The sequence below is a fragment of the Herbiconiux sp. FW305-C-125 genome (genome assembly GCF_058783455.1).
Genome location: NZ_JBYSYO010000011.1, coordinates 1 through 56779, shown reverse-complemented (window position 1 = coordinate 56779; position 56779 = coordinate 1). Strand labels below are relative to the sequence as shown.

The following is a 56779-nucleotide window of genomic DNA, read 5'->3' as shown; positions in this document are numbered from 1 at the left end:
CCAGGAACTGCCCGACACTGCCGAGCAGGATGTTCAGCGCCAGGATGATCGTCGCGAACGTCGCCGACGTCAGCACCATGAAGCCGAACATCCCCCAGCCGTGTTCCACCTGATAGCCGAGCGCGAGCGTGATGATGCCGAACACGGCGGTCATCTGCAACGCCCCGAGGATCGCCGGCGTGAGCCAGCCCGCCGTCGCCACGGTGAACGGCTTCTTGAGCGCCGTCACCGCGCGCCGCGAGAGCGGCTTCACGATGAGGAACAGCGCATAGATGCCGATCCAGGCGGCGAGACTGATGAAGAAGGGGGCCATGCCGGCACCGTAGTTGCTCGCCTTCGTGACGGCGCTGGTGTCGAGCGCGACCGGGTCGGCGATGGTCTGGGCGGCGGTCTCGCGCTGTTCCGGGGTCTGGTTCGGCACATCCGCGAGGCCCGACTCGAGACCGTCACGGAGCGTGCCGGCCCCGCTGTCGAGCGCGTTCAGCCCGTTCGAGAGATCGAGCGACCCCTGCGCGAGCTGCGTGATGCCGCTGGAGAGAGTGGATGCTCCCGCCGCCGCGTCGGCAATGCCGCCCGCGAGCGCGGGGGTGTTGTCGGCGAGTTGTTGGGTGCCGGCCGCGAGTTCGGCACTTCCGGCCGCGAGCGCGTTGATCTTCGTGTTCGCATCCTGAACCTGGGTGTTGCCGTCGTTGATCGCGGTACCGACCTGGTCGAGTTGCGCCAGGATCGCTGCCTTCTGCTCGGGCGTGAGATCGGTCTGATCGAGTAGCGCCACGATGTCGGCGCGCGCCGCAGGAACCTGGTTCACCGCGTCCTGAACGGCAGACGCGACCTCGCTCGACTTGCCCGCCAGTTCGGCGTTACCCGCCGCCACCTGCTGGGCGCCGTCGTTGAGGGCGGCGGCCTGGGCCGGGAGGTCGGCGGTGCGGGACTGCAATTCGTTCAAGCCGCTGCTCAGCTGGAGCGCGCCGATGTTGGCCGATCCGGAGCCCTGAGCGAGCGCCAGCGCGCCCGCCGCCGCCGTGCCGCTGCCGTCGGCGAGCTGCGTGGCGCCGTCGACGGCCTGGCCGAGGTTGGTGCGCACGGTGGCGAATCCGTTGAGTAGCGTGAGCGCCGCCTGCTTACCTACCCGCTCAGTGATGCTGGCGCGCACCTTCTCGGCGACCTGCCCGGCGATCGTGGTGGCGAGGAAGCTGTTCGTGTCGTTGGTGGTGAGCTTCACCACCGCCTGCTCCGGCGCGTCGCCGCTCGCCGAGGTGAGCGCGTTCGAGAAGTCCGGGCCGAGGGTGAGGATGAAGTCGAACTCGCCGTCTCGCACGCCCTGCTCCGCCTCGGTGGCGGAGGTGACGTGCCAGCCGACCGACGCATCCTTCAGCAGCTGATCGCGCACCTCGTCACCGTAGTTGACGGCCTGACCGTCGAGGGTGGCGCCGGTGTCCTCGACCACGAGCGCGACCGGCACGTCTTTGAGGTTGCCGTAGGGGTCGTTGTTGGCCCACAGGTAGAGTCCCGCGTACAGCACGGGCACGAGCATGAGCGCCACCAGCGCGAGCCGCGCCATGGACGACGCGGTGAGCCGCTTCAATTCGGAAGCGACGAGGTGCACGATCTTCACGCGGAGAACTCCGATCCGGGTTCGGGTGTGGGGGAGACGGATGCGGGCGCCGGCCCGGGTTCGCCGGTTGCAGCACGCTCGGCGTCGGCGTCGGCCGCCGCGAGCAGCGGCGCCACGATCTCGGCCGAGGGCTCGCCGCAGACGACGAGCACGGCGAAGTCGCGCGCCGCGAGGTCGCTCGCCACGGCGAGCCACTCCCGCGGGTCGCCGCCGTGCCGGTCGGGACTCGTGATGACGAGCCCCTGCACCCCGCGCCGGAATGCCGCCAGCTCGGCCAGCACCCGCACGCGCACGGCGGCGGGCACGTCGCCCATCCGCACGGCTGCGTACCGTGCCCCGCCGGCCTGTTCGATGACGTCGGCGACCGTGTCGCGCGACGTCGACCGCCCCGCGTACATCAGCTCCTCCTTCACCACCGAGCGCAGCAGCAGATCGGCGGCGGGGTCGCTCACCTCGGGGGCGTCGACCAGGGCGATCCGCTCCCGGATGAGCCCCGCATCCGCCACCTCGTCGATGGTGACCGAACCGGTTTCGGGCACCATGCGCCCGCTCGCGATGAGCGAGAGCACGGTCGGCTGGTCGCCGGTCTCGGCGACGGCCACGGTGACGCGCCCGGTCTCGAACTCGAGCGAGGTCGCGGGCAGCGGGATGCCGTCGTGCCCTTTCGAGACGGCGTCGACGACGATCCTCATGAGCGGTTTCCTCGGGTTTCGGCAGTGGGTTCGAACGGTGGGGCGGCCGCGGGTTCGGGTGGCGCCGTCGAGGCGAGCTGCGGCATGGCGTCCACCAACGCCGTGGCCTCCCGCCACGAGAGCCCGGCGACCGACAGCCCGACCGTCATGACGAGCCGCCGCCCCTCGATCTCGCCCAGATCTGTGCGCACCGCCTCGTCGAGCACCGCGATCGCGGCGTCTTCGATGAGTCGTGCCAGGCTCTCGAGCGGCACGTCGCCACGGAACCATCCCGCCTCGACCCCACCCCGTGTCGCCTGGCGAACGGATGCCCGCACGGGGCCGAGCGCATCCGCCACCGTCCGCTCCAGCGGTCCGTGCACGGCGAGCTGTGCGAGCACGCGCACCTGTTGCACCTCGGCCCACATCGCGGCGCCGATGAGGGCGAGGTGGATGCGCGGATCGGCGTCCTGCACCCCCACCAACGCCGCCGAGATGCGGGCCCCGCCCCGCGTGAGCAGTTCGGCGAGCAGTTCGTCGCGCGAGGCGAAGTGCCCGTAGAGCGCGCGTCGCGAGAGCCCGGCCGCCGACGCCACGGCGTCGAGCGACGCCTCGGGGTCGCGCCGGAACACGGCGGCGGCGGCCACCACGATGGCCTCCCGGTTCAGCTCGGCGTCCCGTCGGGGCGCGCGCGCAGGGGTGGTGGCAGGAGGCATGCCCTCACTGTACTAACTTGCACACCGCTGTGCAAGTTAGGTGGGAAGGGGGAACGGTCAGGCGCCGAGCAAGCGGATGCGGTCGAAGAGGGCGTCGTCGCCGACCTGGCCGCCCTTGAGCAGGAGCTCGAGGCCGTCGATCGCGGGGTCGGGGGCGTGGGCGGTGCAGAGCACGATGTTGCCCTCGGGGTTCGCCGCGATCGAGAGCGACTCGACGCCGAGCAGGCGAGTGACGCGACTCGAGGTGTCACCGCCGCAGACGATCACGCGGCCCACGGCGCCGGCCCGGGCAGCACCTTCGACGACGGATGCCGCCGCCTCCGCGATCGCCACGAGCACCGGGCGGCCGGCTGCCGGGGTGAGGTCGGCGTCGTCGGAGGTGAGCGCGACGCTCGTGCCGGCGCGCAGGGTGGCGGCGACCTCGGCGATGAACTCGGGCGACGGGGCGAGTGGGAGCGGGAGGACCGTCCACCCGGCGGCGGCAGCGGCATCCGCCTGCGCTCGCGTGCGCGCCGAGCGACTCCCCGAGACCGCGAGCACCGCGCCGCGCGCAGGCGTCGCCCGTGGCAGCGGCCCCGCGCTGCCCGGCTCGGCGCGTGCGAGCCCGTAGCTCAGCCCGCCGGCCCCGATCGCGAACACCGCCCCGCCGCCGGGTAGTGCAAAGTGCTGCTCGCCGCCCGCGGAGTCGCTCGTTTGTGCGACTGCGGCGCGAGCGGTGGTGAGCGTAAGCACGGCCTGACCCACGAGATCGACGTGCGCCTGGTCGGCGGCGTCGAGCACGACCGCCGCGAAGGGGGCGGATGCGATCGCTGACGCCAGCGCGTCGGCTCCGTTCGCGTCGGCGGGAGATCCGGCGTACGCGGGGTAGTGGAGGGCGCCGAGGGGGAGGGAGGTCTGCGCCGCGAGGTGGCGGGCCAGGTCGGACTCCGTCATGGGTGTGGAGGGGTGCTGCGACATCGTCGGCTGCCGGTCGAGGCGGTGCACCGTCCCGCCCTCCGCTGCGAAGTGGTGGCCGAACACCGTGTAGCGCCCGAAGTCGGGCTGGGCGAAGAGCATCGGCACCGTGGCCGTGCCCATCACCTCGCGCCCGATCTCGAGCACCCGCCCGAGACTGCCGACCGTGGGCGACGAATCCGCCGTGGAACACGCCTTGTACTGCACCACCCGTGCTCCGCTCGCGACGAGCGCCGTGAGCGCCGGCCGCACCTCGGCGTCGAGCTCCGCGGTCGGGAGGGAGCGCGCGATGCCGGCGATGCCGATCACGTCGACGCGAGGATCGCCGAGCCGCGCAAGCCGTGCCAGCCCCTCCGGCGACGGCACACCGACCAGCAGCCGCCCGGCCCAGCCGCCTCGAGCGAACTGCAGCAGCGCATCCACACTCCCGGTGAAGTCGTCACCGTAGAACGCGAACCGCGGGCGGGCGCCGGCCGGCGCGGCACCCTCAGGCACGGACCGGGCCGAACACCTCGGTCGCCCGCTGCAGCGCAGGCGACGCCGCCAGTGCAGACGCCACACTCTCCCCTGCTTCGGCCGATGCCCAGGCCTCGCGCATGCTCGTCACGCCGGCGGCCGCGCCATCCGGATGCCCGTGGATGCCCCCACCGGCCAGCACCAGCAGATCCGTCGTGCCCACCGCCGCAAACGTCGCGTGCGCGAGCCCGCCCCACTGCCCTGACGAGAGCACCGGAACGGTGGGCGTGAGCCCGAGCAGCGGCGTGCGCACCGCCGCGATCGCGGCGAGCACCTCGGCATCCGACTCGTAGAACTTGTTGCTGATGCCGTTCGTGTGCAGGTGATCGGCTCCCGAGAGCCGCGCCATCTTCTGCCACGCCCCGAACGCGATGCCCACCTGCTCCGACCGGCTGATCGCCCCGAACATCGTGCGGTGCCCGTGGATGGGCAGCGACGACCGCGACCGCAGATACTCCAGCCCCGCCAGCCCCACGAGATTCACGCACGCCATCACGCAGGTGCCCCCGGCAGCCGCCACCAGATCGTGGTTGGCCTCCAGGCGCCCGATGTCGTCGGTGATGTTGAACGCGTACATCGGCTTCACACCGGTGCGGTCGGCGTGCCGCTCGAGCACCGGCATCACCGCGCGCACCCGCTCGGCCAGCGGTGCCGACGGCCCGTTGCCCTGCAATTCGTCGTCCTTGATGAAGTCGACGCCGGCTGCCACCAGCTCCGACACGACCGCGGCGAGCTCCCCGGGCGACAGTCCGATGCTCGGCTTCACGATCGTGCCGATCATGGCACCCGTCGGCCGCCCCATCAGTTCCCGCGTGCCCGCGACCCCGAACGCCGGCCCCGGGTACCGCGAAGCGAACGCCGGCGGCAGATCGAGATCGAGCAGCTTGATCGCCCCGAGCTCCTTGATCTCGAACAGGTTGCCCGCCACCGCCGCCAGCAGGTTCGGCAGTGACGGCCCGAAGTTGTCGAGCGGGAACCGGATGCGCAGCAGCGCTCGCCGCCGAGCCGCCGGGTCCCCGACAGTGCCGGGCAGCGGCGAAGCCCCCGTCAGCGGAAGCTCCTCGAGCGACTCGATCTGCGCCGCGAACCGCGCCCGCAGCCCGTCGGACTCCCGCGCCACCCGCACGAAAGTGCCGGTGGACTGCTCGCCGGCCAGCACCTCCGCCGCCCGTTCCAGCGGCAGCGAGGTCTCGATGTGGTAAGTCGCGATGACGTGCTCGGCGCTCATCGGATCACCACACCACCGGCAGCCACACCGACATCTCGCCGGCGCCGCGGTTGCCCCAGGCGAAGTACGGCACGAGCCGCGCGGTCACCTCGGTCAGCGACTCGTCGCCGAGCTCGTCATAGAGCGATTCGGAGGTCGCGGGTAGGAGCGCGAGCGCGGTCTCCAGCGCCACGACGCGCTGCCCGGCGATCTCGGTCTCCACGGGCGTGAGCGGAGCTCCGCGCCGCAGCGCAACCCGCTCCACCCCGACGCCCGCGGGCAGGTCGGCGGTCTCGACGGCATAGACCAGCGGCCCGCGCTGCACCGCCACCTGGTTCGCGAGCTCCTCGGCGAGCCGGTGTCCGCGCAGCACGCGCACCGGCATCGGCAGCTCCAGCGTCACGACGTCGCCCACCGACCAGGAGCGGTCGAGCAGCAGGTACGAACCGGATGCGACGGGTTCAGCAACAGAGTCGTTCACCGCGACCGTCGCATCCTGAACCCAGCCGGGCACCCGGAGGTGAAGGGGCAGCCCGCCGCCTTCCGCCTCGGTGACGACGAAGCGGATGGTGCCGTGCCACGGGTAGTCGCTCTCCTCGCGGAGGCGGAGCGAGCGCTCCCCGTCGCCCGAGCCGAGGGCTGTGCCGACCGAGCTGCCGCCGTACTGGTGCACGTACAGCCCGGCAGCGGAGACGGATGCGGCCCGCTCCCCGAACCGCGCCAGCGTGCGCGCCGTGTTCGGCGGGCAGCAGAAGCAGCTGAGGTAGCTCTCGCGCAACCGCTCGTCGGAAGGCGGCGGCGCCGGTACCGGGTCGAGGCCGGTGTCGCCCGCGCGGCGGAGCGGGTAGGGCAGGTCCCGCACCTGGCGGAGCGGGTTGGTGTAGAAGTACTCGGTGCCGGCCAGGCTGATGCCGGCGAGCAGGCTGTTCAGCGCGACCTGCTCGATGACGTCGGCGTAGCGGGCGTCGGGGGTGAGGGCGAGCATCCGCTCGCTCCAGAGGATCAGGCCGATGTTCGCGCACGACTCGTTGTGCGCCGTGGTGTGCGGCAGCTGGTAGGCGCGGCCGTAGGCCTGGTGCACCCGGCTGATCTGCTCCTGCCAGGGCGACGCATCGGGCGAGGCGCCGTCGTAGAGCGCCCCCGCGCCGCCGGTGACGGCGAGCTTGGTGTCGACGACGTCCTGCCAGAGGCCGTCGAGCACGCCGTGGAGCTCGTCGTCGCCCGTCTCCGCGACGAGGTCGGCGAGCCCGGCATAGAGGTAGTTGGCGCGCACGGCGTGGCCGGCGACGGTGGTCTGCTCGCGCACGGGCACGCGATCCTGGTTGTCGTCGCCGCCCTCGAACTCGTCGCGCACCCGCACGAAGGCTTCCGCCAGGCGCAACCACCGCGAATCGCCGGTGGCGCGGTAGAGCTCCACCACGGCCATGTAGTGCGAGGGGCAGATGGCGCTGCGGGCGAGCTCGACGGGCTTGTTCGTGGCGAGGTCTTCGAGGAAGCCGGCCGCCTTGCGGGCCACGTCGAGCAGGGTCGTGCTGCCGGTCACCTCGTAGTGGCGCACGCCGGCGGTGATGAGGTGGCCGAGGTTGTAGGTCTCGAAGTGGAAGCGGTCGGCCAGGGCAGTGACGTCGACCTCGTTGCGTGTGGCGATGAGGGTGGGGGTGTGCAGGTAGCCGTCCTCGCGCTGCACCGACGCGATCAGCTGCGCGAGCTCCTCGACGAGCTCGGCGAGCCAGGGTTCGCCGGTGGACTCCAACTGCGCGATGGCGGCCTCGAGCCACTTGTAGAAGTCGCCGTCCATGAACGGCGGGCCGACGTGCTCGCCCTCCTCGAGGCCGGCGGCGATGCGGAAGTTCGTCAGGCCGGGGCTCACGGCGGGGTCGCGCAGCATCTCCCACATCGACGGCACGGTGCGCTCGTGGGTGCGGCGCAGCACGTCGCCCCAGAAGCCGCTCGTCCAGCGGGCGTCGGCGGCGGTGAGCGGGCGCAGGGGCGCCGCGGTGGTCGTCGGGGTCGTGGTCGTCATCGGATGCTGTCCTCCTCGTGCGAGCGTGCTTCCAGGATGTCGCGCAACCGGTCGATCCCCGGCGCCACGCTCGTGAGCACCGGCACCTCGGTCTCCGCGGCCTCGGCGGCCGAGGCCATCGAGGCCTGCGCCAGCACGACGACGTCGGCGTTCGGCGCGTGCCGCTCGATCGCGGCGGCGACGAGCCGGTCGTGGGTTGCGCGGTCGCCCGAGGAGACCGCGGCGAATGCGCCCTCGATCACCTCCTCGGCGATCGCGGGCGTTGCGCCGGCGAGGGCGGCCCGCTCGCGCAGCAGCCCGACCGTCGGCGTCAGGGTGGTCGGCAGGGTGGCGAGCACCGCGATCCGCGGGCCGATCCGCACCGCCTCGTCGGCCATCGCCTCGTCGATCCGCAGCACCGGGATGCCCACGGCCTCCGCAGTCGGCGCCGCCAGGTGCGAGATGGAGGAGCAGGTGAACATCACGACGTCGGCGCCTGCGGCGCGTGCCGCGCTGGCCAGGTCGATCAGCCGTTCGGGAACGGATGCCGCCCGCGACTCGTCACCGAGGTCGGCCACGATCCGGTCGTCGAGGTAGTTCACGATCGTCGCGTCCGCGATCGTCGCCCGGGCGCGGTCGGCGATCGGTCCGATCACCACGGCGCCGGTGTGAAGCAGTGCGACCCGGGTCATGCGGCACCCACCGTCGCGGCCTCACCGGGCGTGAGGGCCACCTCGCGCTCGTGCACGCCATGGCCCACCGGCTCCGGTTCCCGCCCCTCGAGATCGATCACCGCGGTCGCGCCCACCGGCACCTCCACCTGCACCTTCAGTGTGCCGTCCTCGATGCGCCACGCGATCGCCGCGAGCCCGTACGGTGTGCGGTGCTGCGCCGACGCCGAGGTCAGCCCGCCTCCCGGCCGCGGTGCGAACCGGATCGCCCGGTACCCCGGCGAGGCCGGTGAGATACCGGCGACGACCCGGTGCAGCCAATCGGCCACCGCGCCGAGCGCGTAGTGGTTGAACGAGGTCATCGAGCCCGGGTTCACGGTGCCGTCGGGCAGCATCGAGTCCCAGCGCTCCCAGATCGTGGTGGCGCCCATCGACACCTGGTAGAGCCACGACGGGCACTCCCGCTCGAGCAGCAGGTCGTAGGCCGCGTCGAGCTGACCCTCGGCGCTCAGCGCGTCGGTCACCAGCGGCGTGCCGGCGAATCCGGTCGCGATGCGGTTTCCGGATGCGTGCACCAGTTCGGCCAGTCGAGCGGCGGCGGGTGCGCGGAGTTCGGCCGGCAGCAGCTCGAACCGCAAGGCCAGGGCGTACGCGGTCTGCGCATCCGACGTCATCCGCCCGTCGGCGTCCACGTAGCGGCCCACGAACGCCTCGCGGGCCTCGGCGGCGAGGGCGGAGTACTTCGAGGCAGCGGTGGAGTCGCCGAGCACCTCGGCCATCTGCGCCACCAGGCGCGCGGAGTAGGCGAAGTACGCGCTCGCCACGAGGTAGCGGTCGGTCTTCGCGTCGGCCGGATCCTGCGGCGGCGCATCGGGGTCGAGCCAGTCGCCGAGCTGGTAGCCGGTGTCCCAGAGCCGGGTCGGGCCGGCGATGTCGGCCACCAGGTCGACCCAGCGCCGGGCGCTGTCGAACTGGGCGCGCAGCACGCCCGTGTCGCCGAAGCGTTCGTAGAGCGTCCACGGCACGATGGTGGCCGCGTCGCCCCAGCCGGCGCCGGGGCGCTGCGGGGTCCACATCGTGTCAGCCGGGATGACGGGCACGTACCACGGCACGGTGCCGTCGGGCAGCTGCTCGGCCTCGAGGTCGCGCAGCCAGCCGCTCAGCATGCCCGAGACATCGAAGAGGAAGGATGCGGTGGGCGCGAATGCCTGGATGTCACCCGTCCAGCCCAGGCGCTCGTCGCGCTGCGGGCAGTCGGTGGGCAGGTCGACGAAGTTGCCGCGCATCCCCCACACCACGTTCTCGTGCAGCCGGTCGAGCTCCTGCTCCGACGAGGAGAACCAGCCCGTGCGCTCGAGGTCGGTGTGCAGGATGCGGGCCACCAGGGCCCCGTTCGCGACATCCGTGTCGAGATCGCCCGGCCAGCCGTCGACCTCGGCGTAGCGGAAGCCGTGGAAGGTGAAGCGTGGCTCCCACGCCTCGCCCTCGGGCCGGCCCGCGAAGGTGTAGCTGTCGGTTGAGCGGGCGTCGCGGAGCGGCCTGGTGTAGAGCTCGCCGCCCTGCAGCACCTCGGCGGTGCGCAGGGTGACGGTCGTGCCGGCTGGCGCGGTCGCGCGCAGGCGCACGACGCCTACGAGGTTCTGCCCGAAGTCGAGGATGCGACGGCCGGTCGGCGTGGTGAGAACCGCGACCGGGGCGAGCTCTTCGGTGACGCGCACCGGCGGGGCCGTCGGCGCGACGAGCGTGGCCGGATCGCGGCGGCGCAGCTGCACGCGGGTCCACGAGGTCGCGTCGTAGCCGGGGCGGGACCAGCCGGGCAGCTCCTCGCGGGCGTCGTAGTGCTCGCCGTCGTAGATGCCCGAGGCGATGATCGGGCTCGGGGCGGCGCGCCAGGTGGTGTCGGTCGCCACCACGTCGCGGCTGCCGTCGGCGTAGTGCAGTTCGAGCTGACCGAGGAAGGAGAGGTCGTCGCCGTACACGTTGCGGAAGCCGCCGCGCCAGCCGAGCCGGCCGCGGTACCAGCCGTCGCCGAGCCAGGCGCCGATCGCGTTCTCGCCTTCGACGAGCTGGGGCGTCACGTCGTAGGTGTAGTAGCGCAGGCGTTCGCCGTAGACGGTCCAGCCCGGCGAGAGCAGATCGTCGCCGACCCGGGAGCCGTTGACCTCCGCCTGGTACACGCCGTGGGCGGTGGCGTAGAGCCGCGCGCTCACGAGGCCCGGGCGCACGATGAACTCACGGCGCACGAGGGAGGGCCGGCGGGTGTCGGTCATCGGGTTCTCGTTCCAGATGGCGCCGACCGGCCCTGCGACCCAGTCGCCGGGCTCCAGGAGGCCCGCTTCGACTCGAGACCACTCGCCGGGGGCGCTCCACGAGCCGTCCTCGCCGGCGACGCTCACCCGCACCCGGGCGCTCTCGCGGGAGGCGAGGGGCGCATCCGGCCATCCCACCAGGATCTGCTCGGCCGACTCGACCTCGACGACGCGGGTCTCGCCCCCGCGCTCGATCTCGACCCGGTACGCCGTCTGCACCCAGCCGGCGGGCGCGCTCGCGACCCGCCAGGACAGGCGTGGCCGGCTCTCGCCCACGCCGAAGGCGTCGCGGTGATGCTCGAAGGTGGCGGCGGAAACGGTGGCCGTCATCGGACACTCCTGATTACTCGAAACGTTTCAGAGTGCAAATCGCTCTCTCTGATTCGGCGAACGGCGATAAGATTGTGACGTTTCAAAAGATACCGCACGGATGCGCGCTGAGCGTCGTCGGCAGCGGTGGCAGACTGGCAGCCGACCGGCAACGTGCGGCCGCCCGACGATCGGAGAGGGAACCCATGATCATCGGTGTGACCGGAAGCGAAGGAAAGCTCGGCAGAGCCACCACGGCGCGGCTGCGCGCCGACGGCCACGAGGTCATCGGTTTCGACCTGGCCGGCCCCGCGGGCGAAGGCTTCACGCGCGTCGACCTCACCGACTACGGGCAGGCGCTCGACGCCATGCTCGGCGTCACCGCGCGGCACGACGGGCTCGACGCGCTGGTGCATCTCGCGGCGATCCCGGTGAACGGACTGGTGCCCGATGCGGCCACCTTCGACAACAACATGGCGGTCTCGTTCCACGCGGTCTTCGGGGCCGTGCGGGCGGGCATCCGCACCATCGTCACCGCCTCGAGCATCACGGCGATGGGTTTTCCCTACGAGGTCGCCCCGCCGAGCCTGCCGGTCGACGAGGAGTACACCGCGGCCTTCAACACCTACGGGCTCGGCAAAGTGCTCGAGGAGCAGATGGCGCGCCAGCTGGTGGGCTGGCACGACGACCTCTCGATCACGGCGCTGCGTTTCACGAACGTCGTGGCCGAGGGGGAGTACGGCACCTTCGAGCGCGCCGGCGAAGCCGACTACCGCCGCGACCTGCTCGGCTCCTGGATCGACGCGCGCGACGGCGGCACCGCGGTGGCCCTGGCGCTCGACGCCGCGCAGCCGGGTTTCGAGGTCTACAACGTCGCCGCGCCCACCTCGGGCACCGCGGCGCCGAGCCGTGAGACGGCGGAACGCTGGTTCCCCGGCGTGCCGGTGGCCGACGACCTGGGCGAGTTCGAGTCGCTCATGTCGACGCGCAAGATCCGGTCGCGCTTGGGCTTCACCGCGCAGCACGACTGGCGCTGACGGGGTGGTCGGGGCTCGGCGCATCGCTCAGCCCTTGACCGCCCCCGCGGCCAGTCCCTTGATGATCTGCTGGTTGAGCACCAGGTAGAGCACCAGGATGCCGCCGACGGTGATGCAGATCGCTGCGAACAGCGGTCCGTAGTTGATCGAGCCGTACTCACCGGAGAAGTTCAGAAGCCCCACCTGGATGGTGTTGAGCTTGCGCTGGCCGGCGAAGATGAGGGCGAAGAGCAGGTCGTTCCAGATCTGGAAGAACTGCACGATCGCCACCGTGAGCACCGCGTTGCGCATCATCGGGAGGCCGATCGAGAAGAAGGCCCGGATCATCGAGGCGCCGTCGATCGTGGAGGCCTCGAAGATCTCGCGCGGGATGGCGCGGAAATAGGTGGCCATCATGAACACGGTGAGGGGCAGCCCGGTCGCCGTGTAGATGAGGATCAGCGGCAGCAGCGACCCGGTGATGCCGATGTTGAACGACGCCGTGAACAGCGGCAGCACGATCATCTGGCCGGGGATCATGATGCCGGCCAGGAACAGCAGCAGGATCGTGCCGCGGCCCTTGAACACGAGCACCTCGAGCGCGTAACCGGCCGCGGTGCCGAGCAGCACCAGCAGGATGAGGGCGGGGAAGGTCACGATGACCGAGTTGACGATCGTGGTCGAGAGGTTCGCGGTCTCCCAGCCGGTGACGTAGTTCTCCCAGGTCCACACCTCGGGCAGGGCGTAGGAGGGGTTGTTCAAGAAGTCGCTGTTGGTCTTCAGCGAGTTGATGAACATCCAGAACAGCGGATACGCGGTGATGAGGATGAGGAACGCGATGGTCAGGAGCGCTGGTATGCGGCGCAGGCCGCGAACGGTACGGGACATGGCGGCGCCTCTCAGGAGGTGATGTCGCGGCGCGACGAGCGGAAGATGAACAGGGTCACGACGAGGCAGATCATCGTCAGGAGCAGCGCGATCGTCGAGCCGTAGCCGTAGTCGCTGTACTGGAAGGCCGTGCGGTACATGTACAGCGTCAGCGGCGTGGTCGAGCTACCGGGGCCGCCGCCGGTCAAGGCGAAGACCGAGTCGAAGACCTTGATGGTGCCGTTGATGCTGAAGATGAACGAGGCGAAGAGGATGGGCAGCGACATCGGCAGCACGATGTGCCGGAACAGCTTGAACCCGCTCGCGCCGTCCAGCCGCGACGACTCGATGATCTCGTCCGGGATGTCGAGGAGGCCGGAGAAGATGAGGATGCCGTAGAAGCCGATCGAACGCCAGACATCCATGATCACGATGACGACGAAGGCGGTGGTGCCGGCGCCCAGCCAGTCGACCGAGCCGAGCCCGACGTTGACGAGCAGCTCGTTGATCAGGCCGTCTTCGGGGGCCGACTGGAAGAGCTTCTGGTAGAGCAGCGACACGGCGACCGTGGGCAGCACCACCGGGAAGAAGACGAGCGTGCGCACGAGCACCGACGACTTGCGCAGCACGAAGTTGTAGAGGAGTGCGAGGCCGTAGCCCAGCACCACCTGGAACAGGGTGACGAGGATGGCGTAGCGGATGGTGAACCACAGCGCATCCCAGACGGCCGAGTCGGTGAACAGCCGCGTGAAGTTGTCGAAGCCCGCGAACGTGAACCCCCCGAGCGGACTGCCTTCGAAGAAGGTCAGACCGAGCGACCACAGCACCGGCACGAGCATGATCAGGGTGTAGACGAGCAGGGCGGGCGTCAGCAGAAGGATGATCGCCTTGCGGTCACCGAGAACGGACTTCATCGACGGCCTTTCGGGTCGGATGCGGGCGGGGGCGCTTTCACGCGCGCAGCGCGGGTGAAAAGAGGGTGCCTCCGGCACGGTGGTCGCCGCACCGGAGGCACCGGGGTGTTACGGGTTGTCGATCGCGTCCTGGACGGTGGACATGAACTCCTCGGGCGACATCTGCCCGGTCACGAGGAGAGCCGCGCTCGTCGACGAGATCTGGCTGGCCTTGGCCGGGAACAGAGCCTCGAACCACAGTACGCTGTCGGTCGATTCGTTGATCGTCTCGGAGACCTTCTGCGAGATCGCGGGCAGGTCGGCCGAGGCGGAGGAATCGGCCACGAAGCCGGTGATCTGTCCCTGCTTCAGGGCCTCGGTGCCGTAGTTCGTGGCGATGCAGCCGAGCCACGACGCGACGTCGTCGGAGTAGGCGGCCTTGCTGAAGGTGGCCGGGAGGCCGACGTTCGACGGGTACTGGTCGATCGAACCGGCGCCGCCCTCGACGGCGGGGAACGGGAAGAAGCTCATGTTCTCCGCGCCCACCTCGTTGCCGTCGCCGTTGATGTTGCCGAGAATCCAGCTGCCCATGTAGATCATCGGCGACTTGCCGGTGAGGAACAGGTTGTACGAGCCGTCGATGTCGAGCGACGCGACGTTGTCGCCGAAGTAGCCCTTGGCGCCCATGTCGGCGATGGCCTGAGCGGCCGCGACGTACTCGGGGTCGGTGAGCTTCGCGTCGCCGTCGGCGATCTTCTGCATGGCGTCGGGGCCGAGCTCGCGGAAGAGGTAGGTGGAGATGAGGCGCGTGATCGGCCAGCCCTGCTCACCGGAGGCGGAGAACGGGGTCATGCCGGCGGCCTTGGCCTTGTCGGCGATCGCCATCATCTCGTCCCAGGTGGTGGGGACTTCCCAGCCCTGCTCCTCGAAGATCTTGGTGTTGTACCAGATGCCCTCGATGTTGTACTGGAACGGCAGGAAGTCGAAGCCGCCGCCGTAGAGCTTCTCGATGGTCGACACGGCTCCGGGGGCGATCTTGTCGCGCACACCGAGGTCGGTGAGGGCCTTGTCGAAGTCGACGAGCACGCCGGCGTCGGCGAGCTTCGCGCCCTCGGCCGGGTTGCCGCCGGCCGAGAACATGGGCGGCAGGCCGCCCTGGCTGGCGAGCAACTGCACCTGCGAGTCGAGGTCGGCCTGCGGCTGCGAGCTGATCTCGAGCGGCAGCTTGTCGTTCTCGGCCTTGCACTCGCCGTCGGCGAGGGCGTTGAGGACGGGCTCGGTGGTGGTGTTCTCCGAGTTCTTCAAGAACTCGAACGACGACGGTGCGGATGTTCCGCCGCCTCCGCCGGAGCAGCCGGCGAGCGCGAGTGCGCCGGCGCCGATCAGGGCGACGCCGATCAGGGCCTTGCGGCCGCGGCGCGATGTTGCTGTGGACACGATTCCTCCTTGAACGGTGCTCAATCTGTTTGAGACGTTTCAATCTGGGATGCTAGGGTGGCTCCGTCGACATGTCAAGCGTCTGATTCTCAACCGTTATCTGCACAGGGCGGCGCGAAGGGGTCTGTGCAACGACTGTCGCCGGCACGAAGGAGTCCGCCCGTGGTTGAAACGTCACAAGACGTGCAGCGCCGTCTGACACCGGCCCAGCGGCGCGCTCAGCTGGTCGGTTTGTGGGCGGGTGCGCGCCGCGACGGCAACGCGGCGCCCATGCAGGATCAGCTCCTGCGCGACACCGAGCACCTCAGCGAATTCGCCCGCGACGGCCTCGGCCAGCTCACCAGGCACTACGGCACGACGCCCATCTCGGCGGCCGACGGGCAGGCCCTGCTGCGCGAGCGGCAGCGCTGGTTGGTCGAGGAGAGCACCGCGGGCATCCCGGCCCTCGTGCACGAGGAGTGCCTCACCGGGGTCATGGCCTGGGGAGCGACCGCCTACCCGTCGCCGCTCGCCTGGGGTGCGACCTTCGACCCGGCGTCGATCGAACGGATGGCGTCGCGCATCGGCGCCGACCTCCGCACGCTCGGCGTGCACCAAGGCCTCGCGCCGGTGCTCGATGTGGTGCGGGACCTCCGCTGGGGCAGGGTCGAGGAGTGCATCGCCGAAGACCCGCACCTCGTGGGCGAGGTGGGTGCCGCGTATGTCCGTGGCATCGAGGGGGCGGGCGTCGTCGCGACGCTGAAGCACTTCGTGGCGTACTCGGCCTCCCGCGCCGGCCGCAATCACGGCCCGGTCGCGGTCGGCCGGCGCGAACTCGAAGACGTCTTCCTGCCGCCGTTCGAGCGGGCGATCCAGGCCGGGGCCCGGTCGGTGATGAACTCCTATGCCGACGTCGACGGGGTGCCGCCGGCAGCATCGGTCGAGCTGCTCACCGGTATCCTCCGCGACCGCTGGGGCTTCGACGGCACCGTGGTGGCCGACTACTTCGCCATCGCGTTCCTCGAGACGATGCACGCGGTCGCGACGGATGCCGCGGATGCCGCCACCCAGGCCCTCACGGCCGGAATCGATGTCGAGCTGCCGACCGGCTCGGCCTACCTCGAGCCGCTCGCCGGTGCCGTGGCGTCCGGCGCCGTCTCCGACGACCTCGTCGACCGCGCGCTGGAGCGGGTGCTGCGCCAGAAGGGGGCGCTCGGCCTCCTCGCCGGCGGAGGCATGCCGGATGCGGAATACGTCGATCTCGACAGTGCCGAGAACCGCGCGATGGCGCTGGAGGTGGCGCGCCGATCGGTGGTGCTGCTGCGCAACGACGGCGTGCTGCCCCTGGCGGCGACGACCGCGCGGGTCGCCCTGATCGGGCCGAACGCCGACCGGTTCGGTGCCGTGTTCGGCTGCTACTCCTTCGTGAACCACGTGCTGCCGCGGCATCCGTCGGTCGAGCCCGGCATCGCAGCGCCCACCGTGGCAGCCTCGCTCGCCGAGCTGCTGCCCGACGCCGCCGTGACGGTGACCACCGGATGCGCGGTGACCGGCGACGACCGCACCGGCATCCCGGCGGCGGTGCAGGCCGCGAGCGAGGCCGAGGTCGCGGTCGTGGTGGTGGGCGACGCCTCGGGCATGTTCGGCCAGGGCACCTCGGGCGAGGGCTGCGACGTCACCGATCTGCGTCTCCCGGGGGTGCAGGCGGAGCTGGTCGCGGCGGTGCTGGCGTCGGGCACGCCGACGGTGCTGGTGGCGCTGAGCGGGCGGCCGTACGAGCTCGGTGCCTTCGCGGGGCGGTGTGCCGCGGTGGTGCAGGCGTTCTTGCCGGGGCAGGAGGGCGGCCGGGCGGTCGCCGAGGTGCTGACGGGGCGCGTGAACCCGTCGGGCCGGCTCCCGGTGGGGCTGCCGGGTGAGGCGTCGCCGCAACCCTCGGGGTACCTGGCGCCCCGGCTGGGGGCGCGCACGGCCATGTCGAGCGCCGACCCGACTCCGTCGCATCCGTTCGGCTTCGGGCTGTCGTACACGACGTTCGAGCGGACCGCAGTGCGCACGGTCACTCCGTCGGTGTCGCTCGCGGATGGTCAGGATGCCGGCGCCGTCGTCGTGCTCGAGACGACGGTGCGCAACACGGGCGCGGTCGCCGGGGCCGACGTTCTGCAGGTCTACCTCCACGATCCGGTGGCGCAGGTCGCGGTGCCCGAGCGCCGGCTCGTGGCGTTCCTGCGGGTGCCGCTCGCGGCGGGCGAGGAACAGGGCTGGCGCGTGACGATCCCGGTGGGCGCGTTCGCGTTCGCCGGTCGTGACGGCACGCGCATCCTGGAGTCCGGCCGGGTCGAGTTGATTCTCGCGGCCGACGCCGCCGACGAGGGTTCACGCGTGGCCGTCGAGCTCGTCGGAGCCGTGCGTGCGGTGCCGAGGCTGGCCGACCCTCCGGTCTGGACGCGATCCGGTACAGTCTCCACAAGCCCGACTCCGGGCGGTTAGGGGATGGTGATGGCGAGAGTGGGCATCCGCGATGTCGCGGCGCTCGCGGGCGTGGCCGTCGGCACGGTGTCGCACTACCTCAACCACCCCGACCGGGTCTCGGACGAGAAGGCCCGCCGCATCCGTTCGGCCATCGAGACGCTCGGCTTCGTGCCGTCGATCGCGGGCCGGCAGCTGCGGCTCGGAGTCAGCACGGTCGTCGGCTATCTGGCACCGGATGTGAGCAACCCGTATTTCGCGGAGATCGCCGAGAGCATCGAGCGGCGTGCCTCCGACCTCGGGGTGAGCGTGTTCCTGGCGAACTCGCACCGCGATCGGGAACGCGAAGACCACTACCTGCAGATGTTCGAGGAGTACCGCGTGCGCGGGCTGATCGTGTCGTCGCACCAGGCGATCGAGGAGCGGCTCGCCGGGGTGCGCCAGCGCGGCACGCCCTCGGTGCTCGTGGGCCAGGCGGCGCGCTCGCCGGAGCAGGTCTCGGTCTCGCTCGACGACGTCGACGGCGGGCGGCAGGCGGTGCAGCACCTCCTCTCGATCGGGCGCCGGCGGATCGCGTTCGTGGGTGGGCCGCTCGGCATCCCGCAGGTCGCCGACCGGCTCGCGGGGGCGAGTGCGGCGGTGGAGACCTCCGGGGTGGCGAGCCTCGAGGTGATCGCGCAGGCCGACCGCACACTGGCCGGCGGCCGCGAGGTCGGGCGTGCCCTGGTGGGCCGGCCCGCCGACATGCGGCCCGAGGCCGTGTTCGCGGTGAACGACCTGCTCGCGCTCGGCATCATGAACGAGCTGATCGCCGCGGGTCTGCGTGTGCCGGACGACGTCGCGGTGGTCGGCTACGACGACATCGAGTTCGCGGCGTCGTCGCTCATCCCGCTCACCACCGTGCAGGGCCGCCACGAGGGCTACGGGGTGGCGGTGGTCGACCTGCTCACGGAGGTGATGGCGGGCCGTCCCATCCCCGAGCCGCACCGCGTCTTCGCCCCGGAGCTGGTGGTGCGCGCGAGCACCGTCGGCCGCGCCTGACCGGCCCGGTTCGACATGACGCCTGGATTCGCAGCCCGCGCCACTGATAGTGTGGTGGTCGTCACCCCATTGAGGTGGGGCTGGAAGTGAACCCCGGGAGATCCTGCAGCTGCAGGGCCTGGGGTTTCGCGCTTAAGGGCCCTGCACCTCCACCACGGTCAGCCGTTCTCCGAGCCGACCTAGGAGATCACTGCCAGACGTGCGGTCTGCCGTCATCGCGCCTGCGACGACGTCGGGAATCCAGAGCAGGGGCTCGTACGGCCCGCGAACGTGGTCGAGCCTCGTCTGCCGATCGATCCTGCGTTGTGCGCGCAGGGTGTCGAGCAGAGTACGATCCCGGGCGTCGTCCGCAGGGCCCCGCGACTCGGCCACGAGGTCGTGCACCTTCAGCCCAGCGAGTTCGTGGAGCATGCGCATAAGGCAGACGCGGCGGCGACGCTCGCTCGATGCCTCCGGGCCGCCGAGTCGGACCACCACGAGATGCTCGATGTCGAGCGTTCCGATCGCGGTGACCAGGGGAGGTCGCTCGGTGTCGCGGGTGTCGTGCCAATGCAGCTTCGTCGATCCGTGGGGTTTCAACCGACGAAGGGTGTCGCGAAGCGCATCCGCGTGGACGGCCGGGCAGACCGCCGCCGCAAGGATGTAGGTGCCGGGATCGACGCTCTGACGCGACCCCGACTCGTCGATGAAGGCGAGGCGACGTGAGTATCTGTCGGTATTCATCGGTACGAGGTATATCATTTCGGGCGCTCATGCGCGTCCGCGCGCTCCTGGGCGATGACGTGCGGGCTCGCTGATCGCGGATGGCCGTCGTGGCCCCGATCGCCGTATGGCGCGGGTCAGCGGGTCGCAACGCAGCTGGGGGAGCCGACGGGCAGGTCGTGGCGGTGGGTGAGGCGACCGGCGGGGTCGATGTCGAAGACGGCCAGCGAATCCGAGACTCGATTCGCGACGTAGAGCCGGTCGCGATCGACGGCGTGGTGCCGGGGTTCGAGGCCGTGACTCGACACCTCGTCGACGGCGTTCATGCTGACGCCGTCGGGGTAGACCCGAACGGTCACGATGCTGTCGGAGCCGCGCACGCCCACGTGGATGACCGTTCCCGCGACCGTCTCGAACAGCGTCAGCTCCGCGGCGAGGTCGGGGGCCGCCCATGGCCCGTTCGGTCGTAATGGCGCCGACCCTGCGATGGCGAACCGGCCGCGGTGATCGGTGCGAAGCGCGAAGACCTGTCCTGAATGCTCGGTGACGACGTAGACCAGCCCGTTGCCGTGCACCTTCAGATGGCGGGGCCCGCTTCCCGGTGGGAACTCGACCGTCTGCTCCGGCACCAGGCCAGATGTCTCGTCGATCCGCCACACACCGATCGAGTCGTTCGCCATGTCGACGGTCGCGATGCGCCCGTCGCCCAGGGTCGCCGAGCAGTGCACTCGAGAGGGTGCAGGCCCTGCCGCACGCACGCGCCTGATCAATCGAGGGCTCCCGGAGGGCGTGAGCTCGAACATCGCGATCACCCCGTCGCCCCAGCCGCTGACCAGGAGGTAGCGGCCATTGGGAGCGACGTGCACGTGGCAGGGAAGGTCGCACGCGTGCGCCGCAGGGGCCAGCGGGCGCATCCGTTCCCCTGTCAGGTCGACCGTGAGCAGGTCGCCGGTGGATTCCTCGACCGCGTACAGCACGGGGAGGAATGGATGCGCGGCGACGAAGGCGGGCGATGCGGCGGGGAGCGCGTCGCCGGCGCGCGCGCCCGGACGAGCCGGGAGGCGCTCGATGCCGCGGCCCGAACCGCCGAGCTCGGCGGTGTAGGTGCCAACCCACACCGCCGGCTCGTTCGCTGTCATCAGACCACGGGAGTCGAGGGCGCGGTACCCCAGTGCCCCAGGGCGATCTCTGCTTCCCGGTGTGCGTCGATCACCAGAGTCCGTGACGTCTCTTCGAGCGTCGGATCGCCGTTCGCGATCTCGGACACGAGGAGACGGTGGCTCTTCAGCCCGTGCAGGGTCTCCTCCACCAGGGGGAACACGAGGGTCTCCCGCGTGCGCACCGCCGTCGCGATCACGCCCTGCAGTCGCTGGAACATCCGGTTGCCGGACAGAGCGAGCAGCGTCGTGTGGAACTCGACGTCGGCCTCGGTGAAGGAATGGATGTCGCGGGCTTCGAAGGCCTGTTGCATCCGGTCGAGGATCGCCTCGAGGCCGGTGATCGCCGCGGGGTCGGATCGCTGCGCGACCAGACGAGCTGCGACGGGCTCGATCGCCAACCGGGTGGAGTAGAGCTCGTCGACCTGGGCCAGCCGGCTGTCGCCCTGGAGACGCCACATGATGACCTGCGGGTCGAGGTAGTCCCACCGGCTCTCCTCGGCGACGCGGGTTCCCACTTTCGGACGCGCCGTCACGAGGCCCTTCGCCTCCAGCGCGCGGAAGGCCTCTCGAACGACGGAGCGAGAGGCGCCGAGGTGCTCGCCGAGCTTCTCCGGATGGATCGATGACCCGGGGGCCAGCACGCCCTGAACGATCGAGCGGCCCACGTACTCCACGGTCTGGTCATGAAGCCGCGCGCCACCGACCCGGAAGATCGCATCATCGGTCACTGTTACTCAACTCCTCAAGCAATAACCTGATAAATACTACTAGCGCAGTTGACTATTCTCGGTTTAGTCATAATAATCTGATTATTGAGATCGTGACTCGAAGAGGAGCAGCTGTGCACATCGTGGTCGCCGACCCCATGCAGGTGCGATTGAGGAGCCAGCTCCAGGAGCTCGCCGGCGCGGGACTGACGTGGGAGTTCCTGGCGGACGGGCAAGGCGTCGCCGACGCCGTACGATCACCCGACGTCTTCGTGGGCTCCAAGCTGAGCGCCGAAGAACTGCATCCCGCTCGCGACCTCCGGCTGGTGCAGGTCGCGGGCGCCGGCTACGAGGGGATCGATCTGAGTGCGCTTCCGAGGGGTGCCAGAGTTGCGAACACCTCGCACCACGGCCGGGCGATCGCCGAGTATTGCGTCATGGCGATGCTGGCCCTTTCGCGAGACCTGATCCGCGAAGACCGGGCGCTACGCGCCGAACGGTGGCTGTCGGTGTTCCAGGACCCGGAGTCGCCGGTGCACGAGACGCTTGAGGGGCGCACGGTCGGCATCCTCGGCATGGGCGAGATCGGCGAGCACGTCGCGATCCTCGCCACGGCCCTCGGCATGCGGGTGGTGGGGGTGCGCCGACGGCCCGAGCTGCCGATCGCGGTCCCCGTCGCCTGGATGGGAGGCGCCGACGACATCGACACCCTCCTCACCCTCTCCGACTTCGTGATCGTGACCACGCCGTTGAACGCCCAGACCCGGGGTCTGCTCGGAGCCCGCGAATTGGCGCTCCTCGCCCCGCACGCCGTGCTGATCAATGTCGCGCGCGGGCCCATCGTCGACGAACAGGCGCTTTACGACGCCCTGCGCAGCGGAGCCATCCGCGGAGCAGCCATCGACGTCTGGTGGCAGTATCCCGAGCACGGCAACCTCCGCAGTCCGTCCCGCCTCCCGTTCGGCGAGCTCGAGAACGTCATCCTCACCCCGCACACGTCCGGCGTGACGACGGATGTGTTCCACCGCCGCATGAAAGACGTCGCCGGCAACATCGCCGCGCTCCGGGACGGCGCGCCACTGCGCAACGTTGTCTACGAATCCTCGAACGACCTCAGTGAATCCCGATAAACACCACCAGGAGAAATCAATGAAGATGAACCGCAGAATCGCCCTGGCCGTCGTGCCGGCGGCGCTCGTCGCGATGGCGTTGTCGTCGTGCTCGGCCGATGCCGGCGCAGACGATGGCGCGACGGCCGGTCCGGTGAGGATCACGGTCATGGGCATCCCGGCCACGACGAAACCCGAAGCTCGTCAGGCCTATCTCGATGAGGTCGCGGCCTTCGAGAAGGAGAACCCCGACATCACGGTCACCCCGACCGACGAGAAATGGAACGCGCAGTCGTACGTGACCGAGTTGGCGGGAGGAACCGCGCCGACCCTGTTGTGGGTGCCGCTCACCGACCCGCCCGGACTGATCGCGCGCAAGCAGGTCGCCGACATCACCGCCGATGTCGACGCACTCCCGGAATCGAAGAGCCTCGACCCGAAGGTGCTCGACCCGCTGCGCGGTGACGAGGGCCAGCTCTACGGGCTGCCCACCGCTGAGTACGCACTCGGCCTCGCCTACAACCGCGACCTCTTCACGGCCGCCGGACTCGACCCGGATGACCCGCCCACCACCTGGGACGAGGTGCGCGCGGCGGCCAAGAAGATCTCCGACGCGACCGGTGTTCCCGGATTCGCCGAGATGACCACGAACAACGCGGGCGGATGGCACCTGACGGCGGGCACCTACTCCAACGGCGGCACGATGGAGGTGCTGGGCGACGACGGGAAGTACACCGCTGACGTGACGAACGACGCCGCAGCCGCCTACCTCGACACGCTGAAGGCCATGCGCTGGGAAGACGACTCGATGGGCACGAACGCGCTGCTCGGCTACGACGACATCAACAGCGGATTCGCGGCCGGCAACTTCGCCATGATCATCTCGGCGCCCGACTACTACACCAACTACATCCAGCAGTACCAGGGCGACCCGGCGAAGTTCGGCATGGCGGCGTACCCGCAGGCCGGCGGCGGAACGACGCTCGCCGGCGGCAGCGTGGCGATGGTGAACGCCAAGGCGACCGCGGCCGAGAAGGCCGCCGCGATCAAGTGGGCCGCCTACCACTGGCTGCGCCCGCAGTACGACCCCGAGGTCGCCGCCACCGTGGCTGAATCGAACGCGGCCGCAGGCATCCCGGTCGGCATCCCGACGATCCCGCTGTTCGACCAGGCGACGCAGGACAAGGTGCACGCGGCCATCGAACCGTACGTCACGATCGACACCGCGAACTTCGAGCCGTTCGTGACCGGTACCGCCGACCTCGACCTCGAGGCCGAACCGCCGGTGGCTGCACAGCTGGTCTACGGATCGCTCGACCCGGTGATGCAGGCCATCCTCACGCGGGAGGATGCTGACCCGAAGGCCGAACTGGAGAAGGCCCAGCCCACCGCCGAACAGGCCGTCAAGCAGGCGCAGCAGGGCCAGTAATGACGACGAGCAACGATCTGGTGGTGGAGGTGACCTCCGTCGCCCCCACCACCGGATCGGAACCCCAGGTCGGCCGTCGCGGATCGGAGCGGCGCGTGCGCAGACGGTTGAAGCATCCCGGGCGCTGGCGCCGCGACCTCTCGGCGCTCGTGCTGCTGCTGCCGGCACTGATCCTCTTCGGCGTGTTCTCGTGGTGGCCGATTCTGCGGAGCCTCCTGCTGAGCGTTCAGTACAACAACCTGGTCGACGCACCGACGTGGGTGGGACTCGACAACTTCGTGAGCGTGTTCAGCGACCCGCTGCTCGGAACGGCGGTGCGCAACACCCTCGAGTTCGGCGCGCTGTCGGTCCTGTTCGGATTCCCGATCCCGTTGTTCCTGGCGATCATGATGTTCGAGCTCCGGCGCCTCGGCGGCATCTTCCGGGTGCTCGTCTACATCCCGGTCATCATCCCGCCGGTCGTCTCCGTGCTCCTGTGGAAGTTCTTCTACGAACCCGACAACGGTCTGTTCAACGCCGCGCTCGGCAGCGTCGGTCTGGGGCCGTTCCCGTGGCTGCAGTCCACGGCGACGGCCCTGCCCAGCTTGGTGCTGCTCATCCTCTGGGCCGGTGTCGGCAGCACCGTGCTGCTCTTCCTCGCGGCGTTGTCGGGCGTGAGCCCGGAGCTCTACGAGGCCGCCGAGACCGACGGGGCGTCGATCTGGCAGCGCATCTGGCACGTCACGTTGCCCCAGCTGCGCGGGATCATGCTGATCCTCCTGCTCCTGCAGATGATCGGCACCCTGCAGATCTTCACCGAGCCGTACGTCATGACCGACGGCGGACCCGAGAACTCGACGGTGACCGTGCTGCTGCTGATCTACCGCGCCGCATTCATCAACGGAGACTTCGGCTACGCGACAGCCCTCAGCGTCCTCCTCGCCGCGGCGCTCGCCGTGCTGTCCGTCGTCTATCTCCGCCTCACCCGTGCTTGGAGCCGCTCCTGATGATCGTGAACACCGAAGCACCCCCACCCGTCGTACGGGCCCGCCGGCGACGGGGGCCGGAGGCGACCCGTAGCCTCATCTCGACCGCCGACCTCCGTCGGCCGGGATTGCGGTGGAGCGTACGCGCGATCCAGGGTGTCCTGCTCGCGCTCGTCGCCATCGCGGGCATCGGGCCACTGTGGTGGCTGTTCAAAGGATCGTTCTCCGGCACCCAGGAGCTGCTCCAGAACCCGGCCGCCCTCTGGCCCTCCACGACGCAGTGGGGCAACCTCGTCAACGCGTGGACGCAACTCGACGTCGGTCACTACCTGCTCAACACTGTGGTGTACGCCGTCGGCGCGGCCGGCGTGCAGGTGATCGTCGCCGTCAGCGCCGGGTTCGCGCTGTCGGTGCTGCGCCCGCGCTTCGGCCCGGTCGTGTACGGCGCCATCCTTGCAACCCTGTTCATCCCGGGCACCGTGTCGCTGGTCGCGCTCTATCTCACGATCATCAATGTCCCCGGCCTCAACATCAACATCGCGAACACCCCGTGGGCGATCTGGCTTCCCGCTGGCGCGCACGCGTTCAACGTGCTCATCGCGAAGCAGTTCTTCGACACGCTGCCGCGGGAGTTGTTCGAAGCCGCATCCGTCGACGGGGCCTCCTCTTTCCGCATGCTCGCGCAGATCGCGATGCCGCTCTCCCGGCCGATGATGTTCGCGATCGGGTTGCTGTCGCTGATGGGGGCCTGGAAAGACTTCCTCTGGCCGCTCGTGGCGATGAGCGACCCTTCGAAACAGCCGTTGTCGGTGGCGTTGCCGCGCCTGGCCGACAACGCGGATCAGGCGCTGGTGCTGGCCGGGATGCTCATCTCGACCATCCCGCCCCTCATCGTCTTCATCATCTTCCAGCGCCAGATCGTCCAGGGCGTCGGATTCAGCGGATTGAAAGGGTAATTGCACGTGAGCGGCCATGTCGAGGTAATGATCGAACGACCCGATCGAGGCGGAACGATCCGCATTGAGCCCTGGGGCCCGGACACCATCCGGGTGCGGGCCTCCTACCGCGGCCCGATCGATCTCCGCGAGACCGGAGGCCTGGTCTCCGACCGGCCGATCGAACCGGCTCCGGATGCGGTCCTGCGCGCCGAGGGTGACTCGCTGTCGATCGCCAACGGGAATCTGACGGTCGTGCTCGACCGCAAGGGGCAGATCGCCTTCTCGTCGGCCGACGGCCGTACCCTGCTCGCGGAGAAGCCCCAGTTCCTGGCATCGCCACCGCCGCGTCACTTCCGTCGCCGCGGGGGCGCCACCACATTGCAGGTGTGCTTCGAGGCCGATCCGGAGGAGCGCTTCTACGGTCTGGGCCAGCAGCAGCACGGGCTCCTCGACCAGAAGGGTGCGGTGATCGACCTTCTCCAGCACAACTCCAACGTGTCCATCCCGTTCCTCCTGTCGAGTCGGGGTTACGGCGTCATCTGGAACAACCCGAGCCCCGGTCGGGTCGAGCTCGCGCACAATCGCACGCTCTGGACGGGCGAGAACACCGAGCAGATCGACTATCTCGTGATCGCGGAGCCGACCCCGGAGCGCATCCTGGCGCGATTCACGGCACTCGTCGGCCGCGCTCCCCGCTTTCCCGAGTGGGCATCCGGATTCTGGCAGTCGCGACTGCGCTACGCGTCACAGGATGAGCTCCTTTCGGTCGTGAAGGACCACCTCTCCCGGGGGCTCCCGCTCTCGGCGATCGTGATCGACTACCTGCACTGGATCTACTTCGGCGACTGGGCTTTCGATCCCGCGCACTGGCCCGACCCGGCGGGGATGGTGCAGGAGCTCCGCGAACTGGGCGTCGAACCCGTGGTGTCGGTCTGGCCCGCGGTCAACGAGAACAGCGAGAACTTCGCGACAATGAACTCCCGCGGCCTCCTCCTCCGGCAGGCCGGCGGCCTGGGCGTCGCTGCGCGATTCGTGGATGCCGGGCAATCCGGTCCCGCCTTCCTGCACTTCTACGATCCGAGCAATCCCGAAGCCCGTGCATTCCTCTGGGATGCCGTCGATTCCGGGTACCGCCGTCACGGTATCGAGAGCTTCTGGGCCGATGCGAGCGAGCCCGAGATCGTGCCCCAGGAACCCGCCGAATGGGAGTACGCGGCCGGCCCGGGCGACCGCGTCGGCAACAAGTACCCCTGGTGGAACGCCCAGGCGCTCGGCGGAGGCATGACCCCGGAGAATCCGCGCGACGCCGTGAGTCTCTCGCGATCGGCCTGGCTCGGCTCGCAGCGCTTCGGTGCGGCTCTGTGGTCAGGCGACGTCCCGTCGACTTTCGAGTCGCTGCGCGCCCAGGTCCCGGCGGGCCTCAACGCCGGCCTCAGCGGAGTCGCATGGTGGTCGAGCGACATCGGCGGCTTCTACGGGCCCAACACCAACGATTCGCCGTACCTCCGCGAGCTCATGATGCGGTGGTTCCAGTTCGCTCTCTTCACTCCGATCACGCGGATGCACGGACACCGCATCCCCGATGGCGACGTCGCCCTGAAATACGGTGCGCCGAATGAAGTCTGGAGCTTCGGAGACGAGGTACTCCGCGCCGCCACGCGCTTCCTGGCCGTGCGGGAAGCGCTGAGACCGTACATCGCGCGGGTGATGCGGGAGTCGTCCGACTCCGGACTGCCGGCGATGAGGGCCTTGTTCCTGCACTACCCTGACGACCCACGCGCTTGGGAACTCGAGGACCAGTACCTATTCGGCGCAGACATCCTCGTCGCACCCGTGCTCGACCCGGGAACGGACGTGCGATCCGCTCATATTCCGGATGGGGAGTGGGAGTCGTTGCAGACCGGCGAGGTCGTCGTCGGCCCGCGGGAGGTCGTGATGACCGTTCCCACGAACGGGATACCCGCGTTCGTACGGACGGGGTCGGACGTCGCCGACGAGCTCGGTGCGTTCCGGGTCACGTTCCCGGGGGCGGACTCATGACCTGGCTCGTCACGGGCAGCGAAGGCAAACTGGGCCGCGAACTCGTCGCCGTCCTCGACCGGCAGGCGGTCGCCATCCGGACCCTGGACGTCGTGGGCTCCTCCAGGCCGGGACACGTCGAGGGAGACCTCCGCGAAGCAACGATCCGCTCGCGTGCGTTGGCGGGAGTGGAGGTCGTCCTCCATCTCGGGGGATTGGCGAGCGACGGTGCCGGGAGCCCGGACGACATCCTCAATGTCAACTCCTGGGGTACGATCGCCCTCGCCGACGACGCCGTCGCCGCGGGGTGCCGGCGATTCGTGTACGCGTCGAGCGTGAACGCAGTCGGCATCGTCGGACCGGGATCGCCGACCCGTCTGCCGGCCGGTGACGACGAGCCCGCGCATCCGTCGACGCCGTATCAGGTGTCGAAACTGCTCGCCGAAGACTATCTCCTCTACCTCGACCGCGCCGGATCCATCTCCACTGTCATCCTGCGCCCGGCGTTCGTGGCGACTTCGCGGGACTACGCCGTCTGGCGGAACCCGGATTTCGCCGCGCTACCGCGCACGAGAAGCGAGCTGTACGCCTACGTCGACATCGGCGACTGTGTGGAGGCGCTCATCCACGCTGCGCGGTCGGCCGGGCCGCCCGGGCCATTCTTCCTCAGCGCGGCCGACACGAACGCGTTCCAGCCGTCTGAGGAGCTCCTCACCGGCTGGCCGGTCCCGAGACGAGCCGATGTCGCGGACTACTTCTCGGCCGACCCGCATCGGGCGCTGATCGATACGACCTCCACCGCCGAGGTGCTCGGCTGGAAGCCGAGCCGCTGCTGGCGCGCGGACACCCCCACACCACGAAACGATCAGGAACGGAGTCAACGATGACCACTGCACTCTCTCGTCGAGCATTCATCGGCGGAACCGCAGCGGCGGGCGCAGCCGCCATGCTCGCCGCTCAGCCGGGAGCGGCCTTCGGCTTCGCCGGCGTGCCCGCGACCGCCCCTCCGGCACTCGGAAACCTCACGTCGGGCGGCTTCATCGCCAACCTCCCCTCGTCGTTCTACTCCCGCCCAGGACTGGAAGGCATGCCCGTCATCGACTACGAGAGCATGCCGGTGGTCAACGTGATGGACCACGGAGCGATCGGTGACGGCATCTCCTCCGACAAGGCGGCGTTCGACAGCGCCCTCGCCGCCGTCAAACTGCTGGGCGGCGGCATCATCTACCTGCCCGTCGGGCGCTACCTCTTTCCTCCGCAGGCCGCGGGGAACGTCAACTGGTGGTACCAGGCGTCGCTCGACGGGGTGCATTTCGTCGGAGAAGGCGAGGGGAGTGTGGTCGTCTTCAGCCGGCCGAAGATGACGGCCAATGGCCAGGAGGCGCCGCTGTATCCTGCCGGAGCCGGCTGGGTCTTCGTCAATGCGACGGATGTCTCACTCCGCGACATCGCAATGACCTGGGTGCCGCTCAACATGATCCGACACACGACGACGGCAACCGCCGTGCTGGCGCGGGACCCGCAATCGATGCAGGTGCTCCGCGTGACCGTCGACCACTGCCAGCCCGGAATCATCCTGCAACGCGCGAGCAGCTCGTGGATGGTCGAGAACACGTTGCGCAACGGTGGCGCCGACGCGTACAACTACGGCGGCGCGAAGAACAGCGTGGCCGCCTACAACTGGGCCGAAGCGGTCGGTGACGACGGCATCGCGAACTACCAGGACAGCAATCTGTTCCCCGACAGCAACACGATCCCGAACGTCCGCTTCACCCGCAACACGCTGATCAGCATGTGCTACGGCCGCGGCATGACCCTGGGCGGCTCGCATCAGAAGATCGACAACAACTGGATCGAGAACACCTCCGGCGCGGGCATCCTCAGCGACATCAGCAACACCGCGACCCCGGCGACGCTCATCGACGCCTCGGTCACCGACAACGTCCTCGTGCGTTCGAGCATGGAGATGCGGCCGGACAACCGGCAGCTCGCCCCGGGTGGCGGGTATCACGGGGCCGTCGCGTTCCTCAATCTGGTCGACACGCTCTCGATCAAGAACAACAGCATCCGGGCGTCGGAGGACAACGACATCGCCATCGGCATCACCAACTGGCTCGGCGTCACCGGGAACGACATCGAGATCTTCGGCAACGAGATGTACGCGGCCGACGGTGTCGGCATCAACGTGCCGGTCAACAGCACCATCGATGGACTCGCGATCAGTCAGAACCGCATTCTCGAGAACAGCGGCGCCGGCGCCGCCATCGCCGGCACGGCGACCGGGGTCACGAGTTCCGGCAACCTCGTCACGACGCTGCCCGTGGTCACCGGGTCGGTGACGGGTGACATGACCGGATTCTCGACCAGCCTGTCTGCGCCCTACACCGATCCGTACGCCGCCCGACGGGCCGAGGCGAACGAGACGGCCTGGGCCGATCCCCAAGCCCAGTCGACAACCGGCCTGCCCACTGCCAACGTTGTCACGTACGGTGCAGCCGGAGACGGTGTCACCGACGACACGGCTGCCTTTCGCGATGCGCTCGCCTCCCTCCCCGGGTCCGGAGGCGTGCTCTACGTCCCGGCCGGCTCCTACCTGCTGCAGCCCGACGGAACCCATTCGAGTTTCCGCGACACCAAGATCCCGCATCACTTCGCCATCGAGGAACGTGACAACATCCATCTGGTGGGCGTCGGCGCGACCTCGCAGATCGTGCTGTCGAGCCCCGATCATCAAGGTGTCCGTTTCATCGGGGGCTCCGGATGCTCCGTCTCGAACATCGCGTTCAGCCTCCCCGACCGGCCCGACCTCCGGCACAATCGTGCCTTGCTCGAGTTCACCGGCGGCAAGGACATCTCGGTCACCGATGCGACCTTCACCGGCGCGAGCGGTTCCAATCTGCTCATCGACACGTGCACCGGCGTACTCGTGAGCGGGGTGACGAGCACGGACGCGAACATGTACGGGATCGACGTCGAGGCGAGCCGGCAGGTGCACGTCACTTCTTGCACGGCGAAAGACAACCGTGACGGCGGCATCCAGGTCGGCTGGGTGGGCACGGTCTTCCGTGAGTGCCAGTTCGTGCACGTCGACGACAACATCGTCGATGGCTCGGTGGAGGGCGGCGGCATCCTCGCCAGCAGCGGAGCCGATCTGGTGATCTCCGGCAACACCGTCAGCAACACCTGCCAGGCGGGCATCTACCTCTGGGGCCGTGCTCCCGGGTTCCCGATGTTCAGCGCCGAGATCTCGGGCAACTCCATCTCCAACGCGTGCATGGGCGACTTCACCTATACGCCCGGGGCGATCTCACTGCACTCCATCCGCGAGGTCGCGGGAATGACGACCGGCACGTTCACGATCTCCGGCAACACCATCGACACCACCCCGTTCTCCGGGATCTGGGTGGGCGGGAAGTCGCCGATCGGAACTGTGCTCTGCCAGATGAACACGCTCACCATCTCCGGGAACACGTTCACGGCCGTCGGCGGCAGCTCCGTGCTCATCGCCGCCGACCAGCAGGCCAAGATCACCAACCTCACCATCGTCTAAGGCGCTCACGCGCCGGAAAGCTGCTCACGCACGTGAAGATCGACCGCATCGAGACATTCCGGGTCGCACCCCGATGGCTCTTCCTCGCAATCACCACCGACGATGGCATCACAGGCTGGGGGGAGCCGATCGTCGAGGGACGCGCCGAGACCGTCCAGGCCGCGATCGGCGAACTCTCCGACTACCTGATCGGCACCGATCCGCGCCGGATCGAGGACACCTGGCAGGTGCTCACGAAGGGAGGCTTCTACCGGGGCGGCCCGGTCTTCTCCAGTGCCGTGGCCGGGATCGATCAGGCCCTGTGGGACATCACGGGCAAAGCCTTGGGGGTTCCGGTGTACGACCTGCTCGGCGGCCCCGTCCGCGAGCGAGTGCGGGTCTACGGCTGGATCGGGGGAGACCGGCCCAAAGAGCTGGCGGAGGATGCGCAGCGACAGCTCGAAGCCGGGCTCACCGCCGTGAAGATGAACGGCTCGGAGGAGCTTCTGGCCATCGACACGCCCGCCAAGCTCGCTCACCTCGTCGACCGGGTCGCAGAGGTGCGTGCAGTTATCGGCGACTCCCGCGATGTTGCCGTCGATTTCCACGGCCGGTTCTCTCCCGCGATGGCGCGGCGCGCGCTGCCCCTGCTCGAACCCTACTTCCCGCTCTTCGTGGAGGAGCCAGTGGTGCCCGAGCTGTCGGCCCAGTTGGGAACGATCGCGGCCGGCACCAGCATCCCGATCGCGACGGGGGAACGCCTGTATTCGCGCTGGGACTTCCGGGACGTGATCTCCTCGGGCGTCGCGGTGGTCCAGCCCGATCTCTCGCACGCCGGCGGCATCTCGGAGGTGCGGCGCATCGCCGCGGCCGCCGAGACCTATGGGGTGACACTGGCTCCGCACTGCCCGCTGGGGCCCATCGCGCTCGCCGCCTGCCTCCAGGTCGACGTCGCGACCCCCAACTTCCTCATCCAGGAGCAGAGTCTGGGCATCCACTACAACGTCGACTCGGACCTGCTGGACTACCTGGTCGATCGTTCGGTCTTCGCCGTCACCGACGGGCACGTCCAGCGGCCGCTCGGGCCCGGGCTCGGGATCGAGATCGACGAGAAGGAGGTCAGGCGGTCGGCGGCCAGCCCACACCGGTGGCGCAACTCGATCTGGCGCCACCAGGACGGGGGCTTCGCCGAATGGTGATCTCGACGACCGGTCCACAGTTGCCGGACGACCCGCAGCAGCCGAACCACGACCCCCGGTTGTTGGAGAACGGGCGTGTCATCCAGTCCAGCGGTTACAGCGATCAGCCGTACCTCGTCGTGACGCGCGACGGCGCTTGGCTCTGCGTCGTGACGAGCTCCGACTCCCATGAGGGCGATGCGTCGCAGCGCATCGTGACCCGGCGGAGCAGCGACCAGGGCCTGACCTGGAGCGACCCGGTCGACATCGAGCCCGCGGAGGGACCAGAGGCCTCGTGGGCCATCCCGCTGGTCGTGCCGTCGGGGCGGATCTACGTCTTCTACACCTACAACAGCGCGAACATCCGTGAGGTGGTGACCGACACCGGCACCAGCCCGAGGGTGGACACGCTGGGCGACATGGTGTTCCGGTACTCGGATGACGACGGGCGATCGTGGTCGGAGCACCGCTACGTCGTTCCGATTCGTGAGTTCGACATCGACCGCGAGAACCCGTATCGCGGTGCGATCCGTTTCTGGTGGTCGGTCGGCAAGCCGGAGATCGTGGCCGGTTCCGTCTACATCGCGGGGTCGAAGGTGGGCGGCTTCCGTGAGGAGTCGCAGGGCTTCCAGCGCACCAGCGAAGGGTTTCTGCTGCGCAGCGACAACCTCCTGACCGAACCCGATCCGGCGAAGATCGACTGGACGACGCTGCCCGACGGCGAGAAGGGTCTCGTGGCGCCGGCCGGCGAGGTCGCCGAGGAGCACAAGGCCGTCGGCCTTCGGAGCGGTGGCCTCTACTGCACCTTCCGGTCCGAGCGCGGGTACGTCGCGGATGCGTACAGTCGCGACGGCGGGCACAGCTGGACCGAGCCGGAGTGGGCGCGATTCGGAGCGGGCGCACCGATCAAGAACCCGCGTGCGGCGACCTTCGTCTGGGCCTGCGGCGACGGGAGGTACCTGCTCTGGTTCCACAACAACAGCAACACCTGGTTCGGCACGTACCGGAATCCGGCGTGGCTGTCCGGCGGCCGCGAGGTCGACGGTGAGATCGTGTGGTCGCAACCCGAGATCGCGATCTACGCCGACGACCCGATGGTGAGCATGAGCTACCCCGATCTCATCGAGGATCGCGGCGACTTCTTCGTCACCGAGACCGAGAAGCGCACTGCCCGCGTGCACCGGCTCGACCGGGACATGCTCGACGGTCTGTGGGGTGCGCCATCCGCTCGCCTCTCGGATGCACTGGTGTACGAGTTCGACTCCCGCCGGAACGACGAGCCTCCCGCCACGCCCCCGCGGTTCACGCCGTTCCAATTGCGACGGGGGAATTGGCAGACCGAGGATGCGCGAGGCGGCGTCACCATGAGCGCCTGGCTGCGGGTGGGTGATCTCACGCCAGGGCGCCTGCTCGTCGACTCCCGGAACGATCAGGGGGTCGGGATCGCCCTTCAACTCGAATCCCGAGGACGCTTGCGCTTCCTCCTGAATGACGGGCAGCAGGAATGCTCGTGGGTCTCTGATCCGGGAGCCATCGAGGCGGGCAGGCTCACACACGTCGGGGTGATCGTCGACGGTGGACCGAAGATCATCCTGTTCGTCGTCGACGGGGTGCTGCACGACGGCGGTGCCGAGCGTCCGTACGGCTGGGGCCGGTTCAGCCGGAACCTGCGCGATGTGAGTTCCGGACTGCCGGTCGCCCTTCACGGGCGGATGCGGGGCGAGGTGGTCTGCCTGCGACTGTACGACCGCGCGCTCCGGGTCGCCGAGGTGGTACAGCTCTCGACGGAGGACGTGCGCTCACCCGAGACGGTGGGCACGGTATGACGCCCCGAATCCACGCCCCGGGGCGAGTGCTGACCCTGGGGGAGTCGATGCTCCTGGTCACTCCGGAGCACCTCGAGTCGTTGGCCACGGCCACGCGGGCGTCGATCGACGTCGCCGGTGCGGAGTCGACGGTCGCCGTATATCTGTCGGAACTCGGCCACCGCACCTCGTGGGTGAGCGCCGTCGGGAGCGACTCCATCGGCGACCGGATCGTCTCCGCCGTCCAGGGCGCGGGCGTCGATACGACGCTCGTGCGCCGGGACGCGACAGCGCCGAGCGGCGTCTACTTCAAGGACCAGGAGGCGGGCGGCCACACCACGGTGCACTACTACCGCCGTTCCTCCGCTGCATCCGGAATGGGCCCGGCCGAGCTGCGTCGCATTCCCGTCGCCGACTTCGATCTCGTGCACGTCAGCGGGATCACCGCCGCGCTGTCCTCGTCGTGCGCCGCGTTGATCGACGGCCTGCTCGAAGTGGCCGCACGGGCGGGCGTCTTGACATCCTTCGACGTCAACCACCGGCCCGGCCTGTGGAGTGCCACGGAGGCGGCGGACCCGCTCGCACGCCTGGCCAACCGTGCCGACGTGGTCTTCGTCGGGCTCGACGAGGCTCATCGGCTCTGGTCGTGCTCGACGGCGGACGAGGTGCGGGAGATCGTCTCCGAGCCACGCACCCTGGTCGTCAAGGACGGCGGGACCAGGGCGACGGCCTTCACCGACCAGGGCCGCCAGGACGAGCCTGCACTGGTCGTGGATGTGCTCGAAGCCACCGGAGCCGGCGATGCGTTCGCCGCGGGGTATCTGCACGGCTTGCTGACCGGGGAACCCGAGACGACCCGGTTGAGGATCGGGCATCTGCTCGCGCGTGCCTCCCTGCTCACGACCGGAGACGTCGGAATCGTCCCCGACGAGCTGATCGCGGAGATTGTTCGATGATCGAGGGCGCGCCGTCGATGGAAACACTGCTCGGGGAGCGGCCTCTCGTTGCCATTCTCCGTGGGATGGCGCTCACCGACGCGATCGATGTCGCGGGGCGGGTGTGGGACCGCGGGATCGGTATCATCGAGGTCCCTGTGCAGACCCCGTCCTCGTTCGGGGTGCTCGCCGCCTTGGCAACGCTCGCGCGCGAGCGGGGCGAGGTCGTGGGGGCCGGGACCGTCACCACCGTCGAGACGCTGCAGGCCGCCGTCGCGGCCGGAGCAGCGTTCACTGTCGCACCCGGGCTGGACCTGTCCGTGCTCGAGGCCAGCCACGCCGCGGGGCTTGCCCATCTCCCGGGCGTCGCCACCGCATCCGAGGTTCAGCGTGCGAAGGCCGCGGGGAGTCACAGCGTTAAGGTCTTCCCCGCGTCGAGCCTCACGCCGAGCTGGATCCGCGACATGAAGGGGCCATTTCCCGAGATGGGTTACGTCGCGACCGGCGGAATCGATCATCGCAACGCGGCCGACTTCCTCCGGGCCGGTGCGAGTGCGGTCGGCGTGGGGTCGACGCTCCGTGACCTCCGCACGGCCGAGCAGCTCTTCGACGCGATCGAGACCGCGATTGGCGCCTCGTCGAGGTGACCGCTGCGGGCAGGCCGACAGCCGACCGACCTACGGTCAGGCGCGGTCGTGGAGGGTGATGTGGTAGCCGTCGGGGTCGGCGAAGGTGAAGGTGCGGCCGAAGGGGCCGTCGATCGGTGCCGCGACGATGGGGGTGCCCGCGGCGGCGAGGGCGTCGTGGATGGCCTGCACGTCGGTGGCGTGCAGCCAGATGGCGGCGCCGATGCCGGGGCGCTCGGCCGAGGCGAGGTCGGTGCCGGGCACGATGTCGCGCAGCGCGAACGCGATCGGGGTCGTGGTGAACACCACGGCGTGCGGCGGCCCGGCCGGCGAGCGCACGAGGCCGAGGTACTGCTCGTAGAACGCCTGCGAGGCTTCGAGGTCGCTGACCTGCAGGGAGATGAAATCGGGGCCGGTGACGGGCATGGGGGTTCTCCTTCTCGTATGTCAGTTCTCTGACATAGGCCAATCTATGTCAGAATACTGACATGAGTCAAGACGGCATCGAACTCGACACCTCGCTCGGCTACCTGCTGAAGGAGGCGTCGAGCGCGCTCCGCGCCGCCATGGAGGAGGTGCTGCGGCCGCTCGGCATGACCGTCACGCACTACTCGTGCCTCGAGCTGCTGGCGCAGCGACCCGGCCTGTCCAACTCCGAGCTCGCGCGCGGAGCCTTCGTGACCCGCCAGAGCATGAACGTGCTGCTCCAGGCGCTCGAGCGCGAGGGCCAGGTCGCGCGCGCGGCCGAGGCGCCTGTGGGCAAGGCTCTGCCCACGCGGCTCACTCCGGCCGGCCGGCGCAAGCTCGCGAAGGCGTCTGCGGCGGTGCGTTCGGTGGAATTGCGGATGCTCGCCGGGCTCGGTGCGGATGACCGGGAGGCTGCCCTGCGCATCCTGCGCGCCATGATCCGAGCGCTCCGCGCCGGCCCTGAAAATTGACCCGAAGGATGTTGGCACTCGGGTAGGGAGAGTGCTAAATTGTGAATACCTGAGTCACAGGCACTCAACTTCACAGAAAGGGGAATTTTCATCATGGCTATGTCTTTCGATCCTTTCAGCGAACTGGACCGCTTGACGGGGAGCCTGCTGCAGTACCGGCCCGGCCCGAAGGTCATGCCGGTCGACCTGTACAAGGAGGGCGACCACTACATCCTCTCCGCCGACCTGCCGGGCATCGATCCCGGGTCGGTCGACGTGGATGTCGATGGGCAGTTGCTCACCATCCGTGCTCAGCGCACCACCGCATCCGTCGACGGCGCGAACTGGCTCGTGCAGGAGCGACCGAGCGGCACCTACCACCGGCAGTTCAGCCTCGGCGACGGCGTCGACCCGGAACGTATCTCGGCGAGTTACGAGAACGGGGTGCTGAGCGTGCTCATCCCGGTGAGCGAGCGCGCCAAGCCGCGCAAGATCGAGGTGCAGTCGGGGTCGAGCTCGGCGGAGCAGAAGACGATCTCCGTCTGACCCACGGCACGCGTTCTTCGGGGAGGTGTCGTCCCGTGTACGTAGCCACTCCCGCGCCCGCGCCGGTGCTTGCGGGAGAGCCGGTCGATGAGCGGTTCCTCGACCTCGTCATCGAGGTCCAGGAATTAGTCGACCTCGCGTTCGCCCAGATCGTGAGGAGCATTCGGCCCCCAGTAGTGAAAACCGGCTGCGCGGAACACCGACCACACCGCCGTGCCGCCGCGGCGGGGCAGGACTGGGCTCTGCCCCGCGGCGGCCGGCGGCGCGAGCATCATGGGCGCAACCGGGAGAGGTCGCCTCCGCGGCTCTGACCGGAGTGGTGGGCCGCCGACGCGCGCGGCGCTCCACCACTCCTGAATGGCCGATCGCTAGTCCGGCGGCAGAACCGTGACGGTGCGGGCTTCTCCCGTGGCTTCGCCGCTCACGGTCCAGGTGAATGTCGTCGCAGCAGGCCGTTGATGCGAGAACGCGGAGAAAAAGATCCGGACGGAGGAAGACGCTCCCGGGGCCAGTCCTCCGCTGAAGATCATGCCGCTGAAGGACCCGCCTCCGGGTGTCAGGATGGGCCGCCATTCGGGCACGACCCCGGCGCCTGCGAAAAGGAAGGCTCCCAAAGGGATCGCTGTCAGGATCACCGGGTCGTTGACGGCGACGGTCGACTCGTTCTTGAGCGTCATCGTCGTGTCCGCCTGGTAGTAGCCCTCAGGACCGAATGGCCCCGCTGCTGTGACCGGGTCGGGCGCGATCGAGACCGTCACGCGCGGCAGCGCCTGAGAGGCCGCTGCAGCGGGTGCGGCTATGGCCAAGGCGATGACCGGCAGGCTCCATGCCGCGCCGAGTGCGGTTCGTCGCGTCACGTCGGCATTCGCCGCTCCGGCACTTCTGCGGTGGTTCACGAGGCGACGGCGTTGGAGGGACGGGGGGCGCGACGGGCGTACTGTCCGGGCCTGAGTCGTGCTCGGCGAAGTAGGAGCAGCCCGGTGATGATGATCGCTGCGTGCACGGTGATGAACAGGGTGTTGCTCAACACGGAGTAGCCCTGGCTGATCATGAAGACGTCATGGCCGATCCCGCGCACCAGCGACAGTGCGCACGTCAGCAGGACCAGTGGTTCAAACCATCGGGGCGCGAACGACGCACCGATCAGGAAGGCGCCCAGAACGAGTTCTTCCAACCCGAACATGAACAGGTAGTCGACGAATCCCTGCCACGCCGGCCCGTCGGTCGCAGCGTCGAATCCGGGAACGAGAAGGGTCACTCGCCCGGTGTTGATGGCGGGAATGAAGGTGCTCCCCAGGACCAGATACACGGCTCCGACCGCTCGGAACCACCACGCTAGACTTTTCATATGCGCACCGTATCATTGATTATTACGGCATACTAGTTAAAGCAGTCGACGCGTTCGACGTCGATGGAGGAGGCGGAAGAGTATGTCTGATGTTCGCGTGAAGGAGGCAGTGGGGTTGTCCGCGGTGCGGGAGCGCTGCAGGCCGGCGTGGGCGGTGTGGGGTGGAATGGCGATCACTGTCGGCGGTGCGTTGTTGCTGGTCGCCACGCTCGTCGAGGTGCCGCTGGCCGATGGAGCGGACTCGGCGCCGGGTCTGCTCGGCGTGTTCGTTGTTCTGTTCTTCGGGAGTGCGGTTGCGCACGCACTGTCGATGATCGCTCTGGCCGGTGGACGTACCGGTGCGGATGGCGTGATCGGGTCGTCGCTCGTGGGCCGGATCGCACTGCTCGGGTTCGGTGGTGTGTTCCTCACCCTGCAGACGGTGTACTACACGGTCACGTACGCTCTTCCTCCGGCGCAGGACTACGGGGGAGTGCTCGTTCTCACGACGGTGCTGGGGGTCTTTCAGCTCGTGCTGCTGATGGTGGGATCGATCGTGATCATCCGTGCCGGCGTGGCCACCGGGGCGGCCCGGTGGGCGCTCTTGGCGCTCACGGTCGTGGCGATCATCACCGGCGCCGTCGCGAACACGACGGAGAGCGCGGAGGTCGCGACGGTGGCGTTGCTGTGCTCGACCGGGGCGCAGATCGTGGTGGGGCTGGTTTTCGCGACGGCGAAGGGGGCGGCCACGGTAACGTCGGAGCATGGTTCGCGCGTATAGCTCGCCCCGACGGGAGGCGCTGGCGGCGTCGACGCGCGCGGCGATCGTCGCCGCCGCTGCGAAACTGTTCGTCCGGGACGGGTACGTCGCGACGTCCCTGAAGGCGATCGCGGCGGAAGCGGATGTCGCGGTGCCTACCGTGCAGCTCCAGGGCAGCAAGCACTCGCTCCTGATCGCAGCATTCGAAGTGGCGTTCGCCGGCGACGAAGGCACACACTCCCTCGCCGACCGCCCGGAACTCGTCGCCATCATGGCCGAGCCCGATTTCGCGACCGCGGTCGACCGCTACGTGACATTCCTCGATGACGCCAACCAGCGAGCCGCGGGGATCATCCGGGCGATGGCCGCGGCCGCAGATGCGGATCCGGCCGCGCGCGCCGCCTATGACGAGCTCGAGCAACGTCGGCATCGGGACATGCTCATCGCCGCGGGCTGGTTCGCCAGCCGTGACCGCATCCCCGCCGAGCGCATCGCCGACGCGGCTGATGTCCTGGGCTACATCACCGGGGCCGACGCCTATCTGCATTTCACGCAGTCCCGGGGCTGGTCGCGGGATCGATGGAAGGCCTGGACCGCCCGGCAGCTCGCCCATCTCGCCGACCATCTCCCGGAGCCCGCCTGACGCGCATCGCTCGAACGACGCCGCGCCGTGTCAGCCTGCCGTGAGGGCGACGGCCGTTTCGATGTCGTCGACCAGGCCCGTCACTCCTCGGGATGCGGAGATCGACTCCCCGATCCGCGCGCTCGCCCGGGCGAACCGCGGATCGGACAGCACGCGGCGCACCGCTTTCCCGACTGCTTCGGGAGACGGCCGGCCGGTGCGCAGGCTTACTCCCGCACCCGACCACTGCACCCGCGCCGAGGTCTCCACCTTGTCCTCGGAATCTCCCGCGATCACGATGGGCACGCCGAACCGCATCGCATGATGCAACCCGCCGTACCCACCGTTCGTCACGAACGCCGAGGTCCGCGCCAAGAGGGCGTCGTAGTCGAGGTACGACGCCGCGAACGCGTTTCCCGGCAGCGCGGGGAGCAGGTTCATGTCGGCGCCGCCCGCCGACACCACCACCTGCACGTCCTCGCCCGCCAGGGCTTCCAGTGTGGGTTCGATGAGCTCAGAGAAATCGGTGTTCGCCACAGTGCCTTGCGTCACATGCACCAACGGCACACCGTCCTTCAGCCGTTCCCACCACTCAGGGGCCGGCCGTGTCCGTTTGGTCTGACCCACCATCGGACCGTAGAACCGCAGATCCGGCCCGTCGCGTCGCGGGTACTCGAACTCAGGCACCGTGAACTGCGCCAACATGTCGCTGCGCGCCAGTACATCCATGAAGAAGGCGCCATCGAGCCCCGGCGCTCCCACGCTGGACAGGTACGCATCGAGCGCGCGATGCGCGGGGCGCAAGACCAACCTGGAGGTGCGGTTCAACACGACGTCACGGACCAGGCCCAGCCGACGGTGAGGCGAGGGGACGATCCCAAGCCCGTACGGTGGGCAATCCCTGCTGGAGAAACCGGCCGGCCCGATACCGCACATCACAGTGAGTGGCCGCTCTGCCCGAGGTCGCCCGAAGAGAGCCTGCACGCCGAGGAACGTCATGTCGTGCACCACCACGTCGGCCCGCTCCTGGTCCAGCAACTCCAGCATCCGGCCGGCGGCGTGGTAGGCGGGCCGGATGAACGCCTCCTCGACGCCGCGGTTGATCGTCGCGATACCGCGATTCCGCTCGTCCTCGCCGACCGCGTCCAACGTGTCCGCCTCGGGCGGAAGCTCGACGAACTCGACGCCCGCCGCTTCCACCATAGGGCGATAGCGTCGACCCGAGAGGAACCGCACCCGCCACCCGCGTTCCACCAGCTCGGACGCGACCACCAGCAGTGGACCCACATGCCCCACGGCCGGCATGCTGCACATCACAACGGAACCCGCCGCCATCGTCTCTCCTCCGGAAATTGACTATGTAGCTAAAATAGTCAATTTTGGCCGCGTGCTGCGACCGAGCCGACGCGTTTCCAGCTGAGGGGTGCGAGCGCGACCACGACCTCGCTGGGTGAACCGTCGTCACCGGACGCCACGACCCGCACGGCGCGCTCGGTGCGGTCGAGGTTCGCGGCGAGCACGGTGGTGCCGGCGGGCGTTCGGGCGCCGACCGCCCAGAGGAGACCGTCGGGCGAGTCGCCGGTGAGCAGGTCCGCGCCGGCGAGCGATGCCAGGGCCGCAACGGCGGCCGCCACCGGCAGCGGGGCACCCGAAGGGGTGCGGATGCCGCGCGGGCCCCACTCCTCGAAGTAGGTCAGACCCACGACGCCCGGCACCGCGAGGGCCGCCGCGCTCGCGATGGTCCAGGCGGCGAGCTCAGGCGTGGACTGCCGCGGGTCGATGCTGCCCGTGAACTCGGCGCCGTAACCTTCCGCCAGGTTGTCGCGGGTGGGTGCGGGCTGCGGACCCGTCGCCACGTCGTTGAAGCGCGGACGCAACGTCACCGGGCCGATCCGCACCGGGCGCCCCTCCGCGTACTCGACGGTCTGGCGCGCGACCAGCCGCTGCATCGCCACCGATTCGATCAGCTGCGCGGTCGAGGTCGCGTGGAACTGGGGCGTGACCGTCGTGACGAGTTCGGCGACGTCGGCGGGCATCCGGTCGCGCTCGCGATTGAGCTCGGTGAAGTGTGAGCGGCTTCCGCCGACCACCGGGGCCGCGACGCCGGCGGCCGCGAGGGCGGCGCGCAGGGCGTCGACCCAGGCTGCGACCGAGACGTGGAAGAAGGGGTGGAAGACCGCGATACGGGCGAGACGGATGCCGCGCAGGGCATCCGCGAGTGCGTCCAGCTGGTCGCGATCGGGTTCGCGCAGCACGACCCGCACGTCGAGGGGTGCGCCGCGCCCGGCGGCGCGCTCGAGCGCGGCCCGCCAGTTCGGGGTGTCGAGATCGAGCTCGACGAGCAGTTCGCCGCCGACGCCGGGCAGCCCCGCCGGCTCGGGCCCGGGCGCACTCGACGCCGCCACCCCCACCGCCGGGAACGCCCCCGCGCCGGCGAGCACGATCCGCGCCGCCTTCCCGCCGGTGCCCGCCCCATCCGATCGCGCCGCCGCCTCGCCCCAGGCGGCGGATGCCGCGTCGGGGGTGGGCGGGGCGGCGGCGGGGAGCGGGCGCACCGCGACGTCGATGCGCTGGAGCACACGCGCGCCGGCGGCGAGCTCGTAGGGGAAGGGGAGGGACAGCGGGCGGCTGTACGTCTTGTACGACGCATCCGTCCAGTTGCGCTGGTCCTCCATCTCGAAGGTGTCGCCCACGAACGAGAGGTCGATCGACAGGCCGTCGTCCTCCCACGCCAGCCCCGCGATGTCGAACACGGGCTGGTGCGCACTGATCGCCACCGGGAAGATGGTGCGCGACGACGCCCCCGACGGATGCCGCACCGCCAGCTCCGCCCCGCTCGCCTGCGGCGGGTGCAGCACCACGAGCCCGGTGCGGTTCGTGGCGAACGCGCTGTGGGACACCGCGTCGAAGGTCACCGAGAGCCCGTCCGGCCCCGCCACCTCCACCGCGATCGCACCGCGGATGTCGCTCCCGTACCCCTCCGAGCGCAACGGCACCCGCAGCATCCGCTCGCCCACTTCGGGCGCGCCGATCACCCACGACGCCGTGTTCCAGTCCCGGTCGCGCACGACGGCGCGGATGCTCCGCAGCACCCGCCGCCCCTTGTACCGCAGCTCGGCGATCTCGTCGCCGCGGAGCTCCAGCGACCAGGGCCCCGAGGTCCATGCGACGCCCCCGTCGTCCCACTCCGCGCTCACCATCAGGCGAAGCTACCGCGATCAGCGCGTGATCGCGGGCAGGTGCAGCATGCGCGCGAGGTTCTTGTCGAGCTCGTCGTCGCGGAAGATCTTCTTCCAGTCGTCCTTGATGATGCTCTCGCGCCCGTAGTCCATGGCGATCAGGCAGGCGTCGCTGAACGGGTTGTCGCCGCGCAGACCGTTCGCGAGCGCGACCTGGGTGTGCCCGTACAGGATGCTGCGGGCCGCCGCCGCGGGCACGCCCATGGTGTTGATGGTCTCCTCCAGCGCCTCGTTGAGCAGCGCCCCGATCATGCACGCCACCGTCTCCACGAGGGTCGGCTCGAGCTGCGCGAGCTGCTTGATCGTCACGAAGTGCACGTCGATCACCGGCGCGTAGATCGCGCGCACGGTGGCCTCGACGATGGCCTTGTGCTCCGGGGCATCCGACTCGACGGCCGCGATCGCATCCTGCGGCGCCGCGATGCCGCCGAAGGTGTCGGCCCACTCCTCGGGCGTCTGGCGCTGCAGGAAGATCGAGGGGTGGCACGGATGCGCGACCGCCTGCACGACGTCGTCGCGCGTCGTCAGCAGCCCGGCGTACGCGGCCGCCGGGTCGAGGGTCAGCACGATCGCGCCCGGCTTCAACTGCGGCACCAGGTCGGCGGTGACCGGCCCGAGCGCCAGGTCGGGCACCGCGAGCACGACGATGTCGGCGTCGGCGACTGCGGTGGGGGCATCCGTCAGCTCACGGCCGGCGGCGAGCGTTCGCTCCTGCCCGGCGGGGGAGTTCTCGACGTACCAGACGGTGTGCGCGGTCTTCACGAGGTTGTTCGACACGCGCATGCCCATCTTCCCCCCGGCGCCGATGACGGCGATCTTGTAGGTGTCGGTGCTCGTATCGGTGCCGGCGGGCGTCGTGCTGCTCATGTCGTGCTCCTCAGGTAGTCGATGCTCTGGCGGGTCCAGGCTCGTTCGGTGCGGATGGTGGTCTCGGGGTCGCCCTGCCAGGGCAGCCAGTGCTCGACGATCTCGTCGATGCCGCGCTCACGCGGGCGCACGGTCTCGAGCAGGTGCGGGTAGTCGTGCAGGCCCTCGCCCATCGCGGCGCCGCTGTAGGTGAAGCCCACCCAGCCGGCCTGGCGGGCGAAGGCGAAGTCCTTCACGTGCACGTTGACGGTGCGGGCGGCGGTGCTCTCGACGCAGTCGCGGGGGAGCTCGAGCCGGGCGACGACGTTCGCCGGATCAAGGCAGATGCCGAGGTGCGCGCTGCCGATCTGCTCGACGAGGGCGACGAGATCGGCGGTGGCGACCTGCTCGTAGGTCTCGAGAGCGAGCGTGACGCCGGCCGCCTCGTAGGCGGGGAGGGCGGCGCGCAGCTGGGTCTCGGCCTCGGCGAGGGTGGGCCGCGAGTCGGGGCCGTAGAGCATTCCCCGCACGAGCCGCGCGTCGAACGCCTCGGCCAGCGCGAGGTAGCGCTCGAGGTGCTCGGGCGCGATCCCCTTGGTGCCGAGCTGGATGGTGAGCCCGAGATCGCGGGCGGCCGCGGCATGGTCGGCGACCTCGGCCTCCGGCATCGCGTCGAGCGGGGCGTAGTCGCAGATCTGGAAGAGCTCGACGTCGAGCGCCCGCGTCGCCTCGAAGGCGCCCCGCAGCGTGAGCGGCTCGTCGACCCGATCGGAGTGCTGCCAGAAGAACGCGTAGGTGCCGAGCCCGATCATGCGCCGGCCTCCGGCTCCGCGGCCTCCGGCTCCACGGCGGCCGCACCGCGGCGGGCGGCCGCGAGGGTCGCCGCCTCGGCGAGCACGGCGGCGAGCTTCGCCGGGTCGTGGCCGAAGCGGCCGAGGAAGAGCCCGTCGACGGTGCCGCCGAGCTGCGTGAGGAGGCCGGGCCCGGCCGACCCGCCGTAGATCACGGCGCTGCCCGCGCGCTCGGGGAGCGCATCCAGCGCCGCCCGCAACGCGGTCGCGACGGCCACGATGTGCTCCGCCGGTGCCGGCTCGGGCGCCCCGATCGCCCACACCGGCTCGTACGCCACGATGACCGGGCCGGCGGGCGCCCCCGCGAGATCGGCGTGCAGTTGAGCGACGACCGCGCCCGCCGCATCCGCCGGCACGAGCCGCTCCGACTCCCCGATGCAGAGCACCGGCTCGAGCCCGTGCGCGATCGCGGTGGCGGTCTTCGCGGCGGTGTCGGCATCCGTCTCGCCGAACAGGCGCCGGCGTTCGGCGTGCCCGATCTCGGCAACCCGCACCCCGATCTCGGCGAGCTCCGCCGCCGACACCTCGCCGGTGTAGGCGCCGGGCTCGAACGCCGACACGTCCTGGGCGCCGACCAGCGCGGGCGTGCCCCGGAACGCGTCGAGCGCGGCCGGGATCTGCAGATACGTGGGGATCGCGAAGAACCGCACCGACCCATCCGTCACCGCCGGCGACGCTTCCAGGCGCGCGCGCACGTCGGCGAACCAGGCTACGGCCTGCGCGTTGCCGAAATACGTCTTGAGGCTGATGCCGACGGTGACGGGTGCGGTCATCAGCAGGCGCCGGTGGTCTCGTACTGGTCGATCACGGCGACCTTCTCGGCCGAGGCCGAGGTGGGGTCGAAGCGGTAGCCGAGCCACTCCCGCACGAGCCGCCGGGCGAGTTCGATGCCCACCACGCGCTGGCCCATGGTGAGCACCTGGGCGTCGTTCGAGAGCACGGCGCGCTCCACCGAGAAGGAGTCGTGCGCGGTGACGGCACGGATGCCCGCCACCTTGTTCGCCGAGATCGCCACGCCGAGGCCGGTGCCGCAGATGAGCAGCGCCCGGTCGGCCTCGCCGCGCGCGACGAGTTCGGCGGCGGCGATGGCCACCTTGGGGTAGGCGGTGTGCCCGTCGGCGTCCACGCCCACGTCGACGACGGAGGCGACGCCCGGGTTCGCCTCGAGGTCGCGCTTCAGGATCTCCTTGTAGTCGAAGCCGGCGTCGTCGGCGCCGATCACGAGGCGCAGCGGGGCGAGGTCGGTCATGGTCGTGTCCTTTCGAGGGGGCGGATGCGCGCGGGCGAGGTCGGCGTCAGGGGAGGTCGGCGAGCACGGCCGCGAGAGCCGTGGCGATCAGGGCGAGCGAGACCGCGCCGGGGTCGGCGGTGCCGACCGCGTGCTCGCCGTGGGTGCGGGCGCGGCCCATGCGCGGGAGGAGCGCCGCCGTGTCGGCGGCGGCCGCGGTGGCGACCTCGGCCGCCGCGGCCCAGGCATCCGCGAGCGGGTTGCCCGCGGCGACGCCTTCGGACAGCGCGGCGCTGAACGGCACGAGCGCGTCGACGAGGGTCTTGTCGCCCGGTTCGGCCTTGCCGTAATCCATGACGCCGGTCGCACCGGCGGCGATCCCGGCGGCGACGCTCGCGCCGGACGGCGCGCCGCTGTCGCCGAGTTCGCCGGCAACGGCCCGGAGGATGACGCCCCACAACGCACCGGAGGTTCCGCCGGCCTTGTCGGCCCACGCATCCGCCGCCCTGGCCAGCGTCGTCTGCGCGCCTGCGCCCTGCTCGACCGCGGTGGTGGCCGCCGCGAGTGCCGCGTGCGACCCCCGCTGCATGCCGATGCCGTGGTCGCCGTCGCCGGCCACCGCATCCAGCCGGCCGAGCTCGTCGACGTTCTCGTCGATGACGGCGGCGATCGCGGCGACGGCGGTGTGCACCGTGCCCGCGACGGTGCGCGACTCGTCGTCGGCCGCCGGGACATCCGCCCCGCCCGCGCCCGCGGCGTCAGCTGCCGCGACCGCGTCGTCGACCCGGGCCGCCGTGACGACCGAGCCCCGCCGGTAGGCCGGCGTGTCGACGGGCGTCTCCCAGAGGCGCTCGAGCTCGTCGTCGAGCCAATACAGCGTGAGCGAGGTGCCCGCCATGTCGAAGGAGGTGCAGAACTCTCCCACCTGCGGGTCGACGATCACGACGCCCGCTTCGCGGAGCAGCTGGGCGATGCGCCGGTAGACGACGAACATCTCCTCGTACTTCAGCGACCCCAGACCGTTCAGCACGGGCACGACCCGGGCGCCGCGCGGCGATTCGACGCCGTCGGGCAGCTCGGCGGGGTCGAGCAGCGTCGCCACGAGCAGGGCGGCCAGCTCGTCGGCCGTCGGCACGGCGGCCTCGTCGATGCCGGGCTCGCCGTGGATGCCGAGACCGATCGCCATCCGCCCCGCCGGCACCGTGAACAGCGGCGCGTCGGCGCCGGGCAGCGTGCAGCCGGTGAACGCGACCCCGAAGGATCGGGTGCGCTCGTTGGCCTTCGCGGCGACGACCGCGACGCCGTCGAGGTCGTAACCGGCCTCCGCGGCCGAGGCGGCGGCGCGGAAGACGGTGAGGTCGCCCGCGATCCCGCGGCGCCGGTGCTTCTCGTCTACGGCGGCCGACTTCACGTCGTCGGTGACCGTGACGGTGGTGGCGGGGATGCCCTCGGCCACCAGTTGCGCCTGCGCCGCGTCGAAGTTCAGCACGTCGCCGGCGTAGTTGCCGTAGCTGAAGAACACGCCGCCGCCCGCATCCGCCGCCCTCGCCACTGAGAGCACCTGCTGCGTCGAGGGGGAGGCGAAGAGGTTGCCCATGGCCGCGCCGTGCGCGAGGCCCTGGCCCACGAGGCCGCCGAACGCGGGGTAGTGGCCGGAGCCGCCGCCGATCACCACGGCCACCTGCCCCTCGGGTACGACGGTCGAGCGCACGACGCCGCCCGGCACCCGGCGCACGGAGCGCTCGTTCGCCGCCACGAAGCCGTCGATCATCTCGTCGGCGAAGTCGGCCGGCTCGTTCCAGAGTCTGGTCATCGTTGTCCGCCCTTTCCACGTCCGCCGCCTATTTTGGCAAACCGGTTGACCAATTGCAACCGTGGCGACGGCTTCGCCGGTGGGTCAGGGGCTGCACGCGCGGCCGACGGTGCGGGCCGCGCGAGAGAACAGGGCTGTCCGGGCGCCCGCCGATACGCCCGGTAAGTTGTTCGCATGCCCTCGTACCCCGGCGACTCCAGCTCGGAGATCGCCGCCGCCCTCGACACGCTGCCCGCGCGCACCCCGGTGTCGGAGGTCGCGCGCCGCCTGCTCGACCTCTTCACGAGCGGATCGATCGCGGCCGGCACCCGCCTCCCGCCCGAGCGCCAGCTCGCCGCGACGCTCGGCGTCGGCCGCTCGGCGGTGCGGGAGGCGCTGGCGGCGCTCGAGATCCTCGGCATCGTCGACGTACGCCCCGGATCGGGCACCTACCTCCGCGGCGCGGCCAGCGAGCTGCTGCCGCAGACCCTCCGCTGGGGCCTCCTGATCGGGGAGCGCAACACGTCCGAGCTCCTCGACCTGCGGTCAGGGCTCGAGATCTACGTCGCCCGGCTCGCCGCGGGGCGAGCGGATGCGTCGGCCGTCGCCGCGATGACGTCCTCCCTCGAGCGGATGCGCCAGTCCGCGTCGAACGCGACGGCCTTCGCACGCGCCGATCGCGACTTCCATCTCGCCCTCTCCGCCGCGGCCTCGAACGCGACGCTGGTCGACCTCCTGCACGTGGTGCGGTCGCTGCTGCAGGTCTACGACGACCGCGCCGTGCACGCCACCGCCGAGATGACGGCGGCGATCGCCGAGCACGCGGCCGTGCTGGAGGCGGTCGAGGCGCGCGACGAGAACGCCGCCGCCTCGGCGATGGCCGCGCACATGGCCACCGCATCCGCCCGCCTGGCCAAGGCGGCCGCCCCCCGCGACTGACCCGCGCTCAGAACTCGGTGACCGCGGGACGACCCTCGAGGTACGCGATCATGTTGAGCACCAGGAAGTTCCAGTTCTGGAAGTTGTGCGTGATGATCGGCTCCCCGTTGTCAGGGTGGTAGTACTCGTGCAGCGACCCGTTCGTCTCGAGGTCGGCGCCGAACAACGACACGGTCTTCTCCGCGAGCTCGCGCGCGTCATCCGCGAAGCCGTACTTCACCAGACCCCGGAACACGAGGTAGTTGCTGATGCCCCAGATCGGCCCGAGCCAGTTCGACGGGTTGTTGGAGGCCCGTAGGTCGTACTGCTTCTCGAGCCGGGAGAGCGTGCGCACGCCGTAGTTCGCGTTGAATGTTCGTGCGTCGAGATAGCGCTCGCGCATCCGTTCGGCCTGCTGCTGCGTGGCGAACCCGGCCCACATCGGCAGGAAGCTCGACCAGTTGTCGATGCGCAGGAGCTGTCCCGACCAGTGGCGCGGGGCTCCGCGGTGCAGCCAGTCGTCGGTGTCGATCGGGCGGAGGCCGAGGTCGACGCCGTAGAAGGTGCCGTCGCGTTCGTCCCAGGCGTGGGTGTGCAGGGCGTCGGCGAGGTCTTGGGCGCGGCCGCGCCAGAGGTTCGCGGTGGGCAGGTCGCCGAGCTCCTCCCAGAGGTAGCCGGCGGCGAGCAGCTCACGGTACAGCAGGCTGTTGAGGTAGATGGCGGCGGTGGACTTGTCGGGCCGGTAGTACACCGACGGGTCGTTGTCGATGCCGACGGCGAAGTCGGTCTGCCAGTAGGCCAGGCCGAGCTCCGGATGCACGTGGCTCTCGAGATACCGGTTCAGGAACGCGTCGACGGTCGCCATGTGCGGCCGCAGCCACTCGGCGCTGCGGCGGCGGCGCGCGAGCAGGGCGGCGTGCTGGGCGAGCACCGGCTTGTGCATGTTCTGCGAGAAGCCGCCGGCACGGCTCGGGTCGCCGTGCTCGAGCGAGTCGACCGGGCTGAGGCGGATCGGCATCACCCCGTCTTCATCGGTGTGATCGAGGAAGTTCAGGATGCTGCCCTCTTCGTACCGGCCGAAGTGCCCGGGCCGCCCCGTGTCGGCCTCGACCTGGCCGAGGGCGATGCTGATCGTCCAGGCGTCCCAGTCCCAGAGGGCGCTGGAGTAGTAAGGGGAGTCGGGGCTCGAGGGCACCGTGTAGGGGTGGGCGAGGATGCCCTCCGGCTCCCGGGTCATCTCCTCGGCGCTCTCGTGGATGTACTCCGTCAGCAGTCGGCTCCAGCGTTCCAGCATCATCGCTCCCAGGTCGTGTCGGCGCTGACGATCCTAGCGTCGAAACGTTTCAATCCGCCAGCGGTGCGGACTTCTCCAACCTTGTCGGCGAGCGCGGTCCTATGGGGGTGCGGTCGCCGGGAGGTTTGGAGAAGTCCGCGGGTTCAGCCGCGGGCGGTGCCGTCGACGGCGTGGGGGTCGATCGCGGCGACCTCGGCGGGGGTGAGGGGGGCCGCATCCAGCGCCGCCACGTTCTGCTCGAGCTGCGCGACCGACGAGGCGCCGATCAGCGCCGACGTCACCTGCGGATGCCGCAGCACCCAGGTCAGCGCCAGTTGTGCCAGCGTCTGCCCGCGCCCCGCCGCGATCTCGTTCAGAGCCCGCGCCCGCGTGAGGTAGACGTCGTCCGTGGCCCGCGACTCCTGCAGGAAGTGCGAGGTCGCCGCCCGTGAATCCGCCGGCACGGTGCCGTCGAGGTACCGATCGGTGAGCAGTCCCTGCTGCAGCGGCGAGAAGACGATCGCGCCCGACCCCACCTCGTCGAGCACGGGCAGCAGCCCGCCTTCGATGTGGCGGTTGAACATCGAGTACGAGGGCTGGTGGATCGTGAGCGGAACCCCGAGCGACGCCAGGATCGCAGCGGCCCGCCGTGTGTCCTCCGGCGAGTAGTTCGACACGCCGACGTAGAGCGCCTTGCCCGAGGTCACCGCCGTCGCGAGCGCCCCCATCGTCTCCTCGAGCGGGGTCGAGGGGTCGAAGCGGTGCGAGTAGAAGATGTCGACGTAGTCGAGCCCGAGCCGCCCGAGCGACTGGTCGAGCGACGCGAGCACGCTCTTGCGCGAGCCCCACTCGCCGTACGGCCCCGGCCACATCAGGTACCCCGCCTTCGACGACACCACGATCTCGTCGCGGTACGACCGCAGATCGGACGCGAGGATGCGCCCGAAGTTCTCTTCGGCCGATCCGGGCGGCGGCCCGTAGTTGTTGGCGAGGTCGAAGTGGGTCACGCCGAGGTCGAAGGCCCGCCGAACGATCGCGCGCTGCGTCTCGAGCGGCCGCGTCTCACCGAAGTTGTGCCAGAGCCCCAGCGAGAGGGCCGGCAGCAGCAGGCCGCTCCGCCCGGAGCGGTGGTAGGTCATCCGCTCGTAGCGGTCGGGGTCAGCGGGGTAGGTGCCGTGGGGCATCAGGAGTCCTTCCGGGAGGGATGGCGAGTGCCACCTCGATCATGCCAGGCGAACGGATGCGCTCACTCCGCGCTGCCCGCGGGCGCCGGCCCCGTGCTCTCCCGCACCACGAGCCGCGTCTCGACCATGAACGTCGACGGCACCGCCGGCTGCCCCTCGATCTCGGCGACCAGCACCTCGATGCCGGTCTGCCCGACGGCGTCGAAGCTCTGGTGGATGGTGGTGAGCGGCGGCCAGAACGAGTCCGACTCGGCCATGTCGTCGAACCCCACCACGCTGATCTCCTCCGGCACCCGCCGCCCCGCCTCGTGGAAGGCGCGCAGGATGCCGAGGGCCATCTGGTCGTTGCCGGCGAACACGGCCGTCACATCCGGTCGCTGCAGCAACTCGATGCCCGCGCGGTAGCCGGATGCGGTGGTCCAGTCGCCGCGCACCACCGGCGGCACCACGCGTCCCGCCTCCTCCAGCGTCGCCCGCCACGACGCCTCACGCCGGGTCGCCGAGTAGGAGTCGGACGGCCCCGCGACATGCCACACGGTCGGATGCCCGAGCTCCAGCAGATGGGAGGTCGCCAGCCGCGCCCCCATGCTCTGGTCGGTGTCGATGACGGGGTAGTCGGATCTCTCGCTCGAGTCGATGACGACGACGGGCAGACCCTCGGGCAGCTCGACGTCGGCCTGGCTCACGAAGTGCGCCTCGATCACGATCACGATACCGTCGACCGCCTGCTCCGCCAGCCGCGCGAAGGCCTTCGTCACGTGCTCCTGCGTGGGGGATTCGACCGGGATGAGGGTGATCGAGTATCCGGCCCGCGCCGCGGCGATCGAGATGGACTCCAGGGTGCGCATGTTGCCGAACGACGAGAGCGTGAACATGATCACGCCGATGGTGCGGTACTGCCCCGAGCGCAGCGCCCGGGCGGCGCGGTTGGGCCGGTAGCCGAGTTCGCGCATGGCCGCCAGCACCCGGTCGCGGGTGGCCGGTTCGACGTTCGACAGCCCGTTCGAGACCCGCGAGACCGTCTGGGTCGAGACCCCGGCGGTGCGTGCCACATCGGCCATGGACGGCCCGCGGTGCCGCTTGGAACCGGCTCGGACTGTGTCGGTCACGTACTACACCCCTGATCGAGTCGAGTGGCTACGATTTCGCGCCGCCACTTGCATGGTTACGTGAACATGTTATGCTCACTCCGTTCATGTTGACGTAAACATGCTCGCGACACAAACCACAGAACAGGATGTTGACAATGGCGTCGGTGCCGATCACGCGATCCCGCCCCCTCCGCCGTGCGCGCCGTGACTGGCGCGGCTGGGGCTTCGTGGCCCCGTTCATGGTGGTCTTCCTCGCCGTGCTGGTGGCCCCGGTGGTCTACGCCATCGTCTTGAGTCTGTTCCGCCAGCAGTTGGTCGGCGGCAACGGCTTCGTCGGGCTAGCGAACTACGCCCAGCTCTTCCAAGACCCGAAGTTCTGGGAGTCGCTGTTGCGCGTCACCCTCTTCCTCGTCATCCAGGTGCCGATCATGCTGGCCCTCTCGCTCTTCGTGGCCCTCGCCATCGACAGCGCGCGGCTGCACGGCTCGAGCTTCTTCCGCATCGCCATCTTCCTGCCGTACGCCGTGCCCGGCGTGGTCGCCGCCCTCATCTGGGGGTTCATCTACGGCAACCAGTTCGGGCTCGCGGGTTCGATCAACGACCTGATCGGCGTCGACCTGCTGCAGCCGTTCTCCTCCGACTGGATCCTCGCCTCCATCGGCAACATCGTCACCTGGGAGTTCATGGGCTACAACATGCTCATCTTCTACTCGGCGCTGAAGGTCATCCCGGGCGAGCTCTACGAGGCCGCCGAGCTCGACGGCGCCGGCCAGTTCCGCATCGTCTCCGGCATCAAGCTCCCGGCCCTCCGCGGCGCGATCGTCATCGCCACCGTGTTCTCCATCATCGGCAGCTTCCAGCTCTTCAACGAGCCGAACCTGCTCAAGGCGCTCGCGCCCAACGTCATCTCGAGCTACTTCACCCCGAACATGTACGCCTACAACCTCTCGTTCGCCGGGCAGCAATTCAACTACTCCGCCACGGTCGCGATCGTGATGGGCATCATCACCGCGGTCATCGCCTACATCGTGCAATTGCGCGGCTCCCGTCAGGAGGTGCGCTGAGTTGAGCGCCGTCACCACTCCCCGCAGCGCCGGCACGAAGCCCCGCCGCCGCCCCGCCTTCGTGCAGAGCCGCAAGCCCACCGAGGGCCGGCGCACCCGCAAGTCGATCACGCTCACCATCGTGATGGCCATCTTCGTCATCTACTCCGTCGTGCCGCTGGTCTGGCTCATCGTCAACGCCACCAAAGACCAGGGCGACCTGTTCGCCACCTTCGGCCTCTGGTTCGGCCCCGACTTCAACCTCTTCCAGAACATCGCCGACACGCTCACCTACCGGGGCGGCATCTTCGTGCAGTGGTTCGGCAACACCCTGCTCTACGTCGTCGTGGGAGCGGGGGGCGCCACCTTCCTCGCCACCCTGGCGGGCTACGGCCTGGCCAAGTTCAACTTCCCCGGCCGGCGCGCGGTGTTCGCGGTGGTGCTCGGTGCCGTCGCCATCCCGGGCACGGCACTCGCGGTGCCGACGTTCCTCATGTTCAGCCAGCTCGGCATCACCAACACGCCGTGGGCGGTCATCCTGCCCTCCCTGATCAGCCCGTTCGGTCTCTACCTGGTCTGGACCTTCGCGGCCGACGCGGTGCCCACCGAGATCCTCGAAGCAGCGCGGATGGACGGGGCCGGCGAGCTCCGCACCTTCTTCACCATCTCGCTGCGGCTGCTCGCCCCCGGCATCGTCACGGTGCTGCTGTTCGCCGTGGTCGCCACCTGGAACAACTACTTCCTTCCGCTCATCATGCTCTCCGAGCCCACCTGGTACCCCCTCACCGTGGGGCTCAGCCAGTGGAGCGCGCAGTCCTCCGGCGTCGCCGCCCAGCCCATCTACAACCTGGTGATCACCGGCGCCCTGCTCACGATCGTGCCGATCGTGATCGCCTTCCTCTTCCTCCAGCGCTTCTGGCAGTCCGGCCTGAGCGCGGGAAGCGTCAAGCAATGACGAACCACCCCTGCACAACGAAGTGAAATCACCGAAAGGAAAACGGATGCGTTCCACGACACTGCGCCGCGTCGCGCTGGCAACGGCGTCGACCCTGGCGCTCGGCCTGAGCCTGGCCGCCTGCGCCTCGGGCGGCGGCTCCTCCTCCGGCGGCGGCTCCGCCGACGACATCGAGGCGGCCCTCGAAAAGGGCGGCACCATCACCTACTGGAGCTGGACTCCCTCGGCCGAGGCCCAGGTCGCGGCCTTCGAGAAGGCCTACCCGAACGTCGACGTGAAGTACGTCAACGCCGGCACGAACACCGACGAGTACACGAAGCTCCAGAACGCCATCACGGCGGGCTCGGGCGCTCCGGATGTCGCGCAGGTCGAGTACTACGCCATCCCGCAGTTCGCGCTCTCCGACTCGCTGGTCGACCTCACCTCCTACGGCTTCGGCGACCTGGAGAAGGACTACAGCGCCGGCCCCTGGAGTTCGGTGGCCTTCGACGGCAAGATCTACGGCCTGCCGCAGGACTCGGGTCCCATGGCGATGTTCTACAACAAGACCCTCTTCGACAAGTACGGCATCGAGGTGCCCACCACCTACGACGAGTACGTCGCCGCGGCCGAGAAGCTGCACGCCGCCGATCCGAACGCCTACATCACCAACGACACCGGCGACGCGGGCTTCACCACGAGCATGATCTGGCAGGCCGGCGGCCAGCCGTTCTCGACCGACGGCACGAACGTGACGGTCGACCTCCAGGACGAGGGCTCGAAGAAGTGGGCCGACGAGTGGAACAAGCTCGTCGAGGGCAAGCTCGTCTCCACCGTCCCCGGCTGGAGCGACGAGTGGTACAAAGCGCTCGGCGACGGCACCATCGCCACCCTGCTGACCGGTGCGTGGATGCCCGGCGTGTTCGAGTCGAGCGTGCCCCAGGCATCCGGTGACTGGCGAGTCGCGCCCATGCCCACCTACGACGGCACCCCGGTGACCGCCGAGAACGGTGGCGGTGGCCAGGTCGTGCTGAAGCAGTCGCAGAACCAGGCGCTCGCCGCCGGCTTCCTCAAGTGGCTGAACAACGACCCGGAGTCGATCAAGGTCTTCCTCGAGTCGGGCGGCTTCCCGTCGACCACGGCCGACCTCGAATCGAAGGACTTCCTCGCCGAGACCCCCGAGTACTTCGGTGGCCAGGCGATCAACGAGACCCTCGTCGACGCATCGAAGAACGTGCCCTCCGGCTGGCACTACCTGCCCTACCAGGTGTACGCCAACAGCATCTTCGGTGACACCGTCGGCCAGGCCTACAAGAACAGCAGCGACCTGAACAAGGGCCTGCAGACCTGGCAGGACCAGCTGGTCGACTACGGCAACCAGCAGGGCTTCACCGTCAACAAGTAACACCCCGGGGCGCGGCGGTCTCCCGGTGACCGCCGCGCCCTCCCCGTTCTCGAAAGGTTTCAGGATGCTCTCCGCCCGACTCGTGATCGACCCCGCCCGGGCGATCGCACCGGTTCCGCGCCGGCTCTTCGGCACCTTCGTGGAGCACATGGGCCGGAGTGTCTATCAGGGGATCTACGAGCCCGGGCATCCGTCGGCCGATTCCGCCGGATTCCGGGCCGACGTGCTCGCCCTGGTGCGGGAGCTCGGCGCCACCACGGTGCGCTACCCCGGCGGCAACTTCGTGTCGGGCTATCGCTGGGAAGACGGCGTCGGGCCGCGCTCGACGCGACCGGTGAGACTCGACGCAGCGTGGCACAGCGTCGAGACCAACCAGGTCGGGCTGCACGAGTTCGCCGAGTGGGCCGTGCAGGCCGGACTCGAGCTGATGTACGCGGTGAACCTCGGCACCCGCGGCATCGCCGAGGCGGCCGACGTGCTCGAGTACGCGAACCACCCGGCCGGCACCGAACTCGCCGAGCGCCGGCGGGCGAACGGCGCCGACGAACCCTTCGGCATCCGGCTCTGGTGCCTCGGCAACGAGGTCGACGGGCCGTGGCAGATCGGGCACAAGACCGCCGAGGAGTACGGGCGCCTGGCCGCCGAGACGGCGCGGCTGATGACCTTCATCGACCCGACGATCGAGCTCGTGGCGGCCGGCTCCTCGAACGCCGAGATGCCCACTTTCGGCGAGTGGGAGCGCACCGTGCTCCGCTACACCGTCGGACTCGTGCAGCACATCTCGCTGCACGCCTACTACGAAGAGGTCGACGGCGACGCCGCATCGTTCCTCGCCTCCGGCACGGCCCTCGACCGCTACATCGACGAGGTCGCGGCCATCATCGACGACGCGGGGGCGGGGCCGGGCTCCGAGCATCCGGTCGGCATCTCGGTCGACGAATGGAACGTCTGGTACCAGCGGCGCTGGAACGAGGTCGACAAGCCCGTGGTGATGAACGGGTCGTGGCCCGAGGCGCCGCGACTCATCGAGGA

General features: G+C 69.7%; 50 protein-coding genes (1 of these 50 cut by a window edge). 23 read left to right on the top strand and 27 right to left on the bottom strand.

Features of this window, described 5'->3' with window-relative positions; translation table 11 throughout:
* The 8 genes in view from AC3WLB_RS20335 to AC3WLB_RS20300 are tightly spaced (at most 57 nt apart) and all read right to left on the bottom strand, a layout consistent with a single transcriptional unit that may run on beyond the window.
* Positions 1 to 1615: the 5' portion of a YhgE/Pip family protein gene (locus tag AC3WLB_RS20335; protein WP_492509128.1), read on the bottom strand. The gene continues 281 nt to the left of window position 1, outside the view; only the first 1615 of its 1896 coding nucleotides appear in the window; it begins with the start codon at positions 1613 to 1615; its stop codon lies beyond the left edge, outside the window.
* Positions 1612 to 2307, bottom strand: coding sequence for a hypothetical protein (locus tag AC3WLB_RS20330; protein ID WP_492509126.1), 696 nt, complete (start codon positions 2305 to 2307; stop codon positions 1612 to 1614). The genes AC3WLB_RS20335 and AC3WLB_RS20330 overlap by 4 nt, the downstream gene beginning before the upstream one ends.
* Positions 2304 to 3002, bottom strand: coding sequence for a TetR/AcrR family transcriptional regulator (locus AC3WLB_RS20325; protein ID WP_492509124.1), 699 nt, complete (start codon positions 3000 to 3002; stop codon positions 2304 to 2306). The genes AC3WLB_RS20330 and AC3WLB_RS20325 overlap by 4 nt, the downstream gene beginning before the upstream one ends.
* 57 nt (positions 3003 to 3059) lie before the next feature.
* A complete protein-coding gene (locus AC3WLB_RS20320) occupies positions 3060 to 4451 on the bottom strand; it encodes a four-carbon acid sugar kinase family protein (protein ID WP_492509122.1) in 1392 nt (463 codons plus the stop codon).
* Entirely contained in the window at positions 4444 to 5700 is a 1257-nt protein-coding gene (locus AC3WLB_RS20315; RefSeq protein ID WP_492509120.1) for a RuBisCO large subunit C-terminal-like domain-containing protein, read from the bottom strand. Before AC3WLB_RS20315 ends, AC3WLB_RS20320 begins: the two co-directional genes overlap by 8 nt.
* Before the next feature lie 4 nt (positions 5701 to 5704).
* Positions 5705 to 7702 carry a glycoside hydrolase family 127 protein gene (locus tag AC3WLB_RS20310; RefSeq protein ID WP_492509118.1) on the bottom strand — a complete coding sequence of 666 codons (1998 nt, stop codon included), beginning with the start codon at positions 7700 to 7702 and terminating at the stop codon, positions 5705 to 5707.
* Positions 7699 to 8373 (bottom strand): aspartate/glutamate racemase family protein, encoded by a 675-nt coding sequence (locus AC3WLB_RS20305; protein WP_492509116.1) that lies wholly within the window; start codon positions 8371 to 8373, stop codon positions 7699 to 7701. The genes AC3WLB_RS20310 and AC3WLB_RS20305 overlap by 4 nt, the downstream gene beginning before the upstream one ends.
* Positions 8370 to 10991, bottom strand: coding sequence for a family 78 glycoside hydrolase catalytic domain (locus tag AC3WLB_RS20300; RefSeq protein ID WP_492509114.1), 2622 nt, complete (start codon positions 10989 to 10991; stop codon positions 8370 to 8372). The genes AC3WLB_RS20305 and AC3WLB_RS20300 overlap by 4 nt, the downstream gene beginning before the upstream one ends.
* Before the next feature lie 185 nt (positions 10992 to 11176).
* On the opposite strand from AC3WLB_RS20300, the gene AC3WLB_RS20295 reads away from it, so the two are divergent.
* Positions 11177 to 12007, top strand: a complete 831-nt coding sequence (locus AC3WLB_RS20295) for an NAD-dependent epimerase/dehydratase family protein (RefSeq protein WP_492509112.1) — start codon at positions 11177 to 11179, stop codon at positions 12005 to 12007.
* Positions 12008 to 12034: 27 nt separating this feature from the next.
* On the opposite strand, the gene AC3WLB_RS20290 is transcribed toward AC3WLB_RS20295, so the two are convergent.
* The 3 genes from AC3WLB_RS20290 to AC3WLB_RS20280 all read right to left on the bottom strand — a co-directional run bounded on the left by AC3WLB_RS20290 (position 12035) and on the right by AC3WLB_RS20280 (position 15183).
* On the bottom strand, positions 12035 to 12874 hold the full coding sequence (locus AC3WLB_RS20290; protein WP_022898140.1) for a carbohydrate ABC transporter permease: 840 nt from the start codon (positions 12872 to 12874) through the stop codon (positions 12035 to 12037).
* An 11-nt stretch (positions 12875 to 12885) separates the two neighbouring features.
* The gene (locus tag AC3WLB_RS20285; protein WP_022898139.1) at positions 12886 to 13767 is read right to left on the bottom strand and encodes a carbohydrate ABC transporter permease; all 882 of its coding nucleotides are present in this window, start codon (positions 13765 to 13767) and stop codon (positions 12886 to 12888) included.
* 108 nt (positions 13768 to 13875) lie between these two features.
* Positions 13876 to 15183, bottom strand: coding sequence for an ABC transporter substrate-binding protein (locus tag AC3WLB_RS20280; protein ID WP_492509109.1), 1308 nt, complete (start codon positions 15181 to 15183; stop codon positions 13876 to 13878).
* Positions 15184 to 15345: 162 nt separating this feature from the next.
* Here AC3WLB_RS20280 and AC3WLB_RS20275 point away from each other — a divergent pair, with 162 nt between their 5' ends.
* Both AC3WLB_RS20275 and AC3WLB_RS20270 read left to right on the top strand, forming a co-directional pair.
* The gene (locus AC3WLB_RS20275; protein ID WP_492509107.1) at positions 15346 to 17649 is read left to right on the top strand and encodes a beta-glucosidase family protein; all 2304 of its coding nucleotides are present in this window, start codon (positions 15346 to 15348) and stop codon (positions 17647 to 17649) included.
* Between the two features lie 9 nt (positions 17650 to 17658).
* Positions 17659 to 18669, top strand: a complete 1011-nt coding sequence (locus AC3WLB_RS20270; protein ID WP_492509105.1) for a LacI family DNA-binding transcriptional regulator — start codon at positions 17659 to 17661, stop codon at positions 18667 to 18669.
* Positions 18670 to 18801: 132 nt separating this feature from the next.
* On the opposite strand, the gene AC3WLB_RS20265 is transcribed toward AC3WLB_RS20270, so the two are convergent.
* The 3 genes from AC3WLB_RS20265 to AC3WLB_RS20255 all read right to left on the bottom strand — a co-directional run bounded on the left by AC3WLB_RS20265 (position 18802) and on the right by AC3WLB_RS20255 (position 21259).
* Positions 18802 to 19392, bottom strand: a complete 591-nt coding sequence (locus AC3WLB_RS20265) for a hypothetical protein (protein WP_492509103.1) — start codon at positions 19390 to 19392, stop codon at positions 18802 to 18804.
* Positions 19393 to 19508: 116 nt separating this feature from the next.
* The gene (locus AC3WLB_RS20260) at positions 19509 to 20510 is read right to left on the bottom strand and encodes a lactonase family protein (protein WP_492509101.1); all 1002 of its coding nucleotides are present in this window, start codon (positions 20508 to 20510) and stop codon (positions 19509 to 19511) included.
* Positions 20510 to 21259, bottom strand: coding sequence for a FadR/GntR family transcriptional regulator (locus AC3WLB_RS20255; RefSeq protein ID WP_492509099.1), 750 nt, complete (start codon positions 21257 to 21259; stop codon positions 20510 to 20512). Before AC3WLB_RS20255 ends, AC3WLB_RS20260 begins: the two co-directional genes overlap by 1 nt.
* A gap of 113 nt (positions 21260 to 21372) precedes the next feature.
* Between AC3WLB_RS20255 and AC3WLB_RS20250 the strand changes: the two genes are divergently transcribed.
* From AC3WLB_RS20250 to AC3WLB_RS20200, 11 genes are read left to right on the top strand one after another with little or no spacing between them, the layout of a single operon-like run.
* Positions 21373 to 22368: a 2-hydroxyacid dehydrogenase gene (locus AC3WLB_RS20250; RefSeq protein WP_492509097.1), complete on the top strand. Its 996-nt coding sequence runs from the start codon at positions 21373 to 21375 to the stop codon at positions 22366 to 22368.
* Between the two features lie 19 nt (positions 22369 to 22387).
* A complete protein-coding gene (locus AC3WLB_RS20245) occupies positions 22388 to 23776 on the top strand; it encodes an ABC transporter substrate-binding protein (RefSeq protein ID WP_492509095.1) in 1389 nt (462 codons plus the stop codon).
* Complete coding sequence (locus AC3WLB_RS20240) at positions 23776 to 24762, top strand: carbohydrate ABC transporter permease (RefSeq protein WP_492509093.1); 987 nt, start codon at positions 23776 to 23778, stop codon at positions 24760 to 24762. Before AC3WLB_RS20245 ends, AC3WLB_RS20240 begins: the two co-directional genes overlap by 1 nt.
* Positions 24762 to 25697: a carbohydrate ABC transporter permease gene (locus AC3WLB_RS20235; protein ID WP_492509091.1), complete on the top strand. Its 936-nt coding sequence runs from the start codon at positions 24762 to 24764 to the stop codon at positions 25695 to 25697. The genes AC3WLB_RS20240 and AC3WLB_RS20235 overlap by 1 nt, the downstream gene beginning before the upstream one ends.
* Positions 25698 to 25703: 6 nt before the next feature.
* Entirely contained in the window at positions 25704 to 27719 is a 2016-nt protein-coding gene (locus tag AC3WLB_RS20230) for a glycoside hydrolase family 31 protein (protein ID WP_492509089.1), read from the top strand.
* Positions 27716 to 28585 carry an NAD-dependent epimerase/dehydratase family protein gene (locus tag AC3WLB_RS20225; RefSeq protein WP_492509087.1) on the top strand — a complete coding sequence of 290 codons (870 nt, stop codon included), beginning with the start codon at positions 27716 to 27718 and terminating at the stop codon, positions 28583 to 28585. Before AC3WLB_RS20230 ends, AC3WLB_RS20225 begins: the two co-directional genes overlap by 4 nt.
* A complete protein-coding gene (locus AC3WLB_RS20220) occupies positions 28582 to 31248 on the top strand; it encodes a glycosyl hydrolase family 28-related protein (RefSeq protein WP_492509085.1) in 2667 nt (888 codons plus the stop codon). The genes AC3WLB_RS20225 and AC3WLB_RS20220 overlap by 4 nt, the downstream gene beginning before the upstream one ends.
* Positions 31249 to 31280: 32 nt before the next feature.
* The gene (gene dgoD, locus AC3WLB_RS20215; protein ID WP_492509083.1) at positions 31281 to 32426 is read left to right on the top strand and encodes a galactonate dehydratase; all 1146 of its coding nucleotides are present in this window, start codon (positions 31281 to 31283) and stop codon (positions 32424 to 32426) included.
* A complete protein-coding gene (locus AC3WLB_RS20210; RefSeq protein ID WP_492509081.1) occupies positions 32420 to 34231 on the top strand; it encodes an exo-alpha-sialidase in 1812 nt (603 codons plus the stop codon). The genes dgoD and AC3WLB_RS20210 overlap by 7 nt, the downstream gene beginning before the upstream one ends.
* Positions 34228 to 35166: a sugar kinase gene (locus AC3WLB_RS20205; RefSeq protein WP_492509079.1), complete on the top strand. Its 939-nt coding sequence runs from the start codon at positions 34228 to 34230 to the stop codon at positions 35164 to 35166. Before AC3WLB_RS20210 ends, AC3WLB_RS20205 begins: the two co-directional genes overlap by 4 nt.
* On the top strand, positions 35163 to 35792 hold the full coding sequence (locus AC3WLB_RS20200; protein ID WP_492509077.1) for a bifunctional 4-hydroxy-2-oxoglutarate aldolase/2-dehydro-3-deoxy-phosphogluconate aldolase: 630 nt from the start codon (positions 35163 to 35165) through the stop codon (positions 35790 to 35792). Before AC3WLB_RS20205 ends, AC3WLB_RS20200 begins: the two co-directional genes overlap by 4 nt.
* Before the next feature lie 36 nt (positions 35793 to 35828).
* On the opposite strand, the gene AC3WLB_RS20195 is transcribed toward AC3WLB_RS20200, so the two are convergent.
* On the bottom strand, positions 35829 to 36197 hold the full coding sequence (locus tag AC3WLB_RS20195; RefSeq protein ID WP_492509075.1) for a VOC family protein: 369 nt from the start codon (positions 36195 to 36197) through the stop codon (positions 35829 to 35831).
* 62 nt (positions 36198 to 36259) lie between these two features.
* Between AC3WLB_RS20195 and AC3WLB_RS20190 the strand changes: the two genes are divergently transcribed.
* Together AC3WLB_RS20190 and AC3WLB_RS20185 are read left to right on the top strand one after the other, a co-directional pair.
* Positions 36260 to 36709, top strand: coding sequence for a MarR family winged helix-turn-helix transcriptional regulator (locus tag AC3WLB_RS20190; RefSeq protein WP_492509073.1), 450 nt, complete (start codon positions 36260 to 36262; stop codon positions 36707 to 36709).
* A gap of 93 nt (positions 36710 to 36802) precedes the next feature.
* Positions 36803 to 37234, top strand: coding sequence for an Hsp20/alpha crystallin family protein (locus tag AC3WLB_RS20185; protein ID WP_492509071.1), 432 nt, complete (start codon positions 36803 to 36805; stop codon positions 37232 to 37234).
* A gap of 368 nt (positions 37235 to 37602) precedes the next feature.
* On the opposite strand, the gene AC3WLB_RS20180 is transcribed toward AC3WLB_RS20185, so the two are convergent.
* Together AC3WLB_RS20180 and AC3WLB_RS20175 are read right to left on the bottom strand one after the other, a co-directional pair.
* Positions 37603 to 38091: a hypothetical protein gene (locus AC3WLB_RS20180; protein ID WP_492509069.1), complete on the bottom strand. Its 489-nt coding sequence runs from the start codon at positions 38089 to 38091 to the stop codon at positions 37603 to 37605.
* A 35-nt stretch (positions 38092 to 38126) separates the two neighbouring features.
* Entirely contained in the window at positions 38127 to 38582 is a 456-nt protein-coding gene (locus AC3WLB_RS20175; protein WP_492509067.1) for a BphX family protein, read from the bottom strand.
* Between the two features lie 82 nt (positions 38583 to 38664).
* Here AC3WLB_RS20175 and AC3WLB_RS20170 point away from each other — a divergent pair, with 82 nt between their 5' ends.
* Positions 38665 to 39342, top strand: coding sequence for a hypothetical protein (locus AC3WLB_RS20170; RefSeq protein WP_492509065.1), 678 nt, complete (start codon positions 38665 to 38667; stop codon positions 39340 to 39342).
* Positions 39326 to 39964: a TetR family transcriptional regulator gene (locus AC3WLB_RS20165; RefSeq protein ID WP_492509063.1), complete on the top strand. Its 639-nt coding sequence runs from the start codon at positions 39326 to 39328 to the stop codon at positions 39962 to 39964. The genes AC3WLB_RS20170 and AC3WLB_RS20165 overlap by 17 nt, the downstream gene beginning before the upstream one ends.
* 30 nt (positions 39965 to 39994) lie before the next feature.
* Here the strand turns inward: AC3WLB_RS20165 and AC3WLB_RS20160 are convergent, their stop codons facing one another.
* Genes AC3WLB_RS20160 through AC3WLB_RS20130 form a run of 7 tightly spaced genes read right to left on the bottom strand, consistent with a single transcriptional unit; the run spans position 39995 to position 47920 of the window.
* A complete protein-coding gene (locus AC3WLB_RS20160) occupies positions 39995 to 41278 on the bottom strand; it encodes a glycosyltransferase (RefSeq protein ID WP_492509061.1) in 1284 nt (427 codons plus the stop codon).
* Between the two features lie 38 nt (positions 41279 to 41316).
* Positions 41317 to 43143, bottom strand: coding sequence for a D-apionate lactonase family protein (locus tag AC3WLB_RS20155; RefSeq protein WP_492509059.1), 1827 nt, complete (start codon positions 43141 to 43143; stop codon positions 41317 to 41319).
* Positions 43144 to 43161: 18 nt separating this feature from the next.
* Positions 43162 to 44049 (bottom strand): phosphogluconate dehydrogenase C-terminal domain-containing protein, encoded by an 888-nt coding sequence (locus AC3WLB_RS20150; RefSeq protein WP_492509057.1) that lies wholly within the window; start codon positions 44047 to 44049, stop codon positions 43162 to 43164.
* Positions 44046 to 44840: a sugar phosphate isomerase/epimerase family protein gene (locus tag AC3WLB_RS20145; protein WP_492509055.1), complete on the bottom strand. Its 795-nt coding sequence runs from the start codon at positions 44838 to 44840 to the stop codon at positions 44046 to 44048. The genes AC3WLB_RS20150 and AC3WLB_RS20145 overlap by 4 nt, the downstream gene beginning before the upstream one ends.
* Positions 44837 to 45652: a triose-phosphate isomerase family protein gene (locus tag AC3WLB_RS20140; RefSeq protein ID WP_492509053.1), complete on the bottom strand. Its 816-nt coding sequence runs from the start codon at positions 45650 to 45652 to the stop codon at positions 44837 to 44839. Before AC3WLB_RS20140 ends, AC3WLB_RS20145 begins: the two co-directional genes overlap by 4 nt.
* Positions 45652 to 46128, bottom strand: coding sequence for a ribose-5-phosphate isomerase (locus tag AC3WLB_RS20135; protein ID WP_492509051.1), 477 nt, complete (start codon positions 46126 to 46128; stop codon positions 45652 to 45654). The genes AC3WLB_RS20140 and AC3WLB_RS20135 overlap by 1 nt, the downstream gene beginning before the upstream one ends.
* Positions 46129 to 46174: 46 nt before the next feature.
* The gene (locus AC3WLB_RS20130; protein ID WP_492509049.1) at positions 46175 to 47920 is read right to left on the bottom strand and encodes a dihydroxyacetone kinase family protein; all 1746 of its coding nucleotides are present in this window, start codon (positions 47918 to 47920) and stop codon (positions 46175 to 46177) included.
* Positions 47921 to 48094: 174 nt separating this feature from the next.
* Here AC3WLB_RS20130 and AC3WLB_RS20125 point away from each other — a divergent pair, with 174 nt between their 5' ends.
* Positions 48095 to 48838, top strand: a complete 744-nt coding sequence (locus AC3WLB_RS20125; protein WP_022897307.1) for a FadR/GntR family transcriptional regulator — start codon at positions 48095 to 48097, stop codon at positions 48836 to 48838.
* Positions 48839 to 48845: 7 nt separating this feature from the next.
* Here AC3WLB_RS20125 and AC3WLB_RS20120 read toward each other — a convergent pair whose 3' ends face one another.
* From AC3WLB_RS20120 to AC3WLB_RS20110, 3 genes are all read right to left on the bottom strand, one after another.
* Complete coding sequence (locus tag AC3WLB_RS20120) at positions 48846 to 50111, bottom strand: MGH1-like glycoside hydrolase domain-containing protein (protein WP_492509047.1); 1266 nt, start codon at positions 50109 to 50111, stop codon at positions 48846 to 48848.
* Positions 50112 to 50254: 143 nt separating this feature from the next.
* Positions 50255 to 51274, bottom strand: coding sequence for an aldo/keto reductase (locus tag AC3WLB_RS20115; protein WP_492509045.1), 1020 nt, complete (start codon positions 51272 to 51274; stop codon positions 50255 to 50257).
* A 62-nt stretch (positions 51275 to 51336) separates the two neighbouring features.
* Entirely contained in the window at positions 51337 to 52335 is a 999-nt protein-coding gene (locus AC3WLB_RS20110; RefSeq protein WP_492509321.1) for a LacI family DNA-binding transcriptional regulator, read from the bottom strand.
* A 185-nt stretch (positions 52336 to 52520) separates the two neighbouring features.
* Here AC3WLB_RS20110 and AC3WLB_RS20105 point away from each other — a divergent pair, with 185 nt between their 5' ends.
* The 4 genes from AC3WLB_RS20105 to AC3WLB_RS20090 form a co-directional block, all read left to right on the top strand.
* On the top strand, positions 52521 to 53429 hold the full coding sequence (locus AC3WLB_RS20105; RefSeq protein ID WP_492509043.1) for a carbohydrate ABC transporter permease: 909 nt from the start codon (positions 52521 to 52523) through the stop codon (positions 53427 to 53429).
* A gap of 124 nt (positions 53430 to 53553) precedes the next feature.
* Positions 53554 to 54363: a carbohydrate ABC transporter permease gene (locus tag AC3WLB_RS20100; RefSeq protein WP_492509319.1), complete on the top strand. Its 810-nt coding sequence runs from the start codon at positions 53554 to 53556 to the stop codon at positions 54361 to 54363.
* 46 nt (positions 54364 to 54409) lie between these two features.
* The gene (locus tag AC3WLB_RS20095) at positions 54410 to 55747 is read left to right on the top strand and encodes an ABC transporter substrate-binding protein (protein WP_492509041.1); all 1338 of its coding nucleotides are present in this window, start codon (positions 54410 to 54412) and stop codon (positions 55745 to 55747) included.
* Between the two features lie 64 nt (positions 55748 to 55811).
* Positions 55812 to 56779 (top strand): alpha-L-arabinofuranosidase family protein (locus tag AC3WLB_RS20090; protein ID WP_492509039.1); only part of this gene is annotated, 968 nt, incomplete at its 3' end.

Coding starts and splice junctions, on each gene's coding strand:
- AC3WLB_RS20130 (WP_492509049.1), bottom strand. CDS start 47,920: ATGACCAGACTCTGGAACGAGCCGGCCGACTTCGCCGACGAGATGATC.
- AC3WLB_RS20140 (WP_492509053.1), bottom strand. CDS start 45,652: ATGACCGCACCCGTCACCGTCGGCATCAGCCTCAAGACGTATTTCGGC.
- AC3WLB_RS20160 (WP_492509061.1), bottom strand. CDS start 41,278: ATGGCGGCGGGTTCCGTTGTGATGTGCAGCATGCCGGCCGTGGGGCAT.
- AC3WLB_RS20270 (WP_492509105.1), top strand. CDS start 17,659: ATGGCGAGAGTGGGCATCCGCGATGTCGCGGCGCTCGCGGGCGTGGCC.
- AC3WLB_RS20225 (WP_492509087.1), top strand. CDS start 27,716: ATGACCTGGCTCGTCACGGGCAGCGAAGGCAAACTGGGCCGCGAACTC.
- AC3WLB_RS20310 (WP_492509118.1), bottom strand. CDS start 7,702: ATGACGACCACGACCCCGACGACCACCGCGGCGCCCCTGCGCCCGCTC.
- AC3WLB_RS20165 (WP_492509063.1), top strand. CDS start 39,326: ATGGTTCGCGCGTATAGCTCGCCCCGACGGGAGGCGCTGGCGGCGTCG.
- AC3WLB_RS20135 (WP_492509051.1), bottom strand. CDS start 46,128: ATGACCGACCTCGCCCCGCTGCGCCTCGTGATCGGCGCCGACGACGCC.
- AC3WLB_RS20260 (WP_492509101.1), bottom strand. CDS start 20,510: ATGACAGCGAACGAGCCGGCGGTGTGGGTTGGCACCTACACCGCCGAG.
- AC3WLB_RS20190 (WP_492509073.1), top strand. CDS start 36,260: ATGAGTCAAGACGGCATCGAACTCGACACCTCGCTCGGCTACCTGCTG.
- AC3WLB_RS20155 (WP_492509059.1), bottom strand. CDS start 43,143: ATGGTGAGCGCGGAGTGGGACGACGGGGGCGTCGCATGGACCTCGGGG.
- AC3WLB_RS20205 (WP_492509079.1), top strand. CDS start 34,228: ATGACGCCCCGAATCCACGCCCCGGGGCGAGTGCTGACCCTGGGGGAG.
- AC3WLB_RS20265 (WP_492509103.1), bottom strand. CDS start 19,392: ATGAATACCGACAGATACTCACGTCGCCTCGCCTTCATCGACGAGTCG.
- AC3WLB_RS20295 (WP_492509112.1), top strand. CDS start 11,177: ATGATCATCGGTGTGACCGGAAGCGAAGGAAAGCTCGGCAGAGCCACC.
- AC3WLB_RS20125 (WP_022897307.1), top strand. CDS start 48,095: ATGCCCTCGTACCCCGGCGACTCCAGCTCGGAGATCGCCGCCGCCCTC.
- AC3WLB_RS20185 (WP_492509071.1), top strand. CDS start 36,803: ATGGCTATGTCTTTCGATCCTTTCAGCGAACTGGACCGCTTGACGGGG.
- AC3WLB_RS20210 (WP_492509081.1), top strand. CDS start 32,420: ATGGTGATCTCGACGACCGGTCCACAGTTGCCGGACGACCCGCAGCAG.
- AC3WLB_RS20100 (WP_492509319.1), top strand. CDS start 53,554: ATGGCCATCTTCGTCATCTACTCCGTCGTGCCGCTGGTCTGGCTCATC.
- AC3WLB_RS20170 (WP_492509065.1), top strand. CDS start 38,665: ATGTCTGATGTTCGCGTGAAGGAGGCAGTGGGGTTGTCCGCGGTGCGG.
- AC3WLB_RS20240 (WP_492509093.1), top strand. CDS start 23,776: ATGACGACGAGCAACGATCTGGTGGTGGAGGTGACCTCCGTCGCCCCC.
- AC3WLB_RS20145 (WP_492509055.1), bottom strand. CDS start 44,840: ATGATCGGGCTCGGCACCTACGCGTTCTTCTGGCAGCACTCCGATCGG.
- AC3WLB_RS20285 (WP_022898139.1), bottom strand. CDS start 13,767: ATGAAGTCCGTTCTCGGTGACCGCAAGGCGATCATCCTTCTGCTGACG.
- AC3WLB_RS20330 (WP_492509126.1), bottom strand. CDS start 2,307: ATGAGGATCGTCGTCGACGCCGTCTCGAAAGGGCACGACGGCATCCCG.
- AC3WLB_RS20315 (WP_492509120.1), bottom strand. CDS start 5,700: ATGAGCGCCGAGCACGTCATCGCGACTTACCACATCGAGACCTCGCTG.
- AC3WLB_RS20235 (WP_492509091.1), top strand. CDS start 24,762: ATGATCGTGAACACCGAAGCACCCCCACCCGTCGTACGGGCCCGCCGG.
- AC3WLB_RS20095 (WP_492509041.1), top strand. CDS start 54,410: ATGCGTTCCACGACACTGCGCCGCGTCGCGCTGGCAACGGCGTCGACC.
- AC3WLB_RS20115 (WP_492509045.1), bottom strand. CDS start 51,274: ATGCCCCACGGCACCTACCCCGCTGACCCCGACCGCTACGAGCGGATG.
- AC3WLB_RS20300 (WP_492509114.1), bottom strand. CDS start 10,991: ATGACGGCCACCGTTTCCGCCGCCACCTTCGAGCATCACCGCGACGCC.
- AC3WLB_RS20105 (WP_492509043.1), top strand. CDS start 52,521: ATGGCGTCGGTGCCGATCACGCGATCCCGCCCCCTCCGCCGTGCGCGC.
- AC3WLB_RS20290 (WP_022898140.1), bottom strand. CDS start 12,874: ATGTCCCGTACCGTTCGCGGCCTGCGCCGCATACCAGCGCTCCTGACC.
- AC3WLB_RS20200 (WP_492509077.1), top strand. CDS start 35,163: ATGATCGAGGGCGCGCCGTCGATGGAAACACTGCTCGGGGAGCGGCCT.
- AC3WLB_RS20325 (WP_492509124.1), bottom strand. CDS start 3,002: ATGCCTCCTGCCACCACCCCTGCGCGCGCGCCCCGACGGGACGCCGAG.
- AC3WLB_RS20110 (WP_492509321.1), bottom strand. CDS start 52,335: ATGGCCGATGTGGCACGCACCGCCGGGGTCTCGACCCAGACGGTCTCG.
- AC3WLB_RS20195 (WP_492509075.1), bottom strand. CDS start 36,197: ATGCCCGTCACCGGCCCCGATTTCATCTCCCTGCAGGTCAGCGACCTC.
- AC3WLB_RS20305 (WP_492509116.1), bottom strand. CDS start 8,373: ATGACCCGGGTCGCACTGCTTCACACCGGCGCCGTGGTGATCGGACCG.
- AC3WLB_RS20245 (WP_492509095.1), top strand. CDS start 22,388: ATGAAGATGAACCGCAGAATCGCCCTGGCCGTCGTGCCGGCGGCGCTC.
- AC3WLB_RS20120 (WP_492509047.1), bottom strand. CDS start 50,111: ATGCTGGAACGCTGGAGCCGACTGCTGACGGAGTACATCCACGAGAGC.
- AC3WLB_RS20220 (WP_492509085.1), top strand. CDS start 28,582: ATGACCACTGCACTCTCTCGTCGAGCATTCATCGGCGGAACCGCAGCG.
- AC3WLB_RS20175 (WP_492509067.1), bottom strand. CDS start 38,582: ATGAAAAGTCTAGCGTGGTGGTTCCGAGCGGTCGGAGCCGTGTATCTG.
- AC3WLB_RS20150 (WP_492509057.1), bottom strand. CDS start 44,049: ATGAGCAGCACGACGCCCGCCGGCACCGATACGAGCACCGACACCTAC.